The sequence below is a fragment of the Massilia horti genome (assembly GCF_004614195.1).
In the GTDB taxonomy this organism is placed as follows: Bacteria; Pseudomonadota; Gammaproteobacteria; order Burkholderiales; family Burkholderiaceae_D; genus Telluria; species Telluria horti.
The window spans coordinates 1-49,822 of sequence record NZ_SPUM01000083.1 but is presented as its reverse complement, the minus strand read 5'-3'; the positions used below and the strand labels follow the sequence as shown (position 1 = coordinate 49,822).

General features: G+C 63.5%; 50 protein-coding genes and 1 tRNA gene. 38 read left to right on the top strand and 13 right to left on the bottom strand.

What is annotated here, in order from left to right; translation table 11 throughout:
- The 3 genes from E4O92_RS12960 to E4O92_RS12950 form a co-directional block, all read right to left on the bottom strand.
- The coding region (locus tag E4O92_RS12960) for a DUF3106 domain-containing protein (RefSeq protein WP_135190194.1) at nt 1-658 on the bottom strand (658 nt) is incomplete at its 3' end.
- Nucleotides 659-660: 2 nt separating this feature from the next.
- Nucleotides 661-1,086: a DUF3619 family protein gene (locus E4O92_RS12955; protein ID WP_135190193.1), complete on the bottom strand. Its 426-nt coding sequence runs from the start codon at nt 1,084-1,086 to the stop codon at nt 661-663.
- The gene (locus E4O92_RS12950; RefSeq protein ID WP_135190192.1) at nt 1,083-1,652 is read right to left on the bottom strand and encodes an RNA polymerase sigma factor; all 570 of its coding nucleotides are present in this window, start codon (nt 1,650-1,652) and stop codon (nt 1,083-1,085) included. The genes E4O92_RS12955 and E4O92_RS12950 overlap by 4 nt, the downstream gene beginning before the upstream one ends.
- 500 nt (nt 1,653-2,152) lie before the next feature.
- Between E4O92_RS12950 and E4O92_RS12945 the strand changes: the two genes are divergently transcribed.
- The 6 genes from E4O92_RS12945 to E4O92_RS12920 all read left to right on the top strand — a co-directional run bounded on the left by E4O92_RS12945 (nt 2,153) and on the right by E4O92_RS12920 (nt 9,013).
- The gene (locus E4O92_RS12945) at nt 2,153-3,880 is read left to right on the top strand and encodes an acetolactate synthase 3 catalytic subunit (RefSeq protein ID WP_135190191.1); all 1,728 of its coding nucleotides are present in this window, start codon (nt 2,153-2,155) and stop codon (nt 3,878-3,880) included.
- Nucleotides 3,881-4,372 carry an acetolactate synthase small subunit gene (gene ilvN, locus E4O92_RS12940; RefSeq protein ID WP_135190190.1) on the top strand — a complete coding sequence of 164 codons (492 nt, stop codon included), beginning with the start codon at nt 3,881-3,883 and terminating at the stop codon, nt 4,370-4,372.
- Nucleotides 4,373-4,458: 86 nt separating this feature from the next.
- Nucleotides 4,459-5,475 (top strand): ketol-acid reductoisomerase, encoded by a 1,017-nt coding sequence (gene ilvC, locus E4O92_RS12935; RefSeq protein WP_135190189.1) that lies wholly within the window; start codon nt 4,459-4,461, stop codon nt 5,473-5,475.
- 235 nt (nt 5,476-5,710) lie between these two features.
- Nucleotides 5,711-6,472 (top strand): SIMPL domain-containing protein, encoded by a 762-nt coding sequence (locus E4O92_RS12930; protein ID WP_135190188.1) that lies wholly within the window; start codon nt 5,711-5,713, stop codon nt 6,470-6,472.
- Nucleotides 6,473-6,557: 85 nt separating this feature from the next.
- Nucleotides 6,558-7,406, top strand: coding sequence for a CDP-diacylglycerol--serine O-phosphatidyltransferase (pssA, locus tag E4O92_RS12925; protein ID WP_135190187.1), 849 nt, complete (start codon nt 6,558-6,560; stop codon nt 7,404-7,406).
- A gap of 62 nt (nt 7,407-7,468) precedes the next feature.
- Entirely contained in the window at nt 7,469-9,013 is a 1,545-nt protein-coding gene (locus tag E4O92_RS12920; RefSeq protein WP_135190186.1) for a 2-isopropylmalate synthase, read from the top strand.
- A gap of 134 nt (nt 9,014-9,147) precedes the next feature.
- On the opposite strand, the gene E4O92_RS12915 is transcribed toward E4O92_RS12920, so the two are convergent.
- Nucleotides 9,148-9,648, bottom strand: coding sequence for a hypothetical protein (locus E4O92_RS12915; RefSeq protein WP_135190185.1), 501 nt, complete (start codon nt 9,646-9,648; stop codon nt 9,148-9,150).
- A 174-nt stretch (nt 9,649-9,822) separates the two neighbouring features.
- Here E4O92_RS12915 and rpsO point away from each other — a divergent pair, with 174 nt between their 5' ends.
- The gene (gene rpsO / locus E4O92_RS12910; RefSeq protein WP_135190184.1) at nt 9,823-10,092 is read left to right on the top strand and encodes a 30S ribosomal protein S15; all 270 of its coding nucleotides are present in this window, start codon (nt 9,823-9,825) and stop codon (nt 10,090-10,092) included.
- Nucleotides 10,093-10,294: 202 nt separating this feature from the next.
- Entirely contained in the window at nt 10,295-12,424 is a 2,130-nt protein-coding gene (pnp, locus tag E4O92_RS12905) for a polyribonucleotide nucleotidyltransferase (protein WP_135190183.1), read from the top strand.
- A 254-nt stretch (nt 12,425-12,678) separates the two neighbouring features.
- Here pnp and E4O92_RS12900 read toward each other — a convergent pair whose 3' ends face one another.
- Together E4O92_RS12900 and E4O92_RS12895 are read right to left on the bottom strand one after the other, a co-directional pair.
- Nucleotides 12,679-14,088, bottom strand: a complete 1,410-nt coding sequence (locus E4O92_RS12900; protein ID WP_135190182.1) for a M16 family metallopeptidase — start codon at nt 14,086-14,088, stop codon at nt 12,679-12,681.
- An 11-nt stretch (nt 14,089-14,099) separates the two neighbouring features.
- Nucleotides 14,100-15,485 (bottom strand): M16 family metallopeptidase, encoded by a 1,386-nt coding sequence (locus tag E4O92_RS12895; protein WP_135190181.1) that lies wholly within the window; start codon nt 15,483-15,485, stop codon nt 14,100-14,102.
- 306 nt (nt 15,486-15,791) lie between these two features.
- Between E4O92_RS12895 and E4O92_RS12890 the strand changes: the two genes are divergently transcribed.
- Nucleotides 15,792-16,559, top strand: coding sequence for a GIN domain-containing protein (locus tag E4O92_RS12890; protein WP_135190180.1), 768 nt, complete (start codon nt 15,792-15,794; stop codon nt 16,557-16,559).
- Between the two features lie 79 nt (nt 16,560-16,638).
- Nucleotides 16,639-17,238, top strand: a complete 600-nt coding sequence (locus E4O92_RS12885) for a tetratricopeptide repeat protein (protein WP_370660007.1) — start codon at nt 16,639-16,641, stop codon at nt 17,236-17,238.
- A gap of 161 nt (nt 17,239-17,399) precedes the next feature.
- Here E4O92_RS12885 and E4O92_RS12880 read toward each other — a convergent pair whose 3' ends face one another.
- On the bottom strand, nt 17,400-18,659 hold the full coding sequence (locus E4O92_RS12880) for an SGNH/GDSL hydrolase family protein (RefSeq protein ID WP_135190178.1): 1,260 nt from the start codon (nt 18,657-18,659) through the stop codon (nt 17,400-17,402).
- A 301-nt stretch (nt 18,660-18,960) separates the two neighbouring features.
- Here E4O92_RS12880 and E4O92_RS12875 point away from each other — a divergent pair, with 301 nt between their 5' ends.
- The 24 genes from E4O92_RS12875 (at nt 18,961) to E4O92_RS12760 (ending at nt 40,554) form a co-directional block, all read left to right on the top strand.
- Nucleotides 18,961-19,941, top strand: a complete 981-nt coding sequence (locus E4O92_RS12875) for an NAD(P)H-quinone oxidoreductase (RefSeq protein WP_135190177.1) — start codon at nt 18,961-18,963, stop codon at nt 19,939-19,941.
- A gap of 223 nt (nt 19,942-20,164) precedes the next feature.
- Nucleotides 20,165-20,911, top strand: coding sequence for a triose-phosphate isomerase (gene tpiA / locus E4O92_RS12870; RefSeq protein WP_135190176.1), 747 nt, complete (start codon nt 20,165-20,167; stop codon nt 20,909-20,911).
- Nucleotides 20,912-20,951: 40 nt separating this feature from the next.
- On the top strand, nt 20,952-21,383 hold the full coding sequence (gene secG / locus E4O92_RS12865) for a preprotein translocase subunit SecG (RefSeq protein ID WP_135190175.1): 432 nt from the start codon (nt 20,952-20,954) through the stop codon (nt 21,381-21,383).
- A 235-nt stretch (nt 21,384-21,618) separates the two neighbouring features.
- A tRNA-Leu gene (locus E4O92_RS12860) sits at nt 21,619-21,703 on the top strand.
- A 173-nt stretch (nt 21,704-21,876) separates the two neighbouring features.
- Nucleotides 21,877-22,236 carry an NADH-quinone oxidoreductase subunit A gene (locus E4O92_RS12855; RefSeq protein ID WP_135190174.1) on the top strand — a complete coding sequence of 120 codons (360 nt, stop codon included), beginning with the start codon at nt 21,877-21,879 and terminating at the stop codon, nt 22,234-22,236.
- Between the two features lie 3 nt (nt 22,237-22,239).
- Nucleotides 22,240-22,716, top strand: a complete 477-nt coding sequence (locus tag E4O92_RS12850; RefSeq protein ID WP_135190173.1) for a NuoB/complex I 20 kDa subunit family protein — start codon at nt 22,240-22,242, stop codon at nt 22,714-22,716.
- A gap of 18 nt (nt 22,717-22,734) precedes the next feature.
- Entirely contained in the window at nt 22,735-23,328 is a 594-nt protein-coding gene (locus tag E4O92_RS12845) for an NADH-quinone oxidoreductase subunit C (protein WP_135190172.1), read from the top strand.
- A complete protein-coding gene (locus tag E4O92_RS12840; protein WP_135190171.1) occupies nt 23,328-24,581 on the top strand; it encodes an NADH-quinone oxidoreductase subunit D in 1,254 nt (417 codons plus the stop codon). The genes E4O92_RS12845 and E4O92_RS12840 overlap by 1 nt, the downstream gene beginning before the upstream one ends.
- A 21-nt stretch (nt 24,582-24,602) precedes the next feature.
- Complete coding sequence (nuoE, locus tag E4O92_RS12835; RefSeq protein WP_135190170.1) at nt 24,603-25,079, top strand: NADH-quinone oxidoreductase subunit NuoE; 477 nt, start codon at nt 24,603-24,605, stop codon at nt 25,077-25,079.
- Nucleotides 25,076-26,371: an NADH-quinone oxidoreductase subunit NuoF gene (gene nuoF / locus E4O92_RS12830; RefSeq protein WP_135190169.1), complete on the top strand. Its 1,296-nt coding sequence runs from the start codon at nt 25,076-25,078 to the stop codon at nt 26,369-26,371. Before nuoE ends, nuoF begins: the two co-directional genes overlap by 4 nt.
- Nucleotides 26,372-26,394: 23 nt before the next feature.
- Nucleotides 26,395-28,728, top strand: coding sequence for an NADH-quinone oxidoreductase subunit NuoG (gene nuoG, locus E4O92_RS12825; RefSeq protein ID WP_135190168.1), 2,334 nt, complete (start codon nt 26,395-26,397; stop codon nt 28,726-28,728).
- Nucleotides 28,728-29,813, top strand: coding sequence for an NADH-quinone oxidoreductase subunit NuoH (gene nuoH / locus E4O92_RS12820; RefSeq protein WP_135190167.1), 1,086 nt, complete (start codon nt 28,728-28,730; stop codon nt 29,811-29,813). Before nuoG ends, nuoH begins: the two co-directional genes overlap by 1 nt.
- A 13-nt stretch (nt 29,814-29,826) precedes the next feature.
- Nucleotides 29,827-30,315 (top strand): NADH-quinone oxidoreductase subunit NuoI, encoded by a 489-nt coding sequence (nuoI, locus tag E4O92_RS12815; protein ID WP_135190166.1) that lies wholly within the window; start codon nt 29,827-29,829, stop codon nt 30,313-30,315.
- Between the two features lie 21 nt (nt 30,316-30,336).
- Nucleotides 30,337-30,978: an NADH-quinone oxidoreductase subunit J gene (locus tag E4O92_RS12810; protein WP_135190165.1), complete on the top strand. Its 642-nt coding sequence runs from the start codon at nt 30,337-30,339 to the stop codon at nt 30,976-30,978.
- Complete coding sequence (nuoK, locus tag E4O92_RS12805) at nt 30,975-31,283, top strand: NADH-quinone oxidoreductase subunit NuoK (protein WP_135190164.1); 309 nt, start codon at nt 30,975-30,977, stop codon at nt 31,281-31,283. The genes E4O92_RS12810 and nuoK overlap by 4 nt, the downstream gene beginning before the upstream one ends.
- 48 nt (nt 31,284-31,331) lie before the next feature.
- Complete coding sequence (gene nuoL, locus E4O92_RS12800) at nt 31,332-33,389, top strand: NADH-quinone oxidoreductase subunit L (RefSeq protein ID WP_135190163.1); 2,058 nt, start codon at nt 31,332-31,334, stop codon at nt 33,387-33,389.
- A 20-nt stretch (nt 33,390-33,409) separates the two neighbouring features.
- Nucleotides 33,410-34,915 (top strand): NADH-quinone oxidoreductase subunit M, encoded by a 1,506-nt coding sequence (locus tag E4O92_RS12795; protein WP_135190162.1) that lies wholly within the window; start codon nt 33,410-33,412, stop codon nt 34,913-34,915.
- A gap of 15 nt (nt 34,916-34,930) precedes the next feature.
- Nucleotides 34,931-36,433 carry an NADH-quinone oxidoreductase subunit NuoN gene (gene nuoN / locus E4O92_RS12790; RefSeq protein WP_370660006.1) on the top strand — a complete coding sequence of 501 codons (1,503 nt, stop codon included), beginning with the start codon at nt 34,931-34,933 and terminating at the stop codon, nt 36,431-36,433.
- Nucleotides 36,434-36,437: 4 nt separating this feature from the next.
- Nucleotides 36,438-36,758: a DUF2818 family protein gene (locus E4O92_RS12785; protein WP_135190160.1), complete on the top strand. Its 321-nt coding sequence runs from the start codon at nt 36,438-36,440 to the stop codon at nt 36,756-36,758.
- Nucleotides 36,759-36,828: 70 nt separating this feature from the next.
- The gene (locus E4O92_RS12780) at nt 36,829-37,386 is read left to right on the top strand and encodes an NUDIX domain-containing protein (protein ID WP_135190159.1); all 558 of its coding nucleotides are present in this window, start codon (nt 36,829-36,831) and stop codon (nt 37,384-37,386) included.
- 197 nt (nt 37,387-37,583) lie between these two features.
- On the top strand, nt 37,584-38,279 hold the full coding sequence (gene ispD, locus E4O92_RS12775; RefSeq protein WP_135190158.1) for a 2-C-methyl-D-erythritol 4-phosphate cytidylyltransferase: 696 nt from the start codon (nt 37,584-37,586) through the stop codon (nt 38,277-38,279).
- Between the two features lie 16 nt (nt 38,280-38,295).
- On the top strand, nt 38,296-38,808 hold the full coding sequence (gene ispF, locus E4O92_RS12770; protein WP_135190157.1) for a 2-C-methyl-D-erythritol 2,4-cyclodiphosphate synthase: 513 nt from the start codon (nt 38,296-38,298) through the stop codon (nt 38,806-38,808).
- Between the two features lie 205 nt (nt 38,809-39,013).
- Nucleotides 39,014-40,243 carry an MFS transporter gene (locus E4O92_RS12765; RefSeq protein ID WP_135190195.1) on the top strand — a complete coding sequence of 410 codons (1,230 nt, stop codon included), beginning with the start codon at nt 39,014-39,016 and terminating at the stop codon, nt 40,241-40,243.
- Nucleotides 40,244-40,245: 2 nt separating this feature from the next.
- Entirely contained in the window at nt 40,246-40,554 is a 309-nt protein-coding gene (locus E4O92_RS12760) for a hypothetical protein (protein WP_135190156.1), read from the top strand.
- A gap of 7 nt (nt 40,555-40,561) precedes the next feature.
- On the opposite strand, the gene E4O92_RS12755 is transcribed toward E4O92_RS12760, so the two are convergent.
- Nucleotides 40,562-41,029 carry a DUF29 domain-containing protein gene (locus E4O92_RS12755; RefSeq protein WP_135190155.1) on the bottom strand — a complete coding sequence of 156 codons (468 nt, stop codon included), beginning with the start codon at nt 41,027-41,029 and terminating at the stop codon, nt 40,562-40,564.
- Between the two features lie 185 nt (nt 41,030-41,214).
- On the opposite strand from E4O92_RS12755, the gene E4O92_RS12750 reads away from it, so the two are divergent.
- The 4 genes from E4O92_RS12750 to E4O92_RS12735 all read left to right on the top strand — a co-directional run bounded on the left by E4O92_RS12750 (nt 41,215) and on the right by E4O92_RS12735 (nt 43,836).
- Nucleotides 41,215-41,766, top strand: a complete 552-nt coding sequence (locus tag E4O92_RS12750; protein ID WP_135190154.1) for an NADPH-dependent FMN reductase — start codon at nt 41,215-41,217, stop codon at nt 41,764-41,766.
- The gene (locus E4O92_RS12745; protein ID WP_135190153.1) at nt 41,756-42,178 is read left to right on the top strand and encodes a VOC family protein; all 423 of its coding nucleotides are present in this window, start codon (nt 41,756-41,758) and stop codon (nt 42,176-42,178) included. The genes E4O92_RS12750 and E4O92_RS12745 overlap by 11 nt, the downstream gene beginning before the upstream one ends.
- The gene (locus E4O92_RS12740) at nt 42,175-43,068 is read left to right on the top strand and encodes an ion transporter (protein WP_135190152.1); all 894 of its coding nucleotides are present in this window, start codon (nt 42,175-42,177) and stop codon (nt 43,066-43,068) included. The genes E4O92_RS12745 and E4O92_RS12740 overlap by 4 nt, the downstream gene beginning before the upstream one ends.
- Before the next feature lie 168 nt (nt 43,069-43,236).
- Nucleotides 43,237-43,836, top strand: coding sequence for a phasin family protein (locus E4O92_RS12735; RefSeq protein ID WP_135190151.1), 600 nt, complete (start codon nt 43,237-43,239; stop codon nt 43,834-43,836).
- A gap of 21 nt (nt 43,837-43,857) precedes the next feature.
- On the opposite strand, the gene E4O92_RS12730 is transcribed toward E4O92_RS12735, so the two are convergent.
- The 5 genes from E4O92_RS12730 to E4O92_RS12710 form a co-directional block, all read right to left on the bottom strand.
- A complete protein-coding gene (locus tag E4O92_RS12730; RefSeq protein ID WP_135190150.1) occupies nt 43,858-45,063 on the bottom strand; it encodes an acyltransferase family protein in 1,206 nt (401 codons plus the stop codon).
- Between the two features lie 49 nt (nt 45,064-45,112).
- The gene (locus E4O92_RS12725; protein WP_135190149.1) at nt 45,113-45,874 is read right to left on the bottom strand and encodes a LytR/AlgR family response regulator transcription factor; all 762 of its coding nucleotides are present in this window, start codon (nt 45,872-45,874) and stop codon (nt 45,113-45,115) included.
- On the bottom strand, nt 45,862-46,914 hold the full coding sequence (locus E4O92_RS12720) for a sensor histidine kinase (protein ID WP_135190148.1): 1,053 nt from the start codon (nt 46,912-46,914) through the stop codon (nt 45,862-45,864). Before E4O92_RS12720 ends, E4O92_RS12725 begins: the two co-directional genes overlap by 13 nt.
- Nucleotides 46,915-47,108: 194 nt before the next feature.
- Nucleotides 47,109-48,077 (bottom strand): FHA domain-containing protein, encoded by a 969-nt coding sequence (locus E4O92_RS12715; RefSeq protein ID WP_135190147.1) that lies wholly within the window; start codon nt 48,075-48,077, stop codon nt 47,109-47,111.
- Nucleotides 48,074-49,495, bottom strand: coding sequence for a S1 family peptidase (locus tag E4O92_RS12710; protein WP_135190146.1), 1,422 nt, complete (start codon nt 49,493-49,495; stop codon nt 48,074-48,076). The genes E4O92_RS12715 and E4O92_RS12710 overlap by 4 nt, the downstream gene beginning before the upstream one ends.
- Nucleotides 49,496-49,822 lie beyond the last annotated feature (327 nt).

The window sequence follows — 49,822 nt, the reverse complement described above, 5'->3', positions numbered from 1 at the left end:
CCGCCGGGGCGGGAACGCACGGCGGCGTCGCCGACAGGGCGTTCTTGGTGGTGCCGGCAGGGCAGGCCGCTACAACGGCTCCGGTCGAAGGGCCACGCTTGGCCGCTGCGGCCCGGTTCGGCGGCGTCGCGCCGCCGCGCTTGCGTTCTGTTGCCTGTTCTGCCAGCTTCTTCTTCTCGTCTTCCGGAAGTTGCAGATAGCTTTCCCAGGTCTCCGCCTTCTTGCCGGGCGGGATCTTCTTGGCCTGGTTGTAGTTCTGGCGCGCCATCTCGCGCTGGGCGGGCGTGAGCTTGACCCATTCGCGCATGCGGTCATGCACGCGCTGCTGTTCTTGCGGCTTCATCGATTCGAACCGGCTGGCGATCTCGAGCCATTTGCGCTTTTGCACCGGCCCCATTTGATCCCACTCGTTTTCCAGCGGCGCCAACGCAGCCTGCTGCTTGGCCGACAGTTCGCGCCACAAGGGCTTGGCTGGCGCCTTGGGCGGCGTTTTGATGGCCGGGTGCTGGGTCTGTGGGTGCGACGCGGCAGGCGCGGCCGCAGGGGCAGCCGGGGCAGCCGGGGCGGAAGTGTTTTGCTGGGCGAGCGCCCATGCGCCGGCGAGCGCGAGCGTGGCGACGCCGGCGAGTGCTGCGATGCGAGACCTGAAACCCGTCATCCTTACTGGGTCCGCTGTTGTTGCTGTTGCGACTGCGGCTTGGACTGCGACGCCAGGTAGGCGTTAAAGCCGTGATCGAGGTAGGCGGTCAGCGGCAGTTCGTCGGACAGCACGGCCGCGTCCAGTTCAGCCAGTTCCGCAATGCGTTGCTGCTGTTCGTATTGGTAAATGCCGGCCAGGCCCACAACCATTGCCAGCAGCGGCACCGCCACGCCCAGGCGCATCAGGCCGGCCGGCGAAAGGATTGCGGAAAAGTCGAACAGCGGGCGATGTTTCTGCTTGCGTACCGGGGCATCGGCCTTTTTGCGGGACAGGGCGAGGGCGCGCGCGGCAGCCAGCCGGTCCGTGGTCGAGGCCGGCAAGTTGTCCAGATTGTCGTTCAAGGCATGGCGCACCTTGTACGCCAGGTTGATGTCGTCCGTATTCATAATTTGATTCCCTTGGCCTTGAGGGCTTCGGCTAAGGTATGCGTCGCGCGAGAGCAATGCGTCTTTACGCTGCCCTCGGAGCACCCCATCGCTTCGGCCGTTTCGGCCACATCCATGTCCTGCCAGTAACGCATGAGGAACGCTTCCCGTTGACGTGCCGGGAGTTTTTGAATCTCCGCTTCGATCAACTTCAAGGTTTCGGCCCGCTCGGCCTGGTCCGCGCTGGACTCGGCGGCCGCACTGCCTTCTTCTGCCTCAAAAGATGCAAGTATATCAAAATCCTCATCGTCCCCTTCGCGCCGACCCAGGCCCGAAAAGAGGCTGACCCAGGTATTGCGGACCTTTTCACGCCTAAAATAGTCGAGGATGGTGTTTTGCAAAATGCGCTGAAACAGCATTGGCAATTCTGCCACCGGCTTGTCGCCATATTTTTCGGCAAGCTTGATCATCGCGTCCTGGACGATGTCCAGCGCCGCTTCGTCCTTGCGCACCGCATACACGGCCTGCTTGAACGCGCGCCGTTCGACATTCGCGAGGAAGTCGTTGAGTTCTTTATCTGTGGCCATGCGATGAAAGGTCTTGCCACGGATTATTTTGAATGTGGCATTTGGGAAAACTCACGAATGCTAACAAAAAACACGACAGACTGCACCGTAATTACACTTTCGAAAACGGCAATGACTTGTCCCGCTCGGCGCCGTGATTAATTTTTGTTTTGTCTTGACCAAAATTGTGCAACGCGGTATGGTACACGACGCTTTGCATCCCCAAAGCTCCATGGTCAAGTCGGTCACGGCACACAAAGCCGCCTCCGGCATGACGCGCTTTCATTTGTAGGCAGTTTGCTCCGACCCGCGCCACAAGCGCGAGAGGTCCGCATTGACGCCACAGAAACTCACGCTGAACGAGTTGCGACCAGCGCCGGTTCGTAAGGTATCTACGGGTGCCTGAAAGATCGACGTGACCGCAGAAAGAAGGGAAGCCTGGGGGTACTGTTGCGCCACGCGGCCTTCGTTAGGAACGAGCATCCGATCAATCTCCCTCTCGGGTTTTGAAAGGAATGAAAATGAGTAACGAAGCAGCCGTTCCCATCACGGGCGCGGAGATCGTGGTCCGTTGTCTCGCGGAAGAGGGCGTCAAGCACGTCTTCGGCTATCCGGGCGGCGCGGTCCTCTACATCTACGACGCCATCTTCAAGCAGGACAAATTCCAGCACATCCTCGTGCGTCACGAGCAGGCCGCGGTCCACGCCGCCGATGCCTATTCGCGCAGCTCCAACCAGGTTGGCGTCGCCCTGGTGACCTCCGGTCCGGGCGTGACCAATGCCGTCACCGGCCTGTCGACCGCCTACATGGACTCGGTGCCGATGGTCGTGATCTCCGGCCAGGTGCCCAGCCACGCGATCGGCCAGGACGCGTTCCAGGAATGCGATACGGTCGGCATCACGCGTCCGGTGGTCAAGCACAACTTCCTGGTCAAGGATGTGAAAGAGCTCGCGTCGACAATGAAGAAGGCTTTCTTCATCGCGCGCACCGGCCGTCCCGGCCCGGTGCTGGTCGACATCCCCAAAGACATCAGCATGCAGAAATGCATGTACGAGTACCCGCGCGAAATCGAGATGCGCTCGTACCGCCCGGTCGACAAGGGCCATGCGGGCCAGATCCGCAAGGCGGTGCAGTTGCTGCTGCAGGCCGAGCGCCCGATGATCTACACCGGCGGTGGCGTGATCCTCGCGAATGCCGCGCCGGAACTGAACCGGCTGGTCGAGAAGCTCGGCTTCCCGGTCACCAACACGCTGATGGGCCTGGGCGGATCGCGCGCCACCAGCGACAAGTTCGTCGGCATGCCGGGCATGCACGGCACCTACGAAGCGAACATGGCGATGCAGCACTGCGACGTCCTGATCGCCATCGGCGCCCGCTTCGACGACCGCGTGATCGGCAACCCGAAACACTTCGCGTCCACCCCGCGCAAGATCATCCACGTCGACATCGACCCGTCGTCGATTTCGAAGCGGGTCAAGGTCGACATCCCGATCGTGGGCAACGTCAAGGATGTGCTGACTGAATTCCTGGCCCAGCTCGACGCCGCCGACGCCCGTCCGAACACCGCTGCGCTGCCGGCGTGGTGGAAGCAGATCAATGAATGGCGCGCCCGCGAATGCCTGCGTTACTCGCCCTCCAGTGAAGTCATCAAGCCGCAGGCGGTGATCGAAGAACTGTGGAAGGTGACCAAGGGCGATGCCTTCGTCACCTCCGACGTGGGCCAGCACCAGATGTGGGCCGCGCAGTACTACCCGTTCGACAAGCCGCGCCGCTGGATCAATTCCGGTGGCCTGGGCACGATGGGTGTCGGCCTGCCGTACGCCATGGGCGTGCAGATGGCCAATCCGGGTGCGACGGTCGCCTGCGTCACCGGCGAAGGCTCGATCCAGATGAACATCCAGGAACTCGCCACCTGCAAGCAATACCACCTGACGCCGAAGATCATCCTGCTCAACAACCGTTTCCTGGGCATGGTGCGCCAGTGGCAGGAGCTCGACTACGGCTCGCGCTATTCCGAGTCGTACATGGACTCGCTGCCGGACTTCGAAAAGCTGGCTGAAGCCTACGGCCACGTCGGCATGCGCATCGACAAGCCGGGCGACATCGAAGGCGCGCTGCGCGATGCGTTTGCGATGAAGGACCGGCTGGTGTTCATGAACTTTATCACCGACCGCGGCGAGAACGTCTGGCCGATGGTCAAGGCCGGCAAGGGCCTGTCGGAAATGCTGCTCGGCTCGGAGGACCTGTAAATGCGACATATCATTTCTGTCCTTCTTGAGAACGAAGCGGGCGCGCTGTCGCGTGTGGTTGGCCTGTTCTCCGCGCGCGGCTACAACATCGAAACCCTGACCGTGGCGCCGACCGAGGATGCGACCCTGTCGCGTATGACGATCGTGACCTCCGGCTCGGACGACATCATCGAGCAGATCACCAAGCACCTGAACCGCCTGATCGAGGTGGTCAAGGTGGTCGACCTGACCGAAGGCGCGCACATCGAACGCGAGCTCATGCTCATCAAGGTGCGCGCGGTCGGCAAGGAACGCGAAGAGATGAAACGCACCGCCGACATCTTCCGCGGCCGCGTCATCGACGTGACGGAGAAGACCTACACGATCGAACTGACCGGCAACCGCAGCAAGCTCGACGCCTTCATCGACGCGATCGACCGTACGTCCATTCTGGAAACTGTGCGTACGGGCGGCTCGGGCATCGGCCGCGGCGAACGCATCCTTAAAGTTTAGGTGGGCAGCTTGTTCGTCGGGCAATTAGCCCGACTCACCCCACGCATCTCATCAACTGGTAACTACAAAAAGATACAGGATTAAAAATGAAAGTTTTCTACGACAAAGACTGCGACCTCTCCCTCATCAAAGGCAAGAATGTCGCCATCATCGGCTACGGCTCGCAGGGCCACGCGCACGCCCAGAACCTGTCGGAATCCGGCGTGAACGTGACCGTCGGCCTGCGCCGCGGCGGCGCCTCGTGGCAGAAGGTCGAAAAGGCGGGCCTGAAGGTCGCCGAAGTGAACGAAGCGGTCAAGAACGCCGACGTGGTCATGATCCTGCTGCCGGACGAGAACATCGCCCAGGTCTACAAGGAAAACGTCGAGCCGAACATCAAGCAGGGCGCGGTACTGGCATTCGCCCACGGCTTTAACGTGCACTACGGCCAGGTTGTGCCGCGTGGCGATCTGGACGTGATCATGATCGCGCCCAAGGCCCCGGGCCACACCGTGCGCAACACCTACACCCAGGGTGGCGGCGTGCCGCACCTGGTCGCCGTGTACCAGGACAAGTCGGGCCACGCACGTGACATCGCCCTGTCGTACGCGATGGCCAACGGCGGCGGCAAGGCCGGCATCATCGAAACCAACTTCCGCGAAGAGACCGAGACCGACCTGTTCGGCGAGCAAGCCGTGCTGTGCGGCGGCACCGTCGAGCTGATCAAGGCCGGCTTCGAGACCCTGGTGGAAGCCGGCTACGCGCCGGAGATGGCTTACTTCGAGTGCCTGCACGAACTGAAGCTGATCGTCGACCTGATCTACGAAGGCGGCATCGCCAACATGAACTACTCGATCTCGAACAATGCGGAATACGGCGAATACGTCACCGGCCCGCGCGTCGTGACCGAAGACACCAAGAACGCGATGCGCCAGTGCCTGAAGGATATCCAGACCGGTGAATACGCCAAGAGCTTCATCCTCGAGAACAAGGCCGGCGCACCGACCCTGATCTCGCGCCGCCGCCTGACGGCCGAGCACCAGATCGAGGAAGTGGGCGCCAAGCTGCGCGCGATGATGCCGTGGATCGCCAAGAACAAGCTGGTGGATCAGTCGAAGAACTAACCGACATCACGTCGTTCCCGCGCAGGCGGGAACCCATGCTGAGCGTCATTTTACGCTGCCTATGGGTTCCCGCCTGCGCGGGAACGACGAGCAAAGTCATCGTTTTTAATGGGGGGAGAGGGGCCGTCCAAGATGTTGTTTTGAAACTTTCCATTACAGGAATGGGATGGAGATTGAAAAAACAGTATCGTTCCTTCTGTCGCGGCCCCTGCCGCATATAACCTCGGAGAAAATGATGTCGCGTATGAAAATGTTCCTGCTGGCCGGTCTGATCCTTGGCTGTGCCGCCGCGCAGGCGCAAACCGGGCCTGCGGCCGCCACCAGCGGCACAATGGTAATCGTACCCGCGCATGGCGAGGTCAAACATCCCAATGACCAGGCCGTCCTTGTTCTGTCAGTCGAAGAGTTCGACAAGGACAAGACCGCCGCCGCCGCCCGCGTGAACCAGAAGATGAAGCAGGGCGTCGAAATCGTCCGGCGTGAAGATCCACAGGCCGACCTCAAGACGCAGGGCTATTTCACGATGCCCGTGTACCCCGAGAATCCGCCGCAGCCGCTGACCCAGCCGGGCGCCAAGCGCCTGCCGATCGGCTGGCGTGTCGGCCAGTATCTCGAAGTAAAGACAACCAACCTGAACAATCTGCCCAGGACTGCCGCCGCGGCGCAGAAGCTGCTGCAGATTAACAGCCTGGAATTCGGCCTGAGCCCCGAACTGGCCCGGCGCCTGGACGACCAGCGCATCGCCGCCACCTACCGCAACCTGAACGAGCGCATCGCGTCGATCGCCAACGCCATGGGGCGCAAGGTGACGGATGCGGTGATCGATACCGTCGATTTCGAGGCCAGCGGCCGTTACATGGCGGAGGCCGCCGCGGCGCCGATGCAGATGCGGGCGCAGTTCGGCAAACGCGGCATGGACGAGGTTCCCGAGCCCAGCTTCGAGCCCGGCGAAACGACCTTGCAGATGAATGTCGTGGGAAAGGTAAGGTTCAAGTAACAGTATCCATTCGCTAACATGTTCGTATGACCACTATAATGGGTGGTTGTCGCATGCGCGCGATTCCTACTTGATACTGAATTTTATGGCAACCTTTCCACGACGCAGAAAATCCAGTGCCGCTCCCCGCCAGAGCCGGATAAGCCATTTCGGCCGCAAGGCCGAGGGCAAGCCGCGGCGCGGCATCTACCTGTTGCCGAACGCTTTCACCACCGCCGCCCTGTTCGGAGGCTTCTACGCCATTGTGATGGCGATGAACCAGCGCTTCGAGGACGCCTGCTGGGCTGTCTTCGTGGCCATGGTACTGGACGCGCTGGACGGCCGCATCGCGCGCCTGACCAACACCCAGTCCGAGTTCGGCGCCCAGTACGACAGCCTGTCCGACATGGTCTCGTTCGGCGCGGCGCCGGCCCTGGTCATCTACGAATATGCGCTGCGCGGCTTGGGCAAGCTGGGATGGATTGCGGCATTCGTCTACTGCGCCGGCGCGGCGCTGCGCCTGGCGCGCTTTAACACCAACATCGAAGTGGTGGACAAGCGCTACTTCCAGGGCTTGCCCAGCCCGGCCGCCGCGGCCCTGGTGGTGGGCTTCATCCTGATGATGACCGACCCCGACATCAACGTCAGCCCGCGCCAGGTCGACTGGCTGTCGTGGGTCATCGCGCTGTTCGCCGGCCTGACGATGGTGACCAACGTGCCGTTCTACAGTTTCAAGGACGTGAACTTCCGTAAATCGGTGCCGTTCATCGTGGTATTCCTGATCGCCCTCGGCTTTGCGCTGCTGGCGATCAAACCGGCCATCGTACTGTGGCCGCTGTTTGTGTTGTACGGTTTGTCCGGTTATGCGGTACTGTTCTGGCGTCTTTCGAAAGGCAAGCCGGTCAGCATCATCCAGACTGGCGACGAACCGGTGGATAGCAGCGAGCGACGCTAGCCGGTCCACACGGGTCTGGCGGCGCGTGCTCGCGCATTGATACTTAGCTTATTGGAGCCGTCATGCCTGACCCGAACCGCCTCATCATTTTTGACACCACCCTGCGCGACGGCGAGCAATCGCCCGGCGCGTCGATGACCAAGGACGAAAAGGTCCGCATCGCACGCCAGCTGGAACGCCTGCGGGTCGACGTCATCGAAGCGGGCTTCGCGGCCGCCTCGCCTGGCGACTTCGAAGCGATCCGCGCCATCGCTGCCGCCGTGCGCGAATCGACCATCTGCTCGCTCTCGCGCGCCAACGACCGCGACATCGCCCGGGCCGCCGAGGCTTTGCAGCCGGCTGCACGAAAGCGCATCCACACCTTCATCGCGACCTCGCCACTGCACATGCAGATGAAGCTGCGCATGGAGCCGGAGCAGGTGCTGGAGCAGGCCAAGCTGGCGATCCGCTACGCCCGTAACCACACCGACGACATCGAGTTCTCGCCCGAAGACGGCAGCCGCTCGGAAGAGGACTTCCTGTGCCGCGTGCTGGAAACGGTGATCGCCGAGGGCGCCACCACCATCAACTTCCCCGACACGGTCGGCTACGCGGTGCCGGAAGAATTCGGCATGCGCATCCGCCGCCTGCGCGAGCGTGTGCCCAATTCGGACAAGGCCGTCTGGTCGGTACACTGCCACAACGACCTGGGCCTGGCCGTGGCCAACTCGCTGGCCGGCGTGGCGATCGGCGGCGCGCGCCAGATCGAATGCACGATCAACGGCCTGGGCGAGCGGGCCGGTAACACCGCGCTCGAAGAAGTGGTCATGGCGCTCAGGACGCGCGCCGACTACTACAAGCTCGCCGTCGGCATCGACACCACCCAGATCGTGCCGGCCTCGAAGATGGTCTCGCAGATCACCGGCTTCGCCGTGCAGCCGAATAAGGCGGTGGTGGGCGCCAACGCGTTCGCGCACGCATCCGGCATCCACCAGGACGGCATTCTCAAGGCGCGCGAAACCTACGAGATCATGCGCGCCGAAGACGTGGGCTGGACCGCCAACAAGATCGTGCTCGGCAAACTCTCCGGCCGCAACGCATTCAAGACGCGGCTGCAGGAACTGGGCATCGAGCTCGAATCCGAGCTTGAGGTGAACGCCGCGTTTGCGCGCTTCAAGGAGCTGGCCGACCGCAAGGCCGAGATCTTCGACGAGGACATCATGGCGCTGGTCTCGTCCGAGGAGCAGGACCACGAAAGCGAGCACTATCGCTTCGTGTCGCTGGCGCAGCGCTCCGAAACCGGCGAGATGCCGCATGCGCGCGTGGTGTTCTGCATCGAGGGCAAGGAGTTCGTCTGCGAAGGCACCGGCGACGGCCCGGTTGATGCCGTGGTCAACGCGATCGAATCGCAGGTGAGCAGCGGCGCCGAGCTGCTGCTGTTCTCGATTAACGCGATCAGCGGCGGCGCCCAGTCGCAGGGCGAGGTGACGGTGCGCTTGTCGCGTTCGGGGCGGATCGTCAACGGGGTCGGTGCTGATCCTGACATCATCGTGGCCTCGGCCAAGGCCTACATTTCGGGACTGAACAAGCTGTACTCGAAAGTCGAGCGGGTCAATCCGCAGTTGTGATCATTCGTAGGGGGCGCGGGGCCGCCGAGGACCCGTGCGCACGCGGTACGTGCGCATACAAGCGCCAACGATATGCAAACGTACCGCGTGCGCACAGGCCCCTACGATTTGTCCGAGCGCGCGGCCTGCTCGGTCTACCTCCGCCGGCCGCCGTCGTTGTTGTACCTCGGATCCGGCTGATTGAGCATCTGCTGCACGATTCCATTCTGGTCGAATTCCACGTTCATCACCGAATACCACACTCCGCTTTCCCGATAGTGGTATGACCACACCTCGTAATCGTGCTGCATGACACGCGTGATTTCGCCCGGATGCCCGATCGTGCGCAGCACGTCGGCCTTGGTCGCCTGGCCGATCTTGATGGTGGCAAACTTTTCTCCCGTCAGCACCTGCTCGTATTTGGTCAGCCTGCCGTCCGGCCCGATGGTGGCCATGAAGGCGTATTCGCCCATCGGCTGTTGCGTGTACTCCAGCTTGCGCCCGCCGTCCGGTTCCGGGTAGATGGCGTTTGGCTGTCCCATCTTCTCGATCACCTGCGCCTGCGTGTCGCCGATGTCGGGCGGTGTGCGGAACAGGGCACAGCCGGCGATCGCCATGGCCAGACCCATCCCGGCCACCGTTGTAATTTTGCTCATCATCTCACTCCAAAAGCGGCGGATTCCCCTTAATCTGGTGCGCCGCACACCAAATTGTGGTTTTGCGACCGGTTTTCGCATATACTGGCGGGTCTGGTCGGTAAGGCCAGGTTTATCAATGTAATCACGGTGCGCTGGGTTCCGACTCTTGCACCGCATGTGAAAGGTAACATCATGACCGTAGAAAACATCAACAAAGCCGCGATCATTGCGGACAACGCACGTGGCCAGAACGATACCGGCTCGCCCGAAGTCCAGGTCGCACTGTTGACCGCCCGCATCAACGAGCTGAACGGCCACTTCAAGGCCCACCAAAAGGATCACCACTCCCGTCGTGGCCTGATCGCCATGGTCAACCGTCGCAAGAGCCTGCTCTCCTACCTGAAGGGCAAGGATCTGAACCGCTACCGTGACCTGATCGCCAAACTCGGCCTGCGCAAGTAATCGTTGCGCCAGACGGTTTAGTCAGGAAATGCCTGCGTCAGCTAAGACTGTCGCGGGCATTTTTTGTTTTGGCAGTTTTGTAGCAGTTTTGTAGTTGCTGTAGATATGGCGGGGGTTTTGAACCCGCGCCCGTTTAACGTAGCCCGTGGTGAGGTGAACGACAGCCCCTGAAAATCTGTCGGCAAATAGAAAGGGATTACCCATGTTTAACAAAGTTACGAAAACCTTCCAGTATGGCCAGCACACGGTCACCCTGGAGACTGGCGAAATCGCCCGTCAGGCAAGCGGCGCCGTGATGGTGTCGGTGGAAGACACGGTGGTGCTCGCCACCGTCGTTGCCAAGAAGGATGCCAAACCCGGCCAGGACTTCTTCCCCCTGACCGTGGATTACATCGAGAAAAGTTACGCTGCCGGTAAAATCCCGGGCGGCTTCTTCAAGCGCGAAGGCCGTCCCTCCGAAAAAGAAACCCTGACTTCGCGCCTGATCGACCGCCCGATCCGCCCGCTGTTCCCGGAAGGCTACCTGAACGAAGTGCAGGTGATCATCCACGTGCTGTCGGTCAATCCTGAGATCGACCCGGACATCCCGGCGATGATCGGCGCCTCGGCCGCCCTGTGCGTGGCCGGCATCCCGTTCAACGGCCCGATCGGCGCCGCACGCGTCGGCTACGCCAACGGCCAGTACATCCTGAACCCGACCACCAGCCAGATGAAGACCAGCCTGATGGACCTGGTGGTGGCCGGTACCGAACACGCCGTGCTGATGGTTGAATCGGAAGCGCAGCAGCTGTCCGAAGAAGTCATGCTGGGCGCCGTGGTCTACGGCCACGAGCAGATGAAGGCCGTGATCGACGCGATCCACGCGCTGGTGGAAGAGGGCGGCAAGCCGGAAGTCGAATGGGCACCGGCACCGAAGAACGAAGCGCTGATCGCGCGCGTGGCGCAGCTGGCCGAAGCCAATATCCGCGACGCCTACCAGACCCGCGACAAGCAAGCACGTACCAACAAGCTGAAGGACGTCAGCGCCAAACTGCTGGCTGACCTGGCTGCGGAAGCTGCCGCCAACGGCACCGACGCACCGGACGCCGTCGAAGTGGGCAACATCCTGTTCGACATGGAAGCCAAGGTCGTGCGCTCGCAGATCCTGGAAGGCGAGCCGCGCATCGACGGCCGCGACACCCGCACCGTGCGCCCGATCTCGATCCGCACCAGCGTGCTGCCGCGCACCCACGGCTCGGCACTGTTCACCCGTGGCGAAACCCAGGCACTGGTGATCGCCACCCTGGGCACCGGCCGCGACAGCCAGAAGATCGACGCGCTGATGGGCGAGTACACCGACGAATTCATGATGCACTACAACATGCCGCCGTTCGCCACTGGCGAAACCGGCCGTGTTGGCACGCCCAAGCGCCGCGAAATCGGCCACGGCCGCCTGGCCAAGCGCGCGCTGATCGCTGCGCTGCCGTCGCCGGAAGAATTCAGCTACTCGATCCGCCTCGTGTCCGAGATCACCGAATCGAACGGTTCGTCGTCGATGGCATCGGTGTGCGGCGGCTGCCTGGCACTGATGGACGCCGGTGTGCCGATGAAGGCGCACGTGGCCGGCATCGCGATGGGCCTGATCAAGGAAGGCGGCAAGTTCGCCGTGCTGACCGACATCCTGGGTGACGAAGACCACCTGGGCGACATGGACTTCAAGGTGGCCGGCACTGCCAACGGCATCACCGCCCTGCAGATGGACATCAAGATCCAGGGCATCACCAAGGAGATCATGCAGGTCGCGCTGGCGCAGGCCAAGGAAGGCCGCCAGCACATCCTGGGCGAAATGCAGAAGGCCATGCCGCACGTGAAGACCGAGCTGTCGGACTTCGCACCACGCCTGATCACCATCCGCATCAACCCTGAGAAGATCCGCGACGTGATCGGCAAGGGCGGCGCCGTGATCCGCGCGCTGACCGAGGAAACCGGCACCCAGATCGACATCACCGACGAAGGCATCGTGACCATCGCATCGGTCGACGCCGCTGCCGGCCAGGAAGCCAAGCGCCGCATCGAAGAGCTGACCGCGACGGTCGAAGTGGGCAAGACCTACGACGGCACCGTGCTCAAGCTGCTGGACTTCGGCGCGATCGTGCAGGTCATGCCGGGCAAGGACGGCCTGCTGCACATCAGCCAGATCGCCAACGAGCGCGTCAATGCTGTCGCCGACTACCTGAAGGAAGGCCAGCAAGTGCGTGTGAAGGTGATCGAGGCCGACGAGCGCGGCCGCCTGAAGCTGTCGATGAAGCAGGCTGCTGCGGAAGGCGCGGCTGAGACTGCGACGGCGCAGTAATCGCCAAGCGGCTTTAAGCCAAACAAAAACCGCCAGTGCGAGAGCCTGGCGGTTTTTTATTGCTCATATGAAGGCCACTAAGCCGGGCACAAGCCGTGCTATATGCCGGAGGCGTAGGGTGGGCACCCGTGCCCACGCGGTCCGGCTCACGCACGGCCCTCGGCTTCGGATGCGCACGTAACCGCGTGCGCACAGGTGCGCACCCTACGCCCAGGGTTTAGGCCGTAGGATGGGCACATGCGCCATTGGCACGCTTATTTGTCGCGCGCCACAAACTCCCCGAACGCCTTCAACTGCTCGCCCACCGAGGCCTTGTCGCCCACGACCACGATCGACTGCTTCTCCGGTGCGAAGTACTTCTTCGATACCTCGCGCACCTGCTCCGGCGTCACCTTTTGGATCAGCGGCACGAACTGGCCGAGGAACTCGGGCGGCAGCCCGACCAGCCAGTTCGAGGCGAGGGTGGAGGCAACCGAGCGCTGCATCTGGTTGCTGATCAGGTAGCCCCCAGCCACGTAGCGCTTGTTCATCTCCATCTCGTCCTTCGGTACCAGTTCGGTGCCGATCCGCTTGTACTCGTTGAAGTACTCGGTCAGTGCCGCGCCGGTGACCTGGTTGCGCACGTCGGCCCCGCCGATGATGGAGCCGCCTTCGCGCGCCATCCTCGCCCCGGCGGAAGCGCCGTAGGTATAGCCCTTTTCCTCGCGCAGGTTGATGTTCACCCGGCTCGAAAAGCCTCCGCCGAGGATGGTGCTGGCCAGGCGCAGCGGCACCTGGTCGGCGGCGGTGGCGGCGATTCCCGGGGAGCCCAGGCGCACGGTCGACTGCACGCTGCCGTTACGCTCGATGAGCAAGCGCACCGGCTTGGCCGAGCGCGGCGCCGGTGGCGTAGCCGCCGCTGCCGGTCCCTGCGCCTTCCAGTCGCCGAACGCCTGCTGCGCCAGTTTGAGCGCGTCGGCTTCCTTGATGCGGCCGGTGATCACGAGCAGGCTGTGCTCGGGGCGGAAGCGCTTGGCGTGCTCGTCGCGCAGCAGGTCCTCGGTGACGGACTGGATCGCCTGCTCGGTCGGTTCGGTATGGCCGTACGGATGTTCGCCGTAGATCGCCTGGCTGATCGCACGGTCGGCCTTGAAGCGCGGCGTGGTCTCGGAGACGCGCAGCGACTGCAGCGCGTTGGCCTTGGCCAGTTGCACCTCCTTGGCCGGGAACGACGGGGTGCGCACCACTTCGGCCAGCAGGTCGAGCATGTCGCCGGCGTACGAGGCGAGGGCGTTGGCCGAGACCATGATCCCGTCCGGCGCCGGAGAGGCGCCGACCGAGCCGCCCATGCCCTGCGCCGCTTCGGCGATGGCGCGCGAGTCGCGCCTTGCGGTGCCTTCGTTCAGGAGCCCGGCCAGCAGGCTGGCAAAGCCCGGGTGGTTCTTGTCGTCGGCTGCGTAGCCGGCGCCGCGCACAGCCAGCACGAAGTCAACCCGCGGCAGCCCCTGGCGCGGCACCACCCACACGGTGAACCCGTTGGCCAGGGTCTTCTTGACGATGTGCGGCGCCGGGATGGTCTTGTCCTTGCCGTACGCCGGCATCGGCAGCGACTGGGCCGGTTGGTCGGCGAATGCGGCGGGCGCAAACAGCAGGGAAATCGTCAGTGTCAGCAGCAGCTTTTTCATCGATGCGCTCCTCATTTCTTGTCGCCGGCTGGCGGGTTGGCGGGGGCCGCCTTGGCAGCCGGCTTGCGGTCGATAACGGTGCGGTTGGACGGGATCAGGTAGGTCGCCGCGGCGCGCTTGATGTCGTTCGACGTTACCGCTTCGATCCATTCCGGGATCTTGTTGACCACGCCTGCGTCGCCCCACATGGTCTGCAGCTTGGCCATCGTGTCGGCGCGGTTCATGAAGTTTTCCAGCTTGTTGTACCAGTCGGCCAGCATGCGAGTCTTCACGCGCTTCAAGGTGGCGGCGTCCACGCCGTCCCTGGCCACCTTGCCGATTTCCTGGTCCATCGCCGCCAGCACGGCGTCGGCGCTGCTGTCGGGTTTGTACAGCGCGAACACGGTGAGCAGGGTGGGGCCGTCGTATTCCCACGGACCGGTCAGGCCGAACAGCGAATCGACGTTAAGCGCGATCTCGCGGCCCTTGACTAGTCCCTGGTAGAACAGCGAGGCGTCGCTGCCGGCCAGCAGTTCGCCCAGCACCGCGACCGCGGCCTGGTCCTGGCTAGCACGCGGCGGTATCTTCCACGCCGCCGCGATGCCCGGCACCTGGGCCAGCGCGTCGCTTTGTTCGATGCGCTTTTCCTGGGTGTTCAGCGGCTCGCTGAAATCACCGGCTTTCGGCGTCGGGCGGCTGGCGATACCGCCGAAGTATTTCTGGGCGAGTGCGAAGCCTTGCGCCGGCGTGATGTCGCCCGCAATGGCCAGCACCGCGTTGTTGGGGCCGTAGAAGTCGCTGTGGAACTTGCGTACGTCGTCCAGGCTGGCTCCTTCCAGGTCCTCGAAGCTGCCGTAGCCGTCGTGGTTGTTCTCCCACTTCTGGAATGCCTGCTGGCTGATGTCGATCCAGTAGAAGGCGCCGTAGGGCTGGTTCTTGACGTTGACCCGGATCTCTTCCTTCACCACGTCCTGCTGGTTCTTCAGCGTCTTTTCGTTGAAGTCGAGCGTCTTCATGCGGTCCGCTTCGAGCCACAGGATCGGCTCCAGGCTCGAGGCCGGCGCGGTTTCGATGTAGTTGGTGAAGTCGGGCCGGGTCGAGCCGTTGTTGCGGCCGCCGCCGCCGGTAATCGTCTTGTCAAACACGCCCTTGGGCGCATTCGGCGTGCCCTGGAACATCAGGTGCTCGAACAGGTGGGCGAAGCCGGTGCGGTTGCGCGGCTCGAGCCGCATGCCGACGTGGTACACGACCGAGACGCCGACCGTGGGCGAGCTATGGTCTTCGGAAATAACGACGGTCAGTCCGTTGTCGAGCTTTTTGACTTGGACCGGCAGGTGCCACTGGTCAGCGGCCGCGGCGAAGGCGGACGTCGACAGGGCGAACCCGGCCAGCAGGACAGGCAGTTGGCGCAAGCGCATTGGTCACCTCTACAGGTTGCAGTAATCGATAAGTGTTGCGTGGAAACGGCTCGATCGCCGTTGCGACTGGCATCTTAACTGAACGGCATGTTAAAAAGTAAGTTTTCGTAAAGGCGTTTGGTTACCGCGCAACCCCGTGATCCTGTCGACTGGGTAGTCAAAATTGCAGTTCGTCGCAATTTGATGAGGTGGCGCCCGGCGCGCCGATATAGTTGAGACTAGGAGAGGATGCCTACAGAAAATGCAAATAGAATATCTTTCTGGAACCCATGCCTCGTCAAAAAGCATTGCAATTCGGAGAAGCAGATGAACATCTTTTATAAGCTCGGCCTGGGATCGGCAGCCTTGTGCAGCGTGGTCGGGATCGCTGTCGCGGCGCCCGACGTGTCCACCGAATCGCGTCCGATCGACGCCCGCGTGGTACGCGTCAAGCTGGATGGTGTGGTGAATTTGAAGATCCGGCAGGGCAATAACCCGGTCCTCGTGCTCACGGGGGATCCGCGCTGGATCCAGATGACCACCACGCAGCAAAGTGGTGACACGCTCAACATTGGCACCGAAGGGAGCCGCAGGAAGTGGGACAGTCACTCGGGCCTGAAGGTGGAGCTGACCTTGCCCCGGCTGCGCGAGGTGACATCCGAAAGCCTGGGGTCGACCGAAATCACCGGCTTTTCCGGCGACGAGCTCGACCTGAACCTGGATGGTGCAGGTTCGATGAAGGTCGCCTGCAACTACAAGATCACGACCGCCAGCCTGGGCGGCGTCGGCAGCATGAACATCGGCGGCGTGAACGGCGAGGGCCTCGACCTGCGGCTGCGCGGGGCCGGCCATGTGACGTTGAACGGGCGCAGCAAATGGCTCAAGGCTGACCTGGGCGGGTTGGGCGGGCTCGACGCGCAGCAGCTAGCGGTCGAAACCGTGAACCTCGACCTGTCCGGGCTGGGCAATGCCACCGTGACGGCGCTGCAGAACGCCAGCGTCAACCTGTCGGGCATGGGCTCGGTGACGGTGTACGGCAAGCCGCTCAACCGCAAGGTCAGCGTCGACGGTCTTGGCAAGGTCAGTTGGAAGTAAAAAATACACAGGGAGCCCTCCAACGGCACGGAGGGTAGGACGAAGTCCCAGGTTCCAGTCACGAGACATGAAAAGAATAATGATTGCCATCGTCGCCGTCTTCGGCCTGCATGTCAGCGCACATGCAGGCTTTGCCGAAGGCGCGACCGCCTACAACGCGCGGAACTATCCGCTGGCGCTGAAGGAAATTACCCCGCTTGCCAAGGCCGGAAACGCGGAAGCCCAGCATTTGCTGGGCCTGATGTACTACATGGGCCGTGGCGTGGTGCGCGACTACAAGCAGGCCTTCATGTGGCACCACAAGGCCGCGCAGCAGGGCAAGGCGGACGCACAGTACGTGGTGGGCGCGATGTACTACACCGGCAACGCGGTGCTGCAGGACCAGAAGCAGGCGGTGACGTGGTTCCGCAAGGCGGCCGAGCAGGGCCATGCGGAGGCGCAGCATGCGCTCGGGCTGATGTACCGCTATCACGTCGCGGGCATGCCGCAGGACGTGGTGATCGCGTACATGCTGTGGAATCTGGCGGCGGCCAACGGCAATGCCAATGCAACCGAACAGCGTGCCGCGGTGTCGCGCCAGATGACGAATGAACAGATCGAGGAGGCGCAGGCCTTGTCGCGCAACTGGAAGCCGGGAATGCCCTTGCCGACGGCCTCGCGCACCGGCGGCAATTCCTGATCCACGAATGGCCGCCGGCGACTGGTGCGCACGCGGCCGCGAGTGGCACAGCCGATTCCTCTTGCCCATCAAGATCGGCTGGCCAGCTTTCGACCACGTACGCACCAGTACGCACTTGCGACTGCCGCCGGTTGGCCGGCGGTCTTCCTTTTTCCCCTCCCTTATCTCTTGCCTCCCGCTGGCTGCGAGCGGAACAGCTCCAGCGGCACCGCCTTGCCCATCGCCTGGTGGCCCAGGTCGTTCGGATGCAGGTGGTCGCCGCTGTCGTATGCCGGCAGCAGCCGCGTCGGGCGTGCCGGGTCGCGCGTGACGGCGTCGAAATCGAGCACCCCGTCGAATTCTTCATGCGTGCGTATCCAGTCGTTGACGGTTTGGCGCACCTGTTCCTTCGCTGCGGAGTAAAAGGGCGCACCTTCGAACGGCGTGAGCGTCGCGCCGTAGACCGCGATTCCCTGTTGGTGCGCACGTGCGACCAGCTGGCGGTAGCCGGCGATCAGGTCCTGCGCGCCGACCGGGTTGTCGTTCGGGCTGGCGCCGATGTCGTTGATCCCGATGAGCACTATCATGTAGCGCACGCCGGCGGTGGCCAGGACCTCGCGGTCGAAGCGTTCGAGCGCGCTGGGCTCGTCAGGCGCCGGCCTGGAAAGCAGCCGGGCACCAATGATGCCGCGCTCGACCATGCCCAGCCGGCCGGTCATGTCGAAATTGGAGTCGCGCGCGCTTTGCAGGCGCTTCGCCAGCCAGCTCGGCCAGCGGCCGTCTGCATCCGCTGTGTTGCGGGTGCTCCCGGTGATCGCGTCGCCAAACGTGACAATGGCCGCGGTGGCGTCGCGGTCGACGTCGACCTGGGTCAGGAACGGCAGCGTCAGAATCGTGCGCTCGGTTGGCAGGGCGGACGAGCCGGTGAAGTTGCCCGGGAGCGACACGTAGTTCGGCTGGCTGGCCGTGCCGTGGATTGAAGTCACCGTGTCCGGCAGGTAGATGCTGACCGCCAGCTCCGACAGCGGAGCCACGTTCAGCTCGACCGGATCGGACAGCACCGGCGCGCCGGGCGGGATCGTGATCGCGGCCTGGCCGGAAAAGGTCAGCGGGCGGTCGGTGCCGGGGGCGATCTCGGCGCCGCTGGCGCGCACCGCGATATGCGCTTCGCCGACATGCAGCGGCGTCGTGCCCATCTCGTTGGACAAGCGAATGCGCACGCGATTGCCGCCGATGCTGGTGCGCACGATCAAGCGCAGTGTCTGGTCGCTGAAGGCCCGCGCATTGGCGGGTACTGTGCCAGGGCTCGCACCCCAGGTGGCGACCCAGTGTCCCGAAGGCCAGCCCTGCGATGCGGACGCTGGAACGGCCATTGCGGCGGCGAGCGCGGCGCCAGCCAGCAGCCGGCTGGCCGTACTGAACAGGGCAGGCAGGGACAACATGATGGCAGCTCCTCGCTATCGTGCTTCTTGAATGAGTCGCCGGGTGCCGGCCGGGGAACCGGCGTTACCTGATGAGCTCGTGTGAGCCAATCTACCTGCCGTACATATCGCGGACAAGGAGGCTGCGGCGGTGTTCGTTGACCTATCTCGACTGTCCCGCAGAATTGTCATTCTCTGGAGAATTCGCTTGCACAAGGGCACGCGCCTCGCAGACTTTTTCTCTTCACGGCAACAAACGCTTGGCGCCGGCTCGGCGTCGGCCGCTGACGTACAATCACGGTTCTTGAATAAAGGACCAGCCATGCGCGCCATCGAAATCACCCAGCCCGGCAAGCCGGACGTCCTGCAAGCGTGTGAACGTCCGCTGCCTGACACGAAGCCAGGCGAAGTCCTGATCAAGGTGCACGCTGCCGGCGTCAACCGTCCCGACGTGCTGCAGCGCATGGGCAAGTACCCGGTGCCGCCCGGTGCATCCAGCCTGCCGGGGCTGGAAGTGGCGGGCGAGATCGTCGATGGCGACCTGGACGGCAGCGGCTTTCGCAAGGGCGATATGGTGTGCGCGCTGGTGCAGGGCGGCGGCTATGCCGAGTACTGCGCGGCGCCCGTGCAGCAGTGCCTGCCGATCCCAGCCGGCTTGAGCGCGGTGGAGGCAGCGTCGCTGCCGGAGACCTTCTTTACAGTGTGGACCAACGTGTTCGATCGCGCGCACCTCTCCGGCGCGGAAACGCTGCTGGTGCAGGGCGGCAGCTCGGGCATCGGCGTGACCGCGATCCAGCTTGCCAGCGCGCTCGGGCACCGTGTGTTCGCCACAGCCGGCAGCGATGAAAAATGCCGCGCCTGTGAAGCGCTGGGGGCCGAGCGCGGCATTAACTACCGTACGGAAGATTTCGTCGCGGTGGTCAAGGAGCTGACAGCAGGCAAGGGCGTGGATGTGGTGCTGGACATGGTCGGTGGCGACTACGTGCCGCGCGAGATCGAGTGCCTGGCGGATGACGGGCGCATTGCGCTGATTGCGCTGCTGGGTGGCGCCAAAGCCACGGTCGACCTTGGCCAGGTGTTGCGTCGGCGCTTGACGATCAGCGGTTCCACCTTGCGCCCGCGTCCGGTCGAATTCAAGGCGGCGATCGCGCGGCAGTTGCGGGAACGCGTGTGGCCGCTGTTCGCCGAGGGCAAGATCAAGCCCGTGATTTACAAGACCTTTCCTCTGGCCGAAGCAGCCGAGGCGCACGCGCTGATGGAATCCAGCACGCATGTGGGCAAGATTGTGCTGCAGGTGTTGTAGCCGCGTCGCGTCGCGGAGGGCGTAGGGTGCGCACCAGTGCGCACGCGGTACCGTCGCGCAGAGTTTGCGTCTGCGATTGCCGATCCCGCGACGCCACGTTCGCGAACCGCGTGCGCACAGGTGCGCACCCTACGCAGTGCTCGGAACAACGCCGCTCAGCCATTGTTTGACCGTCCATCTGGCGACCGCTAGAATAGCGGGTTATTTGACCATGGGGTTCCGAATGCGTCCCAAACTCGTCGTAGGTAACTGGAAAATGAACGGCAGCCGCGCGGGTAACGCAACGCTGGTCGCTGGCCTGCTGGCCGGCCTGGATGGCGCAAATGCCTCTTGCGCGGTCTGCGTTCCGGCTCCATATCTGCCGCAGTGCGAACAGCTCCTGGCCGGCACGCCGGTCGCTTGGGGTGCACAAGATGTCTCGCAGCACGCCAGCGGCGCCTACACCGGTGAAGTTTCGGCCGCGATGCTGGCTGATTTTTCCTGCCGTTATGTCATCGTCGGCCATTCCGAGCGCCGCGCATATCACGGCGAGAGCAGCGAGCTGGTCGCGCACAAGGCCAAGGCCGCGCTGGAAGCGGGGCTGACTCCGATCGTGTGCGTCGGCGAAACGCTGGACCAGCGCGAAGCGGGGCAGACCGCCAGCGTGGTTGGCAGCCAGTTGGCCGCGGTGCTCGAACTGCTTGACGATGCGCAGGTCGAAAAAATCGTGGTCGCTTATGAGCCGGTCTGGGCAATTGGCACCGGCAGGAATGCGACGCCGGAAATGGCGCAGGAAGTGCACGCGCAGCTGCGCATGCAGTTGAAGGAGCGCAGCGTACAGGCGGGCGCTTCGGTGGCGATCTTGTACGGCGGCAGCATGAAGCCCGACAACGCCAAGGAGCTGATGGCGCAGCCGGACATCGACGGCGGCCTGGTTGGCGGCGCAGCGCTGAAGGCCGCGGATTTCCTGGCCATCTTGCACGCCGCCTGAAAAGAATTTGAAACGTAGTTAAAATAGGAATGGAATCTAAATGAGCGCCTTGTTCAATCTGATTGTAGTCGTACAGGTCTTGTCGGCCCTGGCCATCATCGGCCTGGTGCTGCTGCAGCATGGTAAGGGTGCCGACATGGGCGCCGCGTTTGGTTCCGGTGCGTCCGGCAGCCTGTTCGGCGCCAGCGGGTCGTCGAACTTCCTGTCGAAGTCGACTGCCGTCGCTGCCGCGATCTTCTTCGCGTCGACGCTGGCACTGGCATACAGCGCCACCAACCGTCCGCACAGCACTAGTGGCGGCGTGATGGAACGTGCCGCGGTACCGGCAGGTCAGGCTCCGGCTACGAATGCGCCGGCGAATAATGCCGGCAATGCAGTTCCGGCAACCGCGAACCCGGCTCCGGCGGCTCCGGTCAATGACGTGCCTGTCGCACCGGGTGCGCCGGCCCCGGCTAACCAGGTTCCGAAATAATCGGTCTTTTGATCGATACCGGCGTGGCCGCCCCTGGTGGCGCCGCGCCAGCCGACTGCTAAGCGTGATCGTTTTCGCAGGTGGCAACAAGGCGTCGCAGGGCGCCAGCAGTACAAATCGGTGTGGCCCGAATGGGTTACATCAAAAAGAGATGACTTTTTATGTATTTTCCTTGTTTCAACGCAATTTGTGCATTGAAAAAAGGTGCTAAGGCAGGGTAAAATACTGGTCTCCAGCCGACGTGGTGAAATTGGTAGACACGCTATCTTGAGGGGGTAGTGGCGAAAGCTGTGCGAGTTCGAGTCTCGCCGTCGGCACCAAAGATACAGAAGCCAGCTAGGGCGCACGAGCACTCAGCTCTCCTGCCTCAGCTGGCTTTTTTACGAGGATCAGTCGTACGATCCTGGTTAGCAGGCAATAAGCCAGGTTCGCGCGATACGGTACTGCTCCACCGCAGTGTTTTATCAACCGATCGTTCAACAAAGGCTTCATTGTGAACCTCGAGAATTACTTCCCCGTCCTGCTGTTCATCCTCGTCGGTATCGGCGTGGGTGTCGCCCCCCAGGTGCTTGGCCGCCTGATTGGTCCGCATCGTCCGGATCCGCAAAAACTCTCCCCGTATGAATGCGGCTTCGAAGCGTTCGAAGACGCGCGCATGAAGTTCGACGTCAGGTACTACCTGATCGCGATCCTATTTATTTTGTTTGATCTGGAAACGGCATTCTTCTTCCCCTGGGGCGTCTCCATGCGCGAACTGGGCTGGCCCGCATTCGTGACGATGATGGTTTTCATCGCTGAATTCGTCGTCGGTTTCTGGTACATCTGGAAGAAAGGTGCCCTTGATTGGGAATGAGCCATGGCAATTGAAGGCGTATTAAACGAAGGTTTTGTCACCACCACCGCTGACAAGCTGATCAACTGGGCCCGCACCGGATCGATGTGGCCCATGACTTTCGGTCTGGCCTGCTGCGCCGTCGAGATGATGCATGCCGGCGCCGCCCGCTACGACCTGGACCGTTTCGGTGTCGTGTTCCGTCCATCCCCGCGCCAGTCCGACGTGATGATCGTCGCCGGCACGCTGTGCAACAAGATGGCGCCGGCGCTGCGCAAGGTCTACGACCAGATGGCCGAGCCGCGCTGGGTCATTTCGATGGGTTCCTGCGCCAACGGCGGCGGCTACTATCACTACTCGTACTCGGTGGTGCGCGGTTGTGACCGTATCGTGCCGGTCGATGTCTACGTCCCGGGTTGCCCGCCGACTGCCGAGGCCCTGCTGTACGGCATCATCCAGCTGCAGAACAAGATCAAGCGCACCAACACCATCGCGCGCTAACACCAGCAGATTTTCACCATGACGACAAAACTTGAAGCTCTCGAGCTCGCCCTGAAGAATGCGCTGGGCGAGCGCGCTACCATTTCGGTGGCGCTGGGCGAAGTAACGGTGGTAGTCAAAGCCGCCGATTACCTGGCTGCGATGCAGACCCTGCGCGACGACCCGAGCCTGCGTTTCGAAGAACTGATCGACCTGTGCGGCGTCGACTACCTGCAATACGGCGACGGCACCTGGGATGGCCTGCGCTTCGCCGCGGTATCGCACCTGCTGTCGATCGAGCACAACTGGCGTGTGCGCGTGCGCGTGTTCGCGCCCGACGACGAAATGCCGGTGGTCCCGACCGTGACCGGCATCTGGCGCGCCGCCAACTGGTACGAGCGCGAGGCGTTCGACCTGTATGGCATCCTGTTCGAGGGCCACGGCGACCTGCGCCGCATCCTGACCGACTACGGCTTCATCGGCCACCCGTTCCGCAAGGACTTCCCGATTTCGGGCTATGTCGAGATGCGCTACGACCCCGAGCAGAAGCGCGTGATCTATCAACCCGTGACGATCGAACCGCGCGAAAACACTCCGCGCGTGATCCGCGAAGAAAACTACGGGATCAAATAATGGCTGAGCTTAAGAATTACACCCTGAACTTTGGTCCGCAGCACCCGGCAGCGCACGGCGTGCTGCGCCTGGTGCTGGAACTGGACGGCGAGGTGATCCAGCGCGCCGACCCGCACATCGGCCTGCTGCACCGCGGTACCGAGAAGCTGGCGGAAACCCGCACCTACCTGCAGTCCGTGCCGTACATGGACCGTCTCGACTACGTGTCGATGATGTCCAACGAGCACGGCTACGTGCTGGCGATCGAAAAGCTGCTGGGCCTGGAAGTGCCGGTGCGCGCGCAGTACATCCGCGTGATGTTCGACGAGATCACCCGCATCCTGAACCACCTGATGTGGCTGGGCGCGCACGCGCTGGACATCGGCGCGATGGGTCCGTTCCTGTATGCGTTCCGCGACCGCGAAGACCTGTTCGACGTCTACGAGGCGGTGTCGGGCGCGCGCATGCACGCGGCCTACTACCGTCCGGGCGGCGTGTACCGCGACCTGCCGGACGCAATGCCCAAGCACAAGCCGTCGCTGCTGCGCAGCCAGCGCGCCATCGACGAGCTCAACGAAACCCGCCAGGGCTCGGTGCTCGACTTCATCGAGTCGTTCACCAAGCGCTTCGACGGCTATGTCGACGAATACGAAACCCTGCTGACCGACAACCGCATCTGGAAGCAGCGCACGGTCGGCATCGGCGTGGTCTCGCCGGAAGACGCCAAGGCGATGGGCTTTACCGGCGCCATGCTGCGCGGCTCGGGCGTCGAGTGGGACCTGCGCAAGAAGCAGCCGTACGCGGTGTACGACAAGCTGGACTTCGACATTCCGGTCGGCACCAACGGCGACTCGTACGACCGCTACCTGGTCCGTATCGAAGAACTGCGCCAGAGTAACCGCATCGTCAAGCAGTGCATCACCTGGCTGCGCGCCAACCCGGGTCCGGTCATCACGAACAACCACAAGGTCGCTCCGCCGCATCGCGTGGACATGAAGACCAACATGGAATCGCTGATCCACCACTTCAAGCTGTTCTCGGAAGGCTTCCACGTGCCGGAAGGCGAGGCGTATGCCGCGGTCGAGCACCCGAAGGGCGAATTCGGCATCTACATTGTCTCGGACGGCGCCAACAAGCCGTACCGCCTGAAGATCCGCACGCCGGACTATGCGCACCTGCAAAGCCTGGACGAGATGGCGCGCGGCCACATGATCGCCGACGCCGTCACCATCATCGGTACCCAAGACATTGTTTTCGGCAGTATTGACCGATAAGTCCGAAAGGCAGAAAAGATTATGTTATCTGAGCAGTGCTACAAAAAAATTGACCGCGAGCTGGCCAAATATCCGGCCGACCAGCGTCAGTCCGCCGTGATGGCCGCGCTGGCGCACGCCCAGGTTGAACTGGGCTGGGTTTCGCCCGAGACCATGCAGGAACTGGCCGACTACATCGGCATGCCTGCCGTGGCCGTGCAGGAGGTGGCGACCTTCTACAACATGTACAACCTCAAGCCGGTCGGCAAGCACAAGATCACCGTGTGCACCAACCTGCCGTGCGCCCTGTCGGGTGGCGAGCGCGCCGCCCAGCACCTGAAAGACAAGCTCGGCGTCGACTTCCGCGGCACCACCGCCGACGGCCAGTTCACGCTGATGGAAGGCGAATGCATGGGCGCGTGCGGCGACGCGCCGGTGATGTTGGTGAACAACCACCGGATGTGCTCGTTCATGAGCGACGCCAAGATCGACGCCCTGGTAGAGGAACTGAAGAAATGACCAGCCTGCACGACCGTCACATCAATCCGCTGATCCTGAAAGACCTGGACGGCAAGAACTGGCACCTGGCCGACTACGTCAAGCGTGGCGGCTACTCGGCGCTGCGCCGCATCCTGGAGGAAAAGATTCCCCCGGAGCAGATCATTGCCGACCTCAAGGCCTCCGGCCTGCGCGGCCGCGGCGGCGCGGGTTTCCCGACCGGCCTGAAGTGGAGCTTCATGCCGCGCCAGTTCCCGGGCCAGAAATACCTCGTCTGCAACACCGACGAAGGCGAGCCGGGCACGTTCAAGGACCGCGACATCATCCGCTACAACCCGCACGCGCTGATCGAAGGCATGGCCATCGGCGCCTACGCGATGGGCATCACCGTGGGCTACAACTACATCCACGGCGAGATCTTCCAGGAATACCTGCTGTTCGAAGAAGCGCTGGAAGAGGCGCGCGCGGCAGGCTTCCTGGGCGATAACATCATGGGCAGCAACTTCAGCTTCCAGCTGCACGCGCACCATGGCTATGGCGCCTACATCTGCGGCGAAGAAACCGCTCTGCTAGAATCGCTGGAAGGCAAGAAGGGCCAGCCGCGCTTCAAGCCGCCGTTCCCGGCCTCGTTCGGCCTGTACGGCAAGCCGACCACGATCAACAACACCGAGACCTTCGCGGCCGTGCCGTTCATCCTGAACATCGGCGCCGAGAACTACATGGCGCTGGGCAAGCCGAACAACGGCGGCACCAAGATCTTCTCGATCTCGGGCGACGTCGAGCGTCCGGGCAACTACGAAGTCCCGCTGGGCACCCCGTTCGCCAAGCTGATGGAGCTGGCCGGCGGCATGCGTGGCGGCAAGAAGATCAAGGCCGTGATTCCAGGCGGTTCGTCGGCACCGGTGGTGCGCGGCGACGTCATGATGAACACCGACCTGGACTACGACTCGATCGCCAAGGCCGGCTCGATGCTGGGCTCGGGCGCGGTGATCGTGATGGACGAGACGCGCTGCATGGTCAAGTCGCTGCTGCGCCTGTCGTACTTCTACTACGAAGAGTCCTGCGGCCAGTGCACGCCGTGCCGTGAAGGCACCGGCTGGATGTACCGCGTGGTGCATCGCATCGAGCACGGCCAGGGCCGCCCGGAAGACATGGATCTGCTCAATTCGGTCGCCGACAACATCCAGGGCCGCACCATCTGCGCGCTGGGCGATGCTGCCGCGATGCCGGTTCGCGCGATGATCAAGAACTTCCGCGACGAATTTGAATACCACATCGAGCACAAGCACTGCTTGGTGCCCGCATACATCTAAAAACCAGGTCAGGTAACGATCAAATGGTTGAAATTGAATTAGACGGCAAGAAAGTCGAAGTCCCACCAGGCTCAATGGTGATGGACGCCGCAAACAAACTCGGGACTTACATCCCGCACTTCTGCTATCACAAGAAATTGTCGATCGCCGCAAACTGCCGCATGTGCCTGGTCGAGGTGGAAAAGGCGCCCAAGCCGCTGCCGGCCTGCGCGACCCCGGTTTCGCCTGGCATGATCGTGCGCACCCACAGCGACAAGGCGGTCAATGCGCAGAAGTCTGTGATGGAATTCCTGCTGATTAACCACCCGCTCGACTGCCCGATCTGCGATCAGGGCGGCGAATGCCAGCTGCAAGACCTGGCCGTGGGCTATGGTGGCGGCCAGTCGCGCTACGAGGAAGAAAAGCGCGTGGTCACGCCGAAAGAGGCGGGCCCGCTGATCTCGATGGAAGAGATGGCGCGCTGCATCCAGTGCACCCGCTGCGTGCGCTTTGGCCAGGAAGTGGCCGGCGTCATGGAATTCGGCATGCTGGGCCGCGGCGAGCACTCGGAGATCACCACCTTCGTGGGCAAGACCGTGGACTCCGAAGTGTCGGGCAACATGATCGACCTGTGCCCGGTCGGCGCGCTGACCTCCAAGCCTTTCCGCTACACCGCACGTTCGTGGGAACTGTCGCGCCGCCGTTCGGTGTCGCCGCACGATTCGCTCGGCTCGAACCTGATCGTCCAGGTCAAGAACGGCAAGGTGATGCGCGTGCTGCCGCTGGAAAACGAAGCGGTCAACGAATGCTGGCTGTCGGACAAGGACCGCTTCTCGTACGAAGCGCTGGACAACGCCTCGCGCCTGACCAAGCCCATGCTCAAGCAGGGCGGGGAGTGGATCGAGACCGACTGGCAGACCGCGCTGGAATACGTCGCGCACGGCCTGCGCAATATCCGCCACGAGCACGGCGCCGATTCGATCGCCGCAGTGGGCACCGCCCACTCGACGGTTGAAGAACTGTACCTGCTGCAAAAAGCGATGCGCGGCTTCGGCGTCGAGTACGTCGACTTCCGCCTGCGCCAGACCGATTTCGCGCTGGACGGCCAGGTCACTCCGTGGCTGGGCATGCCGATCGCCGAACTGTCGACGCTCAAGCGCATCTTCGTGATCGGCTCGTTCCTGCGCAAGGACCATCCGCTGGCCGCCATCCGCCTGCGTCACGCAGTCAAGACGGGCGCCAAGCTGTCGATCCTGCACTCGGCGCTGGACGATAACCTGATCCCGACCGCGAACCGCATGATCGTGGCGCCTTCCGACTGGCTGGCTGCGCTGTCCGAAATCGCCGTGGCCGTCGCCGCTGCGAAAGGCATCGCCGCACCGGCAGGCTTCGAGAACACCCAGGCTGGCGATGTGGCGAGAGCGATCGCCGCTGCGCTGACCGCTGGTGACGCACCGGGCGCAGTCCTCTTGGGCAACGCTGCTGGCCATCACCCGCAGGCGTCGCAAATCCACGCTGTTGCGCAGTGGATCGCCGAGCAGACCGGCTGCAAGTTCGGTTCCTTCGTCGAAGCCGCCAACACCGTCGGTGGCTACCTGATCGGCGCGACCTCGAACAAGGGCGAGAATATCTTCGCCACGCCGAAGAAGGCTTACGTGCTGCTTAACGCCGAGCCGGAGTTGGACGCGGCCAACCCGCAGCAGGCCTTGGCCGCGCTGCAGGGCGCCGAGATGGTGGTCGCAATGTCGGCCTTCAAGCACGGCATGGACTATGCCGACGTGCTGCTGCCGATCGCGCCGTTCTCGGAAACCGCCGGCACCTTCGTGAACTGCGAAGGCCGCGCACAGAGCTTCAACGGCACCGTGCGTCCGCTGGGCGACGCGCGCCCGGCATGGAAGGTGCTGCGCGTGCTGGGCAACCTGCTGGGCCTGACCGGCTTCGACTACGAGACCTCGGAATCGATCCGCGACGAGGCGCTGGGCAAGGGCGTGCTTGACCACTCTGCCAAGCTGAACAACGTGGCCAAGCTGGCACCGACTGCCGCTGCTTACAACACCGCCGGCGGGCTGGAACGCGTGACCGACGTGCCGATCTATTTCGCCGACGCGATCGCGCGCCGCTCCGAGCCGCTGCAGCGCACGGCCGACGGCCAGCCGCCGCTGGCGCGCCTGTCGCAGGCGCTGGCCGACAAGCTGGGCGTCAAGGCCGGCGACGTCGTCAAGGTCACCCAAGGCACCGGCAGCGCCATCCTGGTTGCCGCCGTCGATGCCGGCCTGCCGGCCAACACCGTGCGTGTCGCCACGGCGCACCCGGCGACAGCAAGCCTGGGCGCCATGTTCGGCCCGATCAACGTTGAAAAAGCAGGGGAGGGCAAGTAATGGCAACGCCCGGATTTATTGATAGCTTTACCGCCAGCGGCGCTGCTCTGATGGGTCCCGCCTTGTGGACCCTGGTCTGGACCTTGATCAAGCTGCTGTGCATCCTGCTGCCGCTGCTGGGCCTGGTGGCCTATCTGGTGCTGTGGGAGCGCAAGCTGATCGGCTGGATCCACATCCGCCTCGGCCCGAACCGCGTCGGCCCGCTGGGCCTCTTGCAGCCGATCGCCGACGCCCTGAAGCTCCTGCTCAAGGAAATCGTGATCCCGGCCAAGGCCACCACGTCCCTGTTCATCATCGGCCCGATCATGACCATCATGCCGGCGCTCGCCGCGTGGTCGGTCATCCCGTTCGGTCCGGACAAGGCGCTGGCCAACGTCAACGCTGGCCTCTTGCTGCTGCTGGCGATCACCTCGATGGAAGTGTACGGCGTCATCATCGCCGGCTGGTCCGCGAACTCGAAGTACTCGTTCATGGGCGCGATGCGCGCCTCGGCCCAGATGATTTCGTACGAGATCCCGATGGGCTTCGTGATGGTCGTGGTGCTGATGGTCTCCGGTTCGCTGAACTTCTCCGACATCGTCGCCGCCCAGACCCGCGGCTTCTTCGTCGGCCACGGCCTGAACATCCTGTCGTGGAACTGGCTGCCGCTGCTGCCGCTGTTCGTGATCTACATCGTCTCCGCGCTGGCCGAGTGCAACCGCCACCCGTTCGACGTGGTGGAAGGCGAATCGGAAATCGTGGCCGGCCACATGGTCGAGTACTCGGGCATGTCGTACGCGATGTTCATGCTGGCCGAATACGCCAACATGATCCTGGTGTCGACCCTGGCGGCCGTGATGTTCCTGGGGGGCTGGCAGGCTCCGTTCTCGTTCCTCGAGTTCGGCGGCGCCGTGGGCGGTTTCTTCTGGCTCGCGCTCAAGGCCTTCCTGGTCGTGTCGCTGTTCGTCTGGGTGCGTGGTACCTTCCCGCGTTACCGCTATGACCAGATCATGCGCCTGGGCTGGAAAGTATTCATTCCGCTGACCCTGGTATGGCTGGTCCTGGTGGCTGGTGTGATGCAGACGCCGTGGAACATTTGGAAGTAAGGAAGCGCAAGAAATGGAACGATTAAAAGACTTCTTCGGCAGCCTGATGCTGACCGAGCTATTCAAGGGCCTGAAGGTGACGGGCAAGTACGCCTTGTCGCGTAAGATCACGGTGCAGTATCCGGAAGAGAAGACCCCGATGTCGCCGCGCTTCCGCGGCCTGCACGCGCTGCGCCGTTATCCCAACGGCGAAGAGCGCTGCATCGCCTGCAAACTGTGCGAGGCGGTGTGCCCGGCGCTGGCCATCACGATCGAATCGGCTGAGCGCGAGGACGGCACCCGCCGCACCACGCGCTACGACATCGACCTGACCAAGTGCATCTTCTGCGGCTTCTGCGAAGAGTCGTGCCCGGTCGATTCGATCGTCGAGACCCACGTGCTGGAGTACCACGGCGAAAAGCGCGGCGATCTCTACTACACCAAAGAGATGCTGCTGGCCGTGGGCGACCGCTACGAAGCCGACATCGCTGCCGCCCGCGAGGCGGACGCGAAATACCGCTAACAACAAAGGCTCGGGTTAGTCATGGAATTTACTACTGTACTGTTCTACGTGTTCGCCGCCATCATGGTGCTGGCCGCGACGCGCGTTATCACCGCCAGGAACCCCGTGCACGCGGCGCTGTTCCTGGTGCTGGCGTTCTTTAACGCAGCCGGCATCTGGATGCTGCTGCAGGCCGAGTTCCTCTCGATCGTGCTGGTGCTGGTCTATGTCGGCGCCGTCATGGTGCTGTTCCTGTTCGTGGTCATGATGATCGACATCGACATCGCCCGCATGCGCGAACAGTTCTGGGGCTACCTGCCGCTGGCGTCGATCATCGGCGCCCTGATCGTGCTGGAAATGGCCGCCGTCCTGTGGCGCGGCTTCCTCGGCATCGACGCGGCCCCGGCTGCCGGCCACATCGGCGGCACCAAGGAATTGGGCAAGCTGATCTACACCGACTACATCTACGGCTTTGAAATCGCGGCCGCGATCCTGCTGGTGGCAATGATCGCCGCGGTGGCGCTGACATTGCGCCGCCGCAAGGACACCAAGGCCATCGACCCGGCCGACGCCGTCCGCGTCAAGCGCAATGACCGCCTGCGCATCGTGAAAATGGCATCGGTCAACCAGCGTGCCATCGACGAAGCGGCGGCCGCACAGGCAAACGCCAAGGAGGCACCATGACTTTATCGCTCGCACACTACCTGGTCCTGGGCGCGATCCTGTTCGCGATCTCGATCGTGGGTATTTTCCTGAACCGGAAGAACATCATCATCCTGCTCATGGCCATCGAACTGATGCTCTTGGCAGTGAACCTGAACTTCGTCGCCTTCTCGCACTATCTGGGTGATGCGGCAGGCCAGATCTTCGTGTTCTTCATCCTGACTGTCGCGGCCGCCGAATCGGCGATCGGCCTGGGCATCCTGGTGGTCCTGTTCCGTAACCTGGACACGATCAACGTGGAAGACCTCGACAGCCTGAAGGGCTAAGCGGTTTTGGCGCAGATTAATCCTCGATAAATTCAGATAGGTTCAACAATGGCGGGGCAAATTAACCCAAACCTCTTACTGGCCGTACCCCTGGCGCCGCTCGCGGGTTCCGCGATCGCCGGCCTGTTGGGTACCAAGTTCTTCGGCAATGTAGTCGGCCGCAAGGTCTCGACCGTCGCGACCATCGCGGGCGTGTTCATTGCACTGGTCGTCTCGGTGATGACCCTGATGGACGTGCTGGGTGGCGCGACCTTCAACGGCGACCTCTACACCTGGATGACGGTGGGCACCCTGAAGATGACGGTCGGCTTCCAGATCGACTCACTGTCGGCAATGATGATGTGCGTGGTGACCTTCGTGTCGCTGTGCGTGCACGTCTACACGATCGGCTACATGGCCGAGGATGAAGGCTACAACCGCTTCTTCTCGTACATCTCGCTGTTCACGTTCTCGATGCTGATGCTGGTCATGTCCAACAACTTCCTGCAGCTGTTCTTCGGCTGGGAAGCAGTGGGCCTGGTCTCGTACCTCCTGATCGGCTTCTGGTACACCCGTCCGACCGCCATCTTCGCCAACCTGAAGGCGTTCCTGGTCAACCGTGTGGGCGACTTCGGCTTCATCCTCGGTATCGGCCTGCTGCTGGCTTACACCGGCACCATGCACTACGACGGCGTGTTCGCCCAGCGCGACACGGTCGCGGCCGCGATCATGCCGGGCACTGGCTGGCCGGTGATCACCGCGGCCTGCATTTGCCTGTTCATCGGCGCGATGGGCAAGTCGGCGCAGTTCCCGCTGCACGTGTGGCTGCCTGACTCAATGGAAGGTCCGACCCCGATCTCGGCGCTGATCCACGCCGCAACCATGGTTACCGCGGGTATCTTCATGGTCTCGCGCATGTCGCCGCTGTTCGAGCTGTCCGACACCGCGCTGTCGTTCGTGATCGTGATCGGCGCCATCACCGCGCTGTTCATGGGCTTCCTGGGCATCATCCAGAACGACATCAAGCGCGTGGTGGCTTACTCGACCCTGTCGCAGCTGGGCTACATGACCGTGGCGCTGGGCGTGTCGGCCTACAACGTGGCCGTGTTCCACCTGATGACCCACGCGTTCTTCAAGGCGCTGCTGTTCCTTGGCGCCGGCTCGGTCATCATCGGCATGCACCACGACCAGGACATGCGTAACATGGGCGGCCTGCGCAAGTACATGCCGATCACCTGGATCACCTCGCTGCTCGGTTCGCTGGCCCTGATCGGTACGCCGTTCTTCTCGGGCTTCTACTCGAAGGACTCGATCATCGAAGCTGTAGCGGCGTCGCACCTGTGGGGCTCGGGCTTCGCGTACTTCGCGGTGCTGGCCGGCGTGTTCGTCACCGCCTTCTACTCGTTCCGCATGTACTTCCTGGTATTCCATGGCAAAGAGCGCTGGAACGAGCCGCACGCGGTCTCCCACGGCCACGATTCGGATGCCCACGATGAAGAGGAAACCGATGCGCACGGCCACCACCATGGCCTGGCCCCGGGCGACAAGCCGCACGAGTCGCCGTGGGTGGTGACCCTGCCGCTGATCCTGCTGGCGATCCCGTCGGTGGTCATCGGCTACCTGACGATCAACCCGATGCTGTTCGGCGACTTCTTCAAGGGCGTGATCTACGTCGGCGAGAACCACCCGGCGATGGAAGAGCTGGCACACGAGTTCCACGGCGCGCTCGCCATGGGCATCCATGCCTTCACTTCGGCACCGTTCATCCTGGGCCTGGTCGGTGTGGCCGCAGCTTACTACTGCTACATGGTTAATCCGCGCGTGCCGGCGGCGTTCTACAACGCGCTGCGTCCGATCTACACGCTGCTGGACAACAAGTACTACATGGACAAGTTCAACGATGTGGTCTTCGCCGGCGGTGCACGCCTGATCGGCGGCGGCCTGTGGAACGTGGGTGACCGCGGCCTGATCGACGGCCTGGTCGTCAACGGCAGCGCGAAACTGGTCGGCGTGTTCGCCGCACTGACGCGCAAGTTCCAGACCGGTTACATCTACCACTATGCGTTCGTGATGATCGTAGGCGTGCTGGCAACCCTGCTGTACTTCTTCCCGTTCTGGCAGGCTTAAATCAGGCAGAGACAACGACAATGATGCAGTCCATTACAACATATCCTCCGTACCTGAGCCTGTCGATCTGGCTCCCGATCCTCTTCGGCGTGCTGGTGATGGCGGTCGGCCGTGACAACAAGGCGGGCTTTACCCGCGTGCTGTCGCTGATCGGCGCCATCGTCAGCTTCCTGCCGACGATTCCGCTGATTACCAACTTCAACAATGCCACGCACGCTCCGCAGTACGTGGAAAAGCTCGAGTGGATCCCGCGCTTTAACATCCAGTACTTCCTGGGTGTCGACGGCCTGTCGCTGTGGTTCGTGCCGCTGACCGCCTTCATCACCGTGATCGTCGTGATCTCGGCATGGGAGGTGATCACCGAGCGCGTGGCCCAGTACATGGGTTCGTTCCTGCTGCTGTCGGGCCTGATGATCGGCGTGTTCGCCTCGCTCGACGGCCTGCTGTTCTACTTCTTCTTTGAAGCGACCCTGATCCCGATGTTCATCATCATCGGCGTGTTCGGCGGCCCGAACCGTGTGTACGCGGCATTCAAGTTCTTCCTGTACACCTTCCTCGGTTCGCTGCTGACCCTGGTCGCGATCATCTACCTGTACAACAAGGCGCACGGCAGCTTCGACATCCTGGGCGCATGGCACCCGCTGCAGTTGACGCTGCAGGAGCAGGTCCTGATCTTCATCGCGTTCCTGATGGCGTTCGCCGTCAAGGTGCCGATGTGGCCGGTGCACACCTGGCTGCCGGACGCCCACGTCGAGGCGCCGACCGGCGGCTCGGTGGTGCTGGCGGCAATCATGCTGAAACTGGGCGCCTACGGCTTCCTGCGTTTCTCGCTGCCGATCACCCCGGACGCGTCCAAGCTGCTGGCCCCGTTCATCATCACGCTGTCGCTGATCGCCGTGATCTACATTGGCTTGGTGGCCATGGTCCAGAAGGACATGAAGAAACTGGTCGCCTACTCGTCGATCGCGCACATGGGCTTCGTGACCCTGGGCTTCTTCATCTTCAACGAAATGGGCGTGCAGGGCGGTATCGCGCAGATGATCTCGCACGGCTTCGTCTCGGGCGCCATGTTCCTGTGCATCGGCGTGCTGTATGACCGCATGCACACCCGCGAAATCGCCGCGTACGGCGGTGTCGTGAACGTCATGCCCAAGTTCGCCGCGTTCGCGGTGCTGTTCGCGATGGCCAACTGCGGCCTGCCGGCCACTTCCGGTTTCGTGGGCGAATTCATGGTGATCCTGGCTGCGGTCCAGCACAACTTCTGGATTGGCCTGCTGGCCGGCACCGCCCTGATCCTGGGCGCGGCATACTCGCTGTGGATGGTCAAGCGCGTCGTATTTGGCGCCATCGGCAACCAGCACGTGGCCGAGATGACCGACCTGAACAAGCGCGAGTTCTTCATGCTCATCGTGCTGACGGTCGCCACGCTGTACATGGGCCTGTATCCGGCGCCGTTCACCGATACGATGCAGTCCTCGGTGGCCCACCTGCTGGAACAGGTTAACATCAGCAAGCTGCCACATTAAAACGATATGAACCCGATGATTAACAACGTTGCTGCGGCAGCCGGCCCGAATCTGGCGCCGGTCTCTGCCGAAATCTTCCTGCTGGTCGCGGCTTCCGCGATCCTGCTGATTGACATGTTCCTCAAAGGTAAGAGGAACCTGACCTACGTGCTGTCGCTGCTGGCCCTGGTGGGCTGCGCAGTGATCTCGTTCCGCGACCTCTCCGCGGGTCAGACGGTCTACACGTTCAACAACATGTTCGTGTCCGACCCGATGGCCAACCTGCTCAAGCTGTTCACCTACCTGGCGGTGGGTGTGACCCTGGTCTATTCGCGCCAGTACACGGATGACCGCGGCATGATGTCCGGTAACCTGGGCGGCGAGTTCTACGTGCTCGCGCTGTTCTCGACGCTGGGCCAGATGATCATGATCTCTGGCAACAACATGCTGCCGATCTACCTGGGCCTGGAACTGATGTCGCTGTCGCTGTACGCGCTGGTGGCCATGCGCCGCGACCACGCGGTCTCGACCGAAGCGGCGATGAAGTACTTCGTCCTCGGTTCGCTGGCATCCGGTTTCATGCTGTACGGTATCTCGATGGTGTACGGCGCCACTGGCTCGCTCGACCTGTCGCGCATCCTGGAAGTAGCCAATGCCCACGCGGCCAACCACACTATCCTGGTGTTCGGCCTGGTGTTCATCGTGGCCGGCCTCGCGTTCAAGCTGGGCGTGGTGCCGTTCCACATGTGGGTGCCGGACGTGTACCAGGGTTCGCCGACCGCTGTGACCCTGTTGCTGGGTGGCGCGCCGAAGCTGGCCACGTTCGCGATCGTGCTGCGCCTGCTGGTCGGCGGCCTGCTGCCGATGGCGTTCGACTGGCAGCAGATGCTGCTGGCCCTGGCCGTGCTGTCGCTGGTATTCGGTAACCTCACCGCGATCGCCCAGTCGAACATCAAGCGCATGCTGGCTTACTCGACCATCGCCCAGATGGGCTTCGTGCTGCTGGGCCTGTTGTCCGGCGTGGTGGACGGCAACCGCAGCTTCGCGCCCGCCGCCTACAGCTCGGCGATGTACTACTCGATCACCTACGTGCTGACCACCCTGGGCACCTTTGGCCTCATCATGATGCTGGCCCGTTCCGGTTTCGAAGCCGAAGAACTGGCCGACTTCAAGGGCCTGGGCAAGCGCAGCCCGTGGTATGCCGTGGTCATGACGATCCTGATGTTCTCGCTGGCAGGCGTGCCGCCGATGGTGGGCTTCATCGCCAAGTGGGCAGTGCTGCAGGCAGTGGTGACCTCCGGCCAGGTGTGGCTCGCGATTGTCGCGGTCATGGCCTCGCTGATCGGCGCTTTCTACTACCTGCGCGTGGTGAAGATGATGTGGTTCGACGAAGCGGTCGACGCCACCCCGATCGCCACCCCGCTGGACATGCGCCTGGCGCTGTCGCTCAACGGCGTGATCGTGCTGGTCCTCGGCGTGGTGCCGGACGCTCTGCTGGGCGCCTGCCTGACCGCCATGACCAAGACGCTCGCCCTGTAAGCAGGTGGACGTCTCATTGGCCAGCTGGTTGGTGGTCGCCGTCGCACTGGCGGCTGCCAACCTGCCTTTCGCAAATGAGAACCTGTTCGGCTTTATCCCCCTGAACGCGAATGGCCCGGGCGGCGCACGCAAGCATTTCGTCGTGCGCCTGCTCGAGCTGATTGTTTTATACTTCCTCGTCGGCGCACTGGCCCACGCATTGGAATCCCGGATTGGCAACGTGTTTGACCAGGGCTGGGAGTTCTACGCGATCACTGGCTGCATGTTCGTCGTGCTGGCGTTTCCCGGGTTTGTACTGCGTTACCTGCGCAAGCGCCGCGGCTGATTTCTCCCGTTTGCGGTCGTCTGTTAGCGCAGCGGGTTTCGTTTAAACGCAGCGTCAAACCGGAGCCCGGATGGATTCCCACCTCAAAGAAACCCGCATCGACGGCGAGACGGCCTACGAAGGCCACTTCCTCAAGGTCAACCGCGACCGCGTCAAGCTGCCCGACGGCTCCCTTTCCCAGCGCGAGTACATCCGCCATCCGGGCGCGGTGGTGATCCTGCCTTTGCTGCCCGACGGCCGCGTGCTGCTCGAGCGCCAATACCGCTATCCGAACGACCGCGTGTTCGTCGAATTCCCGGCCGGGAAGATCGACCCGGGCGAAGACCCGCTGGCCTGCGCCAAGCGCGAACTGCAGGAGGAAACCGGCTACACGGCAACCGACTGGAAATTCGTGTGCACCATCCACAACGCCATCGCGTATTCGGACGAGCACCTCGACCTGTTCCTGGCCACCGGCTTGACTCCGGGCGAAGCCAAGCTCGACGAAGGTGAATTCCTGGAACTGTTCACCAGCACCGTTCCCGAAATGCTGGAACAGGTGCGGCGTGGCGAGATCACCGACGTGAAGACCATCATCGGCACCTTCTGGCTCGAAAAAATCCTGGCCGGCAGCTGGCAGCCCGACTGATTCCCACCGAACTGCTGCGCGTCCGCCGCCGCCATTTTGCGCGGCGCATGCGGCAGCTCAAGCTTGATTCCAATCGCTTGCAAAATGCACGTGATCCGCGCTTGTGCGAGGCCACGGCAACCGGCGAACCTTGGGCAAACTTTGCCAAGGTGAGGTACAGTCTCTTATTGGATCGGCACAACGTACGAGAGATTCACATGAACCAGCAACCGCCGCGTTACTTCGCCCTGGTGCCTGCCGCCGGGGTTGGGGCGCGCATGGGCGCTGACGGCCCCAAACAATATCTGCAGCTTGGCGGCAAGCCGATGCTGCGCCACACGCTCGACGCTTTCGTGTCGAGCCCGCTGATCGCCCATACCTTTGTCGTGGTCAGTGTCGACGATCCCGTGATCGACAGCGTGCTGCCCCCTGAAGGCGTGACTGTGCTGCGCTGCGGCGGCGCATCGCGCCTGGAATCGGTGCGCAACGGCCTGTGGGAACTGGAAAACAAATTGCACGCCAACGACTGGGTGCTGGTGCACGACGCGGCCCGTCCCGGCCTCACACCGGGCCTGATCGACAAGCTGGTCAAGGAAACCGGCGAACATCCGGTCGGGGGCTTGCTTGCACTGCCGGTGGTGGACACCGTCAAGCGGTTCGTGAACGACGAGCTCGCCACGGTATCACGCGACGGTCTTTGGCTCGCGCAGACACCGCAGATGTTCCGGTTCCGTCTGCTGGCCGACGCGCTCGAAGCCGTGACCGACCCCTCCACGATTACCGATGACGCCAGTGCGGTTGAAGCCTTGGGCCTCGCCCCCAAACTGGTGGAAGGGCATCCCCGGAATTTAAAAGTGACGCTGCCCGCGGACATCCGGATTGCCGAGATGTACCTGGCATCGCCTTTAACCTGAAAGCATTGAAAGAATCATGGCACTTGCATCCTACAACCCGACTCCGCCGTTTCGCATTGGCCAGGGCTACGACTGCCACGCACTGGTGGAAGGCCGCAAGCTCATCGTTGGCGGAGTGACGATCCCGCATCGCCTGGGCCTCTTCGGCCATTCGGACGCTGACGTGCTGCTGCACGCAATCATCGACGCGCTGCTGGGAGCGGCGGCGCTGGGCGACATCGGCAAGCATTTCCCGGACACCGACCCCATGTTCGCCGGCGCCGATTCGCGCACCCTGCTGCGGGAAGTGGCGCACCGGGTGCTGGGCACTGGCTATACTATTGGCAACATCGACGCGACCATCATCGCTCAGGCGCCGAAGATGGCGCCGCACATCCCGCAGATGATTTCGCGCATCGCGGAGGACGTGGGCGTGTCGCCGCAGCAGATCAACATCAAGGCCAAGACCAACGAAAAACTGGGCTACCTTGGGCGTGAGGAAGGCATGGCGGCGGAAGCCGTGGCCATGTTGGTGCGCGTGCCGACGTAAGAAAAAAACTCGCGCCGCTTGCAGGAGGGCGTAGGGGGCGCGGGGCCGCCGAGGACCCGTGCGCACGCGGTCACCGCATGCAGACTCGCGGCTGCTGCGCCGTTACGCTGCGTTTGCGAACCGCGTGCGCACAGGTGCGCACCCTACGCCTCGGTGTACGCGCCACGTGACAATCAGGAGACCAAGCTTGCCGCACCAGACCGAGATGACACCCCGCGCCGCATGGCTGCTGATCCTTTCCGCCAGCAGCATCCTGATGCTCACGATGGGCGCGCGCCTGACCACCGGTCTGTTCCTTTCACCGCTCAACACTTCCACCGGCCTTGGCATCGCCTCGATCAGCCTGGCGATGGCGGTCGGCCAGTTCATGTGGGGCGCCTCGCAGCCGGTATTCGGCGCCATCGCCGACAAATACGGCCCGGCGCGCGTGATCGTGCTGGGCGCGGTGCTGCTTGCCGGTGGCATGGCCGCAACGCCGTTCGTCTCCTCGCAGTGGGCTCTGATGCTCACGCTCGGCATCCTGTCCGCTGCTGGCGCCGGCGCTGGCAGCTTTTCGATCCTGATCGGCGCCACTGCGGGCCGCCTGCCGGCCGCGCGCCGGCCGTTTGCCTCCGGCTTCATTAACGCCGGCGGCTCGTTCGGCCAATTCGTTTTCGCGCCGCTGATGCAGGCGATGATCAACGGCGCCGGCTGGGTTGTCGCGATGCTGACCATGGCCGCGACCACGCTGCTGACCATTCCGCTCGCATGGCCGATGCGTGGCAAGAAGCCGGCCATCCCCAGCGTGCCGTCCGCCGGGGCCGCGAACAGCGCTACCAGCATGACCTTGTCCGAGCAGCTGCGTGTGGCACTGCGCGATCCTGGCTACCTGTGCCTGCACGCGGGCTTCTTCACCTGCGGCTTTCACATCGCGTTCCTGGTCACGCACCTGCCCGGCGAGGTCGCGCTGTGCTCGTTGCCGGCCGCTGTGTCGGGCACGGCGCTGGGCCTGATCGGCCTGTTTAACATCGCCGGCAGCCTTGCCGCCGGTGCGCTGGCCACGCGCTACCGCATGAAGTCGCTGCTGGTCCTGATCTATGCGAGCCGCGCGGTGATCGTGGTGCTGTACCTGCTGGCGCCCAAGACCGCGCTCACGTTCTACCTGTTTGCCGCTGCCCTTGGCTTCACCTGGCTCGCGACCGTGCCCCCGACGGCTGGGCTGGTGGGCAAGCTCTTCGGCATGCGCTACCTGGCGACGCTGTTCGGCCTTACGCTGCTGTCGCACCAGATCGGCGGCTTCTTCGGCGCCTGGCTCGGCGGGCTGGCCTTCGTTCAGTTCGGTGACTACAGCTGGATGTGGTATGCCGATATCGCGCTCGCGTCGGCCGCGGCTGTGGTCAACCTGCCGATCCGCGAACAACTGGTGGTACGCACCCCGGCGCCGGTGCAGGCCTGAAGATGGCGCGCGATCCCTGGGCCTATCGCGAAGTGGCGGTCGAGTCGGTGCCCGATCCGCGCAGCGGCCGCCTGATGATCCGGCCGATGGCGGGGCAGGCCTACGCGACCAGCATGAAGGTGCAATGCTCGCGCAGGCTGTTCGACCCCACGCTGTACCCGCCGGGCACCCGCTTTCTGATTTCGGCCAAGCTGACCGACCGCCAGGGCGGGCCGCCATTCCTGTATGCCTACCATGGCGACCCGGTCGTCGTGCTCAGCGCTGCCGAGGCGGAGCGTTTTCTTGACGAATACCGGCGTCGCCGGATTTGATGAGCCTTCAAGGAATGAAATCCCGATCGAGCAGTTCCGCTTGGGAAAACGGATTCGAGCCTGGGAGGGTGGCAATGGCCAAGCCTGTCTCCCGCGCAGCGACCACTGCTGCTCGTGGATATTCGGCATCGGCATATTCCATGACGCGGCGTGCGAGGCTGGGACTGTCCTTGAGGATGCGCGCAATCTGGCCACGTTGCTCCTCCAATGTCCCGACCCAGTTGCTGGACCGCTGCTCCGGTTGAAATTTACACTTCAGTAGATGCACGAGCACCACTTCCAAGCGGCTTTGCAGCTCCCGGTGCTCTTTCCTCGCCATGCCTTCGATCTCTTCGCAAAGGTTGTCAATGTCCAGCAAGTCAAAGCGTCGCGCCCGCATGGTGCGCGCCTGTTCAGTAAGCCAGAGCGCAAAATCACTGGAATAATCCGCCGCAGGCGCGATGGCCTCAGCGGGTGGCGTATCGAGTCGGTTCATGGTGACCTCCGCAGCAGGAACTGAGTGTACCGGATGTGGATTCACTCCCGGGGCGCTGTCGATTGACGCACTCCAAACCGGATTTGTGGTGTCGCCGCATGGACCGGGTTGCCTATTCGCCGACGCGCCGATGCAAAAATGGTTACCATTTGCTCTGCATAGACATCACAGAGAGGACTATTCCCATGGCTACGAGAAAAATCGCAGTACTTGTAGGAAGCCTGCGCAAGGAGTCTTACACACGCAAGGTGGCGAAGAACCTGATGCAACTGGCCCCGCCGACGCTGGATATGGAATTCGTCGAGATCGGCCAGTTGCCGCTGTACAACCAAGATGACGACGCCAACCCACCGCCTGTCTACACCGAGTTTCGCAACCGCATCCGCTCGTTTGACGGCGTCCTGTTCTGCACGCCCGAGTACAACCGCTCCGTGCCCGGCGTGCTGAAGAACGCGATCGACGTCGCCTCGCGGCCCTATGGCCAATCGGCCTGGGACGGCAAGCCGTGCGGCGTGGTCAGCGTCTCGCCCGGCGCCATCGGCGGCTTCGGCGCCAACCACCACCTGCGCCAGTCGCTGGTGTTTCTCAACATGCCGTGCCTGCAGGGGCCAGAAGCCTATGTCGGCGGCATCGCCGGCAAGCTCAATGGAGACACGCTGACCGACGATTCCACCCGCGACTTCCTGAAAGGTTATATTGATGCCTTCGCAACCTGGATCGAACGCAATGTCCAATGAACACGCGATTCACCTGGCGGACATCGACCACATCGTGCTGCGCGTGGTGAACCTGGACGCCATGATCGCCTTCTATTGCACGGTGCTCGGCTGCGAGGTCGAGCGGCGCCAGGACGAGATCGGCCTGGTGCAGCTGCGTGCCGGCAGGTCGCTGATCGACCTGGTGCCGGTCGAGGGCAAGCTGGGCAGGGCGGGCGGCGCCGCGCCCGGTGCCGGGGGCCGCAACCTCGACCATTTCTGCTTGCGCGTGGATCCGTTTGACGAGGGCGCGATCCGGCGCCACCTGCTCGCTTGCGGCGTGCAGGCCGGACCCACCGAATCGCGCTACGGCGCGCAGGGCGCGGGTCCCTCGATCTACTTGCAAGACCCCGAGCACAACACGATCGAACTGAAAGGCCCGCCGTCAGCATGAGCGATGTCAAGGGATGCCAAGTCCCACAAACGCCGTCTTCGTACGGCAGGCCGCCGTCGGGATGGCGGCGGCGCCTGTACAACATCATCTTCGAGGCGGACACTCCCGCCGGCCGGCGATTCGACATCGCCCTGATCGGGGCAATCATGGCGAGCATTCTCGTGGTGATCCTCGACAGCGTGCCCTCGATCAGGGGTGGCGACCGCACCCTGATGTACGTTCTGGAATGGGCGTTCACGCTGCTGTTCTCGGTCGAATACGTCGCGCGCCTGGTCAGCGTGCGCCATCCGCTGCGCTACGCCACCAGCTTCTTCGGCATCATCGACCTGCTGGCGGTGCTGCCCACCTACCTGTCGCTGCTGGTGCCGGGCAGTGCGTTGCTGCTGGACATCCGTATCCTGCGCCTGTTGCGGGTGTTTCGGATATTCAAGCTCACGCTTTACATCCAGGAATACACCCGTCTGTCCGAAGCCCTGGTGGCGAGCCGCCGCAAGATCCTGGTGTTCCTGTCGGTGGTGCTGATGTTGATCCTGGTCCTGGGCACCTTGATGTACGTGGTGGAAGGGCCTGAAAACCACTTCACCAGCATTCCGGTCGCCATGTACTGGGCGGCCGTGACCATGACCACGGTCGGCTACGGCGACATCACGCCCCAAACCGGCGTGGGCAGGGCGATTGCCAGCTGCATGATGCTGATGGGCTGGGGCATCCTCGCGGTGCCCACTGGCATCGTGACCGCGGAGATGACCTCGCAGGGCCTCGCGCGGCGCGCCCTCGAGCGCGCGGTGCGCCGGCATTGCCGCGCTTGCGGCAGTGGCGGGCACGAGCCCGATGCACGCTTTTGCAAGGATTGCGGGGAGCCGATGCCGTCCGAGGCGCACGCCAGGTAACTGGAGCTGCATGCGCCGCGGGTAGTGGGAAGAATCGGGGATTACCTTTAGTCCAGATCAACGTCGGGGTGGCTCGATGTCCTAGCCTTGAGCTTCGTGCTGCTGGACCTGCCATCCCGCCCGCACCGATTGCTCGTTTTTCAACCGAAATCTTTTCCGAGGCGACTAATGTATCCATTCCCACAATCGGTCACGCCTGCCGTCAAGTCCCACCTCGACGCGCAGACTGCCTTCATCAACGACATGTCCAAAGCAATGTTCCGCTCGTTTCAGCAACTGATGAACTTGAACATCCAGCTGGTGCAGACCATGCTTGAAGAGACCACCACCGCCAGCCAGCAACTGCTGACGGCGGACCGGCCGGCCGACAGCTTGTCCGCCGCGGCCTCGCGCGCCCAGCCGATCAGCGACAAGTTGCGTGCCTACCAGCAACACGTTTCGCGCCTGGCCGCCGACGCCCAGGTGGACATGGCTCGCGTTACCGAACAGCACGTGCAGAACACGACCCGCACGGCGCGCACGCTGGCCGACGAAGTGGCCCGCACCGCAACGGAGGAAACCGAACGCGGGCTGCGCGCGCAGCAGGAGAGCGTGCGCCAATTTGCCGATCCGTTTGGCGCCAGCGGGTCGCAGATGTGGTCCGGCCAGGGCAGCAACACGCTTCAGAGCGGCCAGCAGGGTTCGCAGCAGCAATCTGGTATGCAGATGCATGGCAGTGGCGGCGCATCGTCCGGCGGCCGCAGCCAGCAGGCCCAGCAACAACATTAATTGAACGCTCTCGGCGTGGCCTCAGGCAGCGTCCGCAGCCAGCGAACGCGTTGCGCGCGCCTGACCCGCGAGCGGCGCCAGGCCGAACAAGGGCCGCAGCAATGCGTTACGCCGGACCAGTTCGAACACGCCGAAGCTCAGGGTCACGGTCAGGACCACGAGGATAGATGCCTCCACGCCGGGCGCCAGCCGGACCGGCTTGAGCCAGTGCGCGATCGACACGATCAGCGTCTGGTGCAGGATATAGACCGGGAACACCGCTTCGGTCAGGTAGCGCCGCGCGGCGTTATCGACCTGCAGGTGCCGATGTGCAAAGCCGCAGGCCGCCGCGATCGCGCTCCAGGTGCACAGCGCATACACGATGCGTGTGACCACCATGCCCACCTCATGCTGTGTCGCCGACATCCCCTCGTGCGGCATCGACCACCAAATGGTGAGCAGTGCCCAGCAGGCCAGCGCGATGGCGAGGCTAGCCCAGCGCAGCGCGTCCAGCCGCGGCCAGAACTGCGGCACGCGCCCGAGCACGGCGCCAAGCAGGAACAGCGACAGGTAAATCGCGTGATTGAACCAGTCGCCGGCCAGCGCGTGAGTCGACGGGTAGCGCGCTGCCAGCGCAAGGCGCGCCAGGGCCAGCACCGCGACCGGCAGCACGATGATGCGCCAGCCGGTGAGCAGTCCGCCGACGCGCTGCGCCAGCCGATCGAGCCGCTCGCCCAGCGCCGGGATCAGCGCGGCCAGGACCAGCGTGTAAACCCATAGGTAGGCCACGAACCACAGGTGGTTCCAGGTCGGCATGATGAGGCAATCCTCACGGCAAAAGCCATGGTAGCCGGTCAGGTACAGGCGCATGAAATCGAAATAGCTGCCGCTGTAGGCGACCTTTTCGACGACCTCGAAGTAGGACTGCGGCGGCACGATGACCAGCATGCCGAACAGGAGCGGCGGCAGCAGGCGCAGGCTGCGCTGGCGCAGGAAGCGCAGCGCGCCCAGGCGTTCGAAGATGTAGCTCGAAGCCACTCCCGAGACGAGGAACAGCAGGCCGAGACGCCACGGCGAGGACAGGTTCATGAACGGTTCGATCGCATCGCTTGCATTCACGCTCTTCACGTGCCAGTCCCAGGTCACGTAATACATCCCCACGTGGTACAGGATCAGGACGAAGAAGGCGAGGATGCGCACCCAGTCGAGGAAGAACAGGCGGCGCGGCTTGTCTGCGGCAGGAATCATGGCAAAGGCTCCGTGTGAATGACGGTGCCAAGCTTATGAGTCGATTGTTCTATCCGCGAGCGAAATGTGGCGAAGCGGGTCCGGGACGGGGCGAACAGGAGTTAGTGTCCAGCCGTTCCAGCACGTCGTTGCGGTACTGGCGGCTGCACGGCACCCGCCCGCCGCCGCGCAGGACCAATTCGCAATCGCCTTTTTCGAGCGGGACCACGCGCTCGATCCACTCCAGTTGCACCGCCGCGCGCCGGTGGCAGCGCACGAACCCGGCGCCCAGGCTGGCGGCAAGGCCAGCCAGGGTCTGGCGCAGCAGCGGCGCGCCGCTTGCGGTATGCAGGACGACGTAGTTGTCGGCGCTCTCGATCCACTGGATGTCGGCCACCTTCACGATCCGCGTGCCGGTTCGTTCGGACACCAGCAACTGGCGTACGGGCAGGGCGGGGGCAGGTGTGGCACCTGGCGTATCGAGCCGTTCGCGCAGGCGCTGCAAGGCACGCTGCAGTCGCGGCCGGTCGTACGGTTTGAGCAGGTAGTCGATCGCATTGGCGTCGAAGGCGCGGATCGCGTACTGGTCGTAAGCGGTGACGAATACCACCAGCGGCGCCGGCTGCGGGAGCGACGCCGCCAGCTCGATGCCGGACAGTCCCGGCATCTGGATGTCGAGCAGCAGGGCATGCGGCTGGAACTGTTCGATCCGCGCAAGCGCTTGCTCGCCGTCGGCCGCTTCCTCGATCGCGTCGATGCCCGGTTCCTGCGCCAGCAGGCGGCGCAGCTTGTCGCGCGCGGGACGCTCGTCGTCGACGATCAGGATGCGCATGGAATCCGCATTTCGCTGCAAACGCCGGCGGGGGAGAGCTGGTGCAGGGTCAGGCTCGCACGTTCGCCGTACAGTGCCTTGATCCGCTCGCGCAGGTTTTTCAGGCCAATACCCTGCATTTCGCCCGGTGCGAGTGTGCCCTGATCATCCTCGACCTTTACGACCAGCGTGCCGGCTTCGCGGGCAGCCGATACTTCGATGCGGGTCGGCTCGCTGGTGCGTTCGACGGTGTGCTTGAACACGTTTTCGATCAGCGGCTGCAGGCTCATGACCGGCAGCGTCGCTTTCATCGCATCCTCGTCGATGCGCCATCCGATTGCGACGCGCCCCGCGAAGCGCGCCTCCATCACGTCGCCGTAGCCGCGCGCCAGCCGAAGTTCGTTATCAAGCGGCGCTTCGTGCGCGTCGCCGGCTGCCAGGGTAGTGCGCAGCACGTCCCCCAGCGCAACCAGGGTGGCGTCAGCCTTGTCGACATCGCTGTGCATCAGCGACGAGACCGTGTTCAGGGCGTTGAACAGAAAATGCGGCTGCATCTGCTGCGCGAGCCGTTGCAGCTGCGCCTGGCGCAACTGCGCATTGGCCTGTTCCGCCCTGAGCCTGGCGCCGAGCAGCTCGCGGTAGGACAGGATGCCGAAGTGGATCACAGTGAACAGCCCGATGAAAACCGAAATCTTCAGCGACTCGTAAAAGAAGGCGCGCGGCCAGGGATCGTGCATGTAGGTCTCGCCGGCCAACGCATAAACCCCGTTGCGCAGTCCGTAGGCAAGCGGCGTGAAGCAGATCCACCACACCGGCAGCCATAGCGAGCGCATGGCGAACCAGCGTACAGGCGTGGCGATTAGGTGTTCGTCGCGGGTGAAGCGGCTTTGAGCGAGCAGCAGAAGCGTCGATACCAGCGCTGACGATCCTTCCCACAGGATCGGATGCCAGAGCGCCTGGCCACCATGGCGCTGGTAGTCTTCGACCGCGACCAGAATCATCAGCGCCCAGAACAGGATCCAGGCCAGGCTGATGACAAGCTTGCTGCGGTTCGGGTCCATGGGCGTGTGCGGGCGTGAATGGCTGGGCTGCGGCGATGATCACGCATTCCCGTTTGGTTGTCAAAGAAGTAGCGGAACTTGGCCCAAAAAGCGTCGTTCCCGCGCAGGCGGGAACCCATGCTGAGCGTCATTTCACGCTGCCTATGGGTCCCCGCCTGCGCGGGGACGACGGGGTATCTTGCCGGGGCGATCCGTTACGCGCCCGAGTCGCTCTGCTGCGCCTTGCGCGACCTCTCCGCATCGAGCTGCCGCTTCATCGCGCCGACCTGCTTCATGTATTCGTCGATCTCGCGGTCGGGGCTCGCGCGCATTGAGGGCGGCAGCAGCACCGACATGTACAGTTCATCGGCTATCCGCCCGTTGCGCTGCACATTGGTGATGAGGGCAAGCCCTGACCCTGCCACCGCCAGCGCCAAGCAGGTCCACGCCCATCGCCGCTGCTTGCGCGGCTTGACGGTCGCGAGGTGAAAGTAGACGATCCCCGCGAGCAGTGCGATCACCACGTGCGAGCCGTAACGCGTGAACGGCTCGATCGAGAACGCGTAGCCCAGCGCATTCGAAACCTGCTGGTACAAGGTGATCGCCGCGACTCCGCAGCCGAAGATGAACAGGTGGCGCCCGAGCCGGGCATGGCGCTCGAACAGCCGGTTGCCGAGCGCCCATATGCCGCTCCACAGCAGAGCGGCGCCAAGGCCCGCGGCCAGCGCCAGCAGGTAGCGCACCAGCTGGAACTGCTGGGTGTCGCCCAGCCACATCAGAAACAGCGACACCGCGCCGGCCAGGATGATTCCTGCGCTGCCGGGCAGCGCGCCTTCCCAGCCGTGCATCGTGCGGTCGACCAGTTCCGGCGCCACCGCGAAGTCGGACGGGCGCACACGCAGCGACGTGTGCCCGACGCGCACCACCGTGTCGCCCGTCAGGACGACGCTGTCATGACGCCGCCCGCCGTGCACGATGCCATTGCGGCTGCCAAGGTCGCGTATCACCAGCCGCCCCTGTTCGTCGGCGTCGATCACGGCGTGGCGCGGCGCCGCGTAATCATCGTCGACGATGTAGTCGTTGTCGTAGCCGCGCCCCAGGCGGATCGGCAGCGCGGCGACCTGGTGCCGGTGCAGCACGTCGCCGCTGCGTGCCAGGGTCTCGATGAAGAATGGCCCCTTCATCGCTTGCCCGGGCGGCCCAGGGCCGACAGAAAAGCGCGCGTCACGCGCATGCCGTTGTCGTAGGAGACGCCGGAGATATCGAGCCGGCTCTGCAGGCTGGCCCTGGCGTCATCTGTGCTCGCGGTGAGCAGCGTGAAGTTGTACAGGCCGGGGAACTTGCGGTAGGCGCGCACGCAGGTGACCGCGCGCACGGGCAGCGTGGGCGTGTGCACGAACTGTTCGGTACACATCGGGCCGGTCAGGCGGGTATCGCGGGCCGGACCGATCTTGTCGACCTTGAACGTGCTGCTGGCCAGCGCGGCAAAGCGCAGCGGCGGCAGGCTGCCCGAACGCAGGTACTGGTGCGTCATCGAGACGAAGCCGGTCTGCTGGGTATCGGAGACGTAGATCGCCGCCTCCATCGCGCAGCTCATGGTGTCGGCGGTGAAGGTGGCTTCGGCCTTGAAGTTCGAGCGCCCCCAGCAGCGCACCTGGTCCGATTCGCGCACTGGCACCTGGTACGGGCCCATGCGCTTGATCGACAGCGGCGCGGCGAGCAGGCGATCGACCATGCCCGTCTGGTGCGCCAGCAGCTGCTGGCCGATCAGCGGGCTGAAGTCCTTGGGCGGATCGACCTGGGCCGCCACCTTGTGCAGCAGCTCCTGTGCGTACCGGACCGGCACCAGGAAGCTGACCAGCTCACCGTCGCGCCGCTTGGAGACATTAATGCCCGCGACCGTGCCGCTACTGGTCACGGTCGGGCCGCCGCTCATGCCGGAGTTGATCGGGCCGGTGAACATCAACTGGTCGTAGAAGCTGCGCGTGACGACGCCGTTGTAGTTGCCTTCGGAGATCGCAAAGCCCAGGTCGAGCGGATTGCCGAGCGAGTACAGGGTCTGGCCCTGGGTCAGCTTGACGGGTTGTTCCGGCACCTTGAAGAAGCCGCTGCCGCTGCGTTCGACGCGCACCACCGCCAGGTCGTGCAGTACGTCGACCGCCAGCAGCTCGACCGGGCCGCTCTTGCCGTCGGTGTCCAGGTATTCGCCGACGTAGACGTCCGGGTCGAGCGCCATCTGCGACACCACGTGGTAGTTGGTGAGGACGAGATTGGTCGCGCCGACCAGGAAGCCCGAGCCGACGCTCGACTGGCTGCGACCGTTCTTGAGTAGCATACGGATTTGCAGCAGGTCGGCCCTGGCGGCCGAATACAGATCCTGCGCCGCCATCGAGGGAGGGGGCAGGGCGGCGATGGTATCGGTTTCGCCCGGGCCGGGTACGGGCGGCGTGGTGGCGGGCGGGGTGGCCGGCGGCACAACCAGCGGCGGCGCCGGAGGCGGCACCGGCGCGCTCTTGTGATGGCCAGCGGGCTTTTGCGCGGTCGCCGCGGCGAGGCTAGCGGAAAAGCCGAGCAGCAGCAAAGCGAACGAAACGGGTTTCATGCGATCCGAAAGTAGCAAGTTGTCAGCATCTATCTTGCCAGATTAGCAGATTGCATGGTTGTTGCTTGCAAGCGTGATGGCTACGGGCTTCGGCAGGGCAGGGCGCGCCCGGCCGGCGAGGACCAGCACCCTACATTTGCGACGGCTACGGGCTTCCGCAGGGGCGTAGGGGGCGCACCTGTGCGCACGCGGTTCGCGAACGCAGGGCAGTGAAGCGGTAGTCGCAAGTCGGCATGCAGTGACCGCGTGCGCACGGGTCCTCGCCGGCCGCACGCACCCTACGAGGGTGTGAATAAATGCCGGCGCCCGGTACAATTCGTGTTGTCG

Coding starts and splice junctions, on each gene's coding strand:
- E4O92_RS12780 (WP_135190159.1), top strand. CDS start 36,829: ATGGATTCCCACCTCAAAGAAACCCGCATCGACGGCGAGACGGCCTAC.
- ispF (WP_135190157.1), top strand. CDS start 38,296: ATGGCACTTGCATCCTACAACCCGACTCCGCCGTTTCGCATTGGCCAG.
- ilvC (WP_135190189.1), top strand. CDS start 4,459: ATGAAAGTTTTCTACGACAAAGACTGCGACCTCTCCCTCATCAAAGGC.
- E4O92_RS12845 (WP_135190172.1), top strand. CDS start 22,735: ATGACGACAAAACTTGAAGCTCTCGAGCTCGCCCTGAAGAATGCGCTG.
- E4O92_RS12760 (WP_135190156.1), top strand. CDS start 40,246: ATGGCGCGCGATCCCTGGGCCTATCGCGAAGTGGCGGTCGAGTCGGTG.
- E4O92_RS12900 (WP_135190182.1), bottom strand. CDS start 14,088: ATGAAAAAGCTGCTGCTGACACTGACGATTTCCCTGCTGTTTGCGCCC.
- secG (WP_135190175.1), top strand. CDS start 20,952: ATGAGCGCCTTGTTCAATCTGATTGTAGTCGTACAGGTCTTGTCGGCC.
- E4O92_RS12885 (WP_370660007.1), top strand. CDS start 16,639: ATGATTGCCATCGTCGCCGTCTTCGGCCTGCATGTCAGCGCACATGCA.
- E4O92_RS12890 (WP_135190180.1), top strand. CDS start 15,792: ATGAACATCTTTTATAAGCTCGGCCTGGGATCGGCAGCCTTGTGCAGC.
- E4O92_RS12850 (WP_135190173.1), top strand. CDS start 22,240: ATGGCAATTGAAGGCGTATTAAACGAAGGTTTTGTCACCACCACCGCT.
- ispD (WP_135190158.1), top strand. CDS start 37,584: ATGAACCAGCAACCGCCGCGTTACTTCGCCCTGGTGCCTGCCGCCGGG.
- E4O92_RS12730 (WP_135190150.1), bottom strand. CDS start 45,063: ATGATTCCTGCCGCAGACAAGCCGCGCCGCCTGTTCTTCCTCGACTGG.
- rpsO (WP_135190184.1), top strand. CDS start 9,823: ATGACCGTAGAAAACATCAACAAAGCCGCGATCATTGCGGACAACGCA.
- E4O92_RS12945 (WP_135190191.1), top strand. CDS start 2,153: ATGAGTAACGAAGCAGCCGTTCCCATCACGGGCGCGGAGATCGTGGTC.
- E4O92_RS12880 (WP_135190178.1), bottom strand. CDS start 18,659: ATGTTGTCCCTGCCTGCCCTGTTCAGTACGGCCAGCCGGCTGCTGGCT.
- ilvN (WP_135190190.1), top strand. CDS start 3,881: ATGCGACATATCATTTCTGTCCTTCTTGAGAACGAAGCGGGCGCGCTG.
- E4O92_RS12810 (WP_135190165.1), top strand. CDS start 30,337: ATGGAATTTACTACTGTACTGTTCTACGTGTTCGCCGCCATCATGGTG.
- E4O92_RS12720 (WP_135190148.1), bottom strand. CDS start 46,914: ATGGACCCGAACCGCAGCAAGCTTGTCATCAGCCTGGCCTGGATCCTG.
- nuoN (WP_370660006.1), top strand. CDS start 34,931: ATGATTAACAACGTTGCTGCGGCAGCCGGCCCGAATCTGGCGCCGGTC.
- E4O92_RS12840 (WP_135190171.1), top strand. CDS start 23,328: ATGGCTGAGCTTAAGAATTACACCCTGAACTTTGGTCCGCAGCACCCG.
- pssA (WP_135190187.1), top strand. CDS start 6,558: ATGGCAACCTTTCCACGACGCAGAAAATCCAGTGCCGCTCCCCGCCAG.
- E4O92_RS12745 (WP_135190153.1), top strand. CDS start 41,756: ATGTCCAATGAACACGCGATTCACCTGGCGGACATCGACCACATCGTG.
- E4O92_RS12795 (WP_135190162.1), top strand. CDS start 33,410: ATGATGCAGTCCATTACAACATATCCTCCGTACCTGAGCCTGTCGATC.
- nuoL (WP_135190163.1), top strand. CDS start 31,332: ATGGCGGGGCAAATTAACCCAAACCTCTTACTGGCCGTACCCCTGGCG.
- E4O92_RS12930 (WP_135190188.1), top strand. CDS start 5,711: ATGTCGCGTATGAAAATGTTCCTGCTGGCCGGTCTGATCCTTGGCTGT.
- nuoH (WP_135190167.1), top strand. CDS start 28,728: ATGGCAACGCCCGGATTTATTGATAGCTTTACCGCCAGCGGCGCTGCT.
- E4O92_RS12715 (WP_135190147.1), bottom strand. CDS start 48,077: ATGAAGGGGCCATTCTTCATCGAGACCCTGGCACGCAGCGGCGACGTG.
- E4O92_RS12735 (WP_135190151.1), top strand. CDS start 43,237: ATGTATCCATTCCCACAATCGGTCACGCCTGCCGTCAAGTCCCACCTC.
- E4O92_RS12950 (WP_135190192.1), bottom strand. CDS start 1,652: ATGGCCACAGATAAAGAACTCAACGACTTCCTCGCGAATGTCGAACGG.
- E4O92_RS12895 (WP_135190181.1), bottom strand. CDS start 15,485: ATGCGCTTGCGCCAACTGCCTGTCCTGCTGGCCGGGTTCGCCCTGTCG.
- nuoK (WP_135190164.1), top strand. CDS start 30,975: ATGACTTTATCGCTCGCACACTACCTGGTCCTGGGCGCGATCCTGTTC.
- nuoE (WP_135190170.1), top strand. CDS start 24,603: ATGTTATCTGAGCAGTGCTACAAAAAAATTGACCGCGAGCTGGCCAAA.
- E4O92_RS12915 (WP_135190185.1), bottom strand. CDS start 9,648: ATGAGCAAAATTACAACGGTGGCCGGGATGGGTCTGGCCATGGCGATC.
- nuoG (WP_135190168.1), top strand. CDS start 26,395: ATGGTTGAAATTGAATTAGACGGCAAGAAAGTCGAAGTCCCACCAGGC.
- nuoF (WP_135190169.1), top strand. CDS start 25,076: ATGACCAGCCTGCACGACCGTCACATCAATCCGCTGATCCTGAAAGAC.
- E4O92_RS12955 (WP_135190193.1), bottom strand. CDS start 1,086: ATGAATACGGACGACATCAACCTGGCGTACAAGGTGCGCCATGCCTTG.
- nuoI (WP_135190166.1), top strand. CDS start 29,827: ATGGAACGATTAAAAGACTTCTTCGGCAGCCTGATGCTGACCGAGCTA.
- E4O92_RS12765 (WP_135190195.1), top strand. CDS start 39,014: ATGACACCCCGCGCCGCATGGCTGCTGATCCTTTCCGCCAGCAGCATC.
- E4O92_RS12740 (WP_135190152.1), top strand. CDS start 42,175: ATGAGCGATGTCAAGGGATGCCAAGTCCCACAAACGCCGTCTTCGTAC.
- E4O92_RS12725 (WP_135190149.1), bottom strand. CDS start 45,874: ATGCGCATCCTGATCGTCGACGACGAGCGTCCCGCGCGCGACAAGCTG.
- E4O92_RS12875 (WP_135190177.1), top strand. CDS start 18,961: ATGCGCGCCATCGAAATCACCCAGCCCGGCAAGCCGGACGTCCTGCAA.
- E4O92_RS12920 (WP_135190186.1), top strand. CDS start 7,469: ATGCCTGACCCGAACCGCCTCATCATTTTTGACACCACCCTGCGCGAC.
- E4O92_RS12750 (WP_135190154.1), top strand. CDS start 41,215: ATGGCTACGAGAAAAATCGCAGTACTTGTAGGAAGCCTGCGCAAGGAG.
- pnp (WP_135190183.1), top strand. CDS start 10,295: ATGTTTAACAAAGTTACGAAAACCTTCCAGTATGGCCAGCACACGGTC.
- tpiA (WP_135190176.1), top strand. CDS start 20,165: ATGCGTCCCAAACTCGTCGTAGGTAACTGGAAAATGAACGGCAGCCGC.
- E4O92_RS12755 (WP_135190155.1), bottom strand. CDS start 41,029: ATGAACCGACTCGATACGCCACCCGCTGAGGCCATCGCGCCTGCGGCG.
- E4O92_RS12710 (WP_135190146.1), bottom strand. CDS start 49,495: ATGAAACCCGTTTCGTTCGCTTTGCTGCTGCTCGGCTTTTCCGCTAGC.